The sequence below is a fragment of the Martinezella paranaensis genome (assembly GCF_014200235.1).
Taxonomy (GTDB): domain Bacteria; phylum Pseudomonadota; class Alphaproteobacteria; order Rhizobiales; family Rhizobiaceae; genus Rhizobium; species Rhizobium paranaense.
Window position 1 is genome coordinate 172,164 of the sequence record NZ_JACHBI010000011.1, and the last position, 47,729, is coordinate 219,892.

Sequence of the window (47,729 nt, forward strand, 5' to 3'; positions counted from 1 at the left end):
AAGAAAAGTGCAGGCTTCCACGCGATGGGACAATAATTCGCCCATTTTTGCCACTCCGATACGATAAACGAGAAAGCATGACCACTCGGTTCGCGAAAGCGTATGAGGCGGCCAATGTTTGTCATGGACGGAACAAATAAAGAACAAACTCACTTATTGTCAAGTGCCTATGAGCCGAATGCTTAAGCTGGCATACGGCTTCACAGCCAGTAACGCGGTCGAAATTGCTTGGGATGGCACCATCCCAGGCAATTTCCTCGCATGAAGCAGGTACAATCTTACCAATCGAGCTTTTCCGCGTCATTGTCATGCGAACGAGCTTCGTAGTCATAGCTCGTAGCGATTTTTTCGAGAACAGCAGACGTGCGCGGCCATTCCAGCGCCGTCGCTCGCGACCACTCGCTAAAGGTCCTCGCAAGATCGTGCTCTTGGGCGCCGCCGTCACGCGGTAGCCTCGTCGTAACGCCACGCAGATTGCGACGACCAATCATGAGCCCAATTTCGATATTTTTGTTGCGAACGGATTCAATTAATTCGCGGACAGCTTCTGTGGGCCAGATGCCGTCTTGCCCCGAAGGTGCGCAGGCAAGGACTTCGCCGATCTTCTGGTCCGAAATATCCTCCCGCCCGGCGGATTTCGCCAGTTGGCGGGCACGTTGAACCCAGTCTTCTAAGATCGCTAGATCTATTGTACCGTCTGGTCTGGTTCCAGGAACAACATTCCAGAGACGCAAGAGGTTGCTTGCTTGGCGGGCACGATTGGTGACTTGTTCTTGGTTAGCCACAGTCTCTTCAACTACGCGGCTGTCCTCGCTGGGTTTGTAAATTGCGCAGATTACGTCGATGAATAGCTGCGGATTGGACGCAAGCTCGCGGATGATTAACTTGGCCGGACGCTGCGAGTATTCAAGCACTGGAAGATAAATCCATTCCAGCTTTAACATCTCCGTGGCGGGGACGTCGTCACGGTTGTCTAAAACAGACAGAATTTCGGCAACGTAGTGTTGGAACATCGTCGTGTCATTGTGATCGGCGTCGAATTCGGCTGGTTGTAAGGCCGCTTCAATAAGGAGGCGGACGAGCAAATCCGAGCCAAATGTCAGACCTGTATGCAACCGCAAGCCAACTAGATGCACGACATGGCGAGCGCGACCGACATCCATCAGTTTGCTCACCGCAAACTCTGTATCTTCCCGTTCGCCATTAATCCAAAGGATTGGGACCCGTTTCCAGTACTGCTCTTCGAAATTTGCGCCCAATTCCCGCAAGAGCGACCAAGCGCGCGACGAGGGCGGGAGGGCGAGCAGAATTGCGAGCAAGCTTTCCTGTTTGGCTCCTATCTGCTGCATCTCGTCGACCAAATCTGTCACCCATTGATCAGCTTGCATGGGATACATCGTTATTATCATCCCCCGGGCAACTCCTAAGCCCACTACGCCCTCTCTTGTGAGAGCCCGGACGATAATTTCGTGTCCCCGTCGCGGGTTGCCAACTTCGGCCTCGGCAATGGCTTGTCCCAGGTAACCTTTCTCCTGTACAGCGTTAGCAAGAGCAAACAGGCCGTCCAGTCCCATATTGGTGAGAATTGCTTCAACAACGCTTCGGCGTTCCCCTTGGAGCTGCCGCTGTGTGTCCTCGTGCCACCTGGTGCCGATTGGGTTCGGAAGTGCGACCGACGTGTCAAACAACCAAGAAATCTCTGCGATTAGGTCGACAGGGGTTATGGCGTTGTAAATTTCCTCAAAAGGAGCCAATTCTTCTTCAGGAAGCGCCCACGCGGCATCACGGAAACTGCGATGGCTATGCAAAATTGCGCGCAACTTCGACCTTAACGCGTTCCGACCCACGTCGTCCGCAATGAACGGAACAAGCGCCTTGAGTTTGTTTAGCGCTTCTTCCCGTCTGGCTCCGAGATTGCCCCAGCGATCGAGCAGCGCCACCCACCGTGAGATATCAGCCGACGCGTCTGCAAGGAGACGATCGGTAATCGCGAGCGCGCCTCTTTCAATCAGCTCGAAAGTGACGATTTCTGAGGTTGGCGTCGAGAAATCGCGCCAGAGAGGGGCTGGCGTTGGTGAAAACGAGTCGTGTTCGGTCGGAAGAATGCCCAGCAGGAGTTTCCAAGCTGCCTTGGGGAACCTCGCTCTTAGCCGGTCCAAGACCCGAAGTCGCTGTTCTAGTGTCGCGTGTGTTTGCGGCGCCCATAGAAGAAATGTAGTTCGGAGACTACTGCCGGGACGGTTAGTATAACGGCCCCCAGGATCAAGCTCATCGAGCGCCCCGAGAATAGAGGCCGCACGCCCGAGATAGTCGGGAGACCATGCCAAAGTTTCGAGAGCCCACAATAATGTGGATAGGTGCTCGGCGCCAAAAAGCGGGGACGTATCGTGACCGAAAAGAACGGCGACAGGGCTATCGTCCTGACCAAGTGCGTCGTCGAGTGCGCTGAGGAAACTGGACGGTGAGGCTTCCGCTAATAGTTGAAAATCCCTCGACAGTGACCACCAACGTTGACGGTCGGCGCCGCTAAGCAAGCGTTGAATGATAAGATCTGGCTGCAGCTCCGCAGATGGTACGGATGAGGCCAGTTTTCCGAACAGAGCAAGTATAATCAATACTTCGCCGACACCGTTACGCAGATTTTTGGAAAATTCTGGATGCACCCCCCGGACCGATGCATACCACCGTTCCTCCGCGGGCATTTCGTAGCGGGGGTCGGCCGCGCTCAAAACGTCTAATGCGACTGCAGCAAACCGTTCCATGTGAGAGGGCGATATATCCGCTGCCAGCAGGCCCCAAGCATCGCGTGGCGAGGCAATTTTCCACACAGAGCCCACTTTACGCAGAGGACTATCGAAATTTCCGGCCAAACCCGCAAGACTAGCTGCGAACGGTTCGTAGGGCATGTCAGCCAACCGCGATAGGACAGATTTGTCTCCCTCGCTGCTTTCATCCCAGCCACCTGCGAGGAGAGCCGCAATGAGCGATTGAGAGGGAAGTCCTTTCGCCCACGCGGGTACTCGTCCAGGAGAGCTTGGCATGAGACGTCGCAGAATTCCTAGACTTCGCGACGAATCTCTCGCCATCCGCCCTGCCATCTCGGAAGGCACGCCAACCCCTTCAAGGACGATCTTAATATTCTCTCGTGCGGGGCGTTCAAGCACAATGGCATCGCCGGAGGACGAGGCGTCTTGGCCATATGCGGCAAGTACATGGTGTCCCTTCTTGGCCAACGCCTGCGCCGGGCCTGGCTCCGGATCTAACACCACGATGACCAACGGCGTTGCACTATCTCCAATCAGCCTTGCAGTTTCGGAGTTTGCGACTACCAAGCTTCGGCACAGGTAATATTCCGCAAGATTAGCGGGAAGCTGGTTGATCGCCGCATAAACAAATCCGGAAACCTCAGCCGGGCTCTCCCCCTTTACCGCAAGCACAGACGACGGCCCCCTGAGCCATCGAAGAATCCGGGTGGCACTTTCGTCGCGATCACAGAGCACCAATTCACTTGGCAATTGCCATTGGGTCGCGAGCGCCCATTCCAGCCAATATTCCCGAAGATCAAGTGCCCCGGCTGGTCGCTTGCCAAGGGCGATAGCCAGCCATAACCCGACAGCGGGATAGAGTTCGATCCAATGGACTAGATTATCTCCATCGTAAGCACGCACGTCCTTCCAGATGTTCTCCGCACGCTTCTTTTGCGCCCACATTTCCTTTTGGGGCCAATGACGCGGCGTCACGAAGATGAACGTCAACTCGGCAGGTATAAGACCAAGCGGATTCTCGCTGCGCTTCTTATAGTCATCATCGGCCTTCGAGGCGATGCGATCTCGCTGCGTCCCGATTTCCCATCCCGTGACACCGAGCGGAATATATTCAGACGCTTCGCTTGCTTCGGTAACTCCGTCCCAGCCAGCGTGCTGGACACCTTCGTCCGAGGGAAACCTCAGTAATATGGGGCGATTTGCCCTTGCTAGCTTCGCAAGCAAGGTTGGAAGAGATCCCTGACCGTCGCGTCGCTCGGCCCACTGAGAAAGATCAGTCGCATCGACCCATCTTATTGGCAAACCAGCGTCCTTCCGGTCGGCGAAGGCGGGCAATGTTGGCCCGATAACAGCTCCTCCCGCTCGGAAAGCAATGCCTTCCGCTTCGAGCACTCCGCGAATTGCTTCAGCGTTCTGTTGAATCGGGTTGCGATGGCCCCGCTCAAAGTCTGCCACGGTGGAGGTGGCTACTCGAGCGCGGCTGGCGAGCTCCTGCTGAGACCAAGCCAAAAGAGCGCGAGCAGCGCGACATTGTGCGGGAGTGATAGCCTCATTGGAGGCAGGAGGATTGAGCAACGTAGACATTAGTGATTTTATATGACGTCAAATTAAAAATGCAATAACCCTGGAGCCGAACAACACATTCAGGGACCAGCTACCCTGCCTCGCCTTCGGCTCCTTCTCCAAGTCAAAAGGATTGGGGATTCCGCGAGCAGCGATGAACATCGGGATGTTTTCATTGCCCCTTCCAGAATCCACATCTATAGTTGTGAAGCGTGGTACAATTAGATCGAATCGGAACTGCTATTGTTAAGAAAAATATTGTCTGTAGCATGCAGAAACTTAAGTAGCCGCTGGGGCAGAACATGTTGGCGGGCATTCTTCGATATTGCTTCGACATTGCCAAGAAAAACCAGGCACTTCGCCCATTCGTTGCGATCTACAGGCTTTTGCGCCGATTATTTCATAGAATCTTGGACAAATATCCGTCGCTCGCGATCATCGCGATTGTCGCAATAATTATTTTCATGACACTCAACCCTGAGTATGCACCGGACTTGGTTAAGCCTAGCCATGGATGCGAACTCATCCAAATTGGAAACGGGGAACTCTATACAGTCAAAGGCGACACTTTGCATTTTTCAGGGGATCGGCCTTGCCAGAGTCGACAACCTGTAGCCTTCGACTGGTTCAATCGCTTCCCTACAAAGATGATCGGCCTAGGCTCGCAGCCCGATGCCGTATCCGCAGGAATTTTTTTCAATGAATTGGCCACTGAAGCAACCGGGGCAAACGAATGGCACGAATATACGCTGTTCCACCAAGCAAATGACTTTACCTGGACAATGGCTCCAGGTGCTTCGATGGTGCGCGAAACCTTTCTCAAAGGAGGCTGCGGCTACGATACGTCAAATCCGCCGCCTTCGAAAGAATTGGAGGCGCGAGATGGCCTATTGCTTACGGCTGAGCAGTTGCGATCGAGTGTGAAGTTGCCGGAAAACGTGTGGGAAAAATGCAATACTGGCTCTCCCGAAGACGAGACTTGGGACTATTGCCACTACACGGGATTAGAATTTTTCATTCCGACAGTCAGTCCGCATAATGTTTGCGCCCAACACTCTTGGCGTGACGCTTGGATTCCCGGCGGGACGCGCAAGATTCTGCTGGGTAAACCGGAGGCCTATGAAAAGCTCTCGCGTTTGTCTCAAGATCGATGGGACGTCGGCAAGATCAAAGAAGTCTCCGCAGATGATTGGGCCCAAATGACAGCCGACCTTCCTAAAGTTTGCATGCGGTGGAAGGATAAAGGCAAACCGAACTGGGAAGAATTCGCGTCGCTTGCTGCAATCTGGTGCGACTATTAGGCGTTGCCTCTTAATGAGCCACCGCTTCCGGTTCATGGTGATATTCTTGGATATGAACCGATCAGTTGCCGTGGTGGGCTTCTCTTTAGAGGCTGCCTCAAAAAGAGGTGGGTGATTTCAACAGGTTATGATTCCTTCGGATTTGCGAGATTCGATGGAGAACACGATGGCCTGGACCAAAATCACCCGTCGGCAATATGGAGAGCGTTGGGACTTTGGCCACGCATCAACCATCGTCTCGTGATGGAAACGCGCGAGTTGGAGGGCAAGGAGGCAAGCCCGACGGCCGGTGTGATCGATAGCCAGAGCGTCAAAACCACCGAAAGCGGCGGCATCCGGGGCTTATGACGCGGGCAAGAGTGCGCCTCGAAGGCGCGTGTCACCAATGGAGGAAGGTTCCATCCAGAGAGTTGTCGATTGATCTGGTAGCTGACGAGCGGATCGGTCGGGTAACCGCCGGTTCGAAGCCTCGTGACAAAGGCCGCCTTGGGCGGTTGAGCAATCCAGTGGGCCGTAACGCGAGTGAAGTCCGAGCAGGCCTCGAAAGAGTCGATGCAGATGCCGACCCGTCTCTTACCCGGGGAAGGCCGTGCGAACAGGGAAGCAATCGTCACAAGCACCTGTTCGGTCTGCCGGGGTATTGGGCACGGCACGCGGGAAGGGTGATGCGGGTAATCGAGGGAGACCCGTGCGGTCGGAGGTCGCGGCTTCGACATCGCTGATGGCGATGGACCGGACGGGAGTCGGACAGGGTCGTAAGACTGTCGATGCCGGGCAATGCCGGCGGAGGAAAGGACCCTGACTTCTGGCATGCTTTCGAAGATGGTGAGGAAAGGGTGATTGGCGATGAGCCTCGAAACACCTGAAAAGATCAGGAACCTACAGAGAAAGCTCTATTGTAAGGCGAAGGCGGAGCCCGCTTTCCGCTTCTATTTGCTCTACGACAAGATTTGCCGTGAAGACATTCTGCGCCATGCCTATGCGCTGGCCCGCGCCAATGCGGGAGCGCCTGGCGTCGACGGAGTGACCTTTACGCAGATCGAGGCGTCGGGCGTGGATGCGTGGTTGGCGGGCCTGCGCGAAGAACTCGTTTCGAAGACGTACCGACCCGATCCGGTGCGGCGGGTGATGATACCGAAGCCTGGGGGAGGCGAGCGTGCGCTCGGCATTCCCTCTATCCGCTGTCGCGTCATCCAGACCGCTGCCAAGCTCGTACTGGAACCAATCTTCGAGGCGGACTTCGAGGACGGTGCTTATGGTTATCGGCCGCGTCGCAGCGCGGTCGATGCAGTCAAGGAAACGCACCGGCTGATGTGCCGGGGCTACACCGACGTTGTCGACGCTGATTTGTCGAAATATTTTGACACGATCCCGCATTCGGACCTCCTCAAATCGGTGGCCCGACGCATCGTCGATCGGAGCGTGCTGCGGCTGATCAGGCTGTGGCTGCGAGCACCGGTCGAGGAGCGGGATGGCGACGGGAAACGGCGCATGACTGGCGGCAAGAGCAGCACACACGGCACGCCCCAAGGGGGTGTCGTCAGTCCGCTGCTCTCGGTCATCTACATGAACCGGTTCCTGAAGCACTGGCGTCTCAGCGGTCTGGGTGAAGAGTTCCGCGCGCACGTCATCTCTTATGCCGATGACTTCGTCATTCTCAGCCGCGATCATGCGGCCGAGGCGCTGGCGTGGACAAGGACGGTGATGACGAAACTCGGGCTGTCGCTCAACGAGGCGAAAACCTCGGTGAAGGATGCCCGGCGCGAACACTTCGACTTCCTTGGCTACTCGCTTGGACCACGTCATCTGCCCAACGGCGGCCGGTGGTACCTGGGAGCGAGCCCGTCCAGGAAGAGCGTGCAGCGGATCAAGACCAAGGTCAGCGCGCTGCTGACGCCGGGCAACAAGGGCACATGGCCTGAAGTTCGCAAGCGATTGAACCGCCTCCTGGGCGGTTGGGCCGCATACTTCTCCTATGGCGCTCTCGCATCGGCCTATGAAGGCGTCGATCGACACGTCTATGACCGCGTCACGAACTTCCTGTGCAGACGGCACAAAGTGCAAGGACGCAGCACGCGTCGATTCCCACGTGAACATGTTTACGGGGAATTGGGCGTGCTGTGTCTTCGACGCGAGCGCGGCAAGCAGTCGCCGTGGGCCTTACGATGAAGCCAGTCGGAAAGCCGGATGCGGGAAATCCGCACGTCCGGTTTGATGAGCGGGGAAAGGAAACGGAGCGAGCCTCGCAAGGGCCAGCCACCGCGCCTTTCCTCGACTCTACAGACCAAAGGCCGCAAGCGCCATATCATCGTCGATACGCTCGGCCTGATGGTCGGTCTCATGGTGCACAGCGCCGACATCCAGGATCGCGACGGTGCTCCCGATCTCCTGAAATCCATCCGCCACAGGTGGCCATGGTTGCTGCATGTCTTCGCCGATGGTGGCTATGCGGGCGATAAGTTGAAGCGGCGACTGAAAAAGATCGGGCGCTGGACGATCGAGATCATCAAGCGCTCGGACAAGGCGAAAGGCTTCGAGGTTCTGCCGCGTCGATGGGTGGTCGAACGGACCTTCGCCTGGCTTGGCAGATGCCGCAGATTGGCCAAAGACGTCGAACGCTCCATCGCATCAGCCGAAGCGTGGATCATGATCGCCCACATTCGTCTCATCACCAGACGGCTAGCAAGGTATGGATATCGTTGAACGCTTTTCGAATCCGACTCTTAGTCGCCCGTGAAGAACCGTTTTCGGTGTGGCGGCGCATGATTGTCGGCGTCGAGAGTTTGCCTGACGAGCAGGCACAAAAGTAGCCTGAACCACCTGAGCAGAAGCGAGAAATTGTAGCCGGCGGCAGCCAGAACGGCATTGAGGGCATCGCCCTGCTGTCCGGCAAGATAGTTGCGGTCCATTCTGCGCTCGTTCTTGAGGTGCCCGATGACGGGCTCGACGGCTGACCGCCTTCGCATCAGACGTTTGATGGCCGGCGTCACGTGGCGCTTCTGGCCACTGGTGAAGACCCGCAGCTTGTGGCTCTGGGGCGCATTGTGGCCGCGGTATCCGGCGTCGGCCAGAATGCCAGGATCAGTCCGAGAAATGGCCGCCTTCAAATCGGAACGCCCGCCGGAATGAAATCGGAATGACTGGCCGGCTTCAAATCGGAATCGATGGCCGGCTTCATCGGAATACGCAGCCCATGAGTCGATTTTAGTGAGACGCCGTATTAGTTGCTGGTCTTTTGGGTCGTCGCCTCGGTGCCTTTGTTGTTCGCTCGAGTACCTAATTTAATGCCGCTGACATCAGTGAGGCGCCTTGAGAATGACGGCAATCAACCCCACGCTTCCCTTCACCTTGCCAAAGATATCGATGCCCTGAGCCAGCCTATACCGCCCGCATCAAGGCCTCACAATGAGCTCGTCAGGTACTCTTCGGTGAGCTCATTTGACGGCGCGTAGATCAACCTTAGATCCCCGCAACTGAAAATCGACGGGGCGTGGACGCCGCATACCAGCGATCTACTATTCGTCGGCATCGCTCCCATCCGCCCCACCAAAAATATCAAGCAGAAGCTCTGGGTTGGACCCCTCGCCCCGTAGTTCCTCAAGAACGTGTTCCAGGATGCGCCCGTACTTTGCCAGTGCCCTTAAACGATCCTGGTGCTTGAGATCACCTATCGTCCTCTCGACTGCTCGAACCAATTTATCCGCCTTAGGGTCCTGCCCCTCAACCAACGCGAATGGCTCGACCACCCTCCAACGGAGAAGGCCAACAAGCAGCATCGGAGCGTATTGGAATCTGGTGTACGTCGAGCCCAGATTTTCTTCGAACTCCCGGAGAATCCGTTTGGTCAACCGCTCGACATCTTTGCGAGTAAGCAGCCGAGGCGCGGTTTCAGAGCGCGAAAGTAGGAACGCCATGGCGGCGGTTTCTTTCTGCCACTTCCATTGATCTATGGGCTTGCCCAAGACCTTGTGGATTGCCTGCAGCTCAAAATGCTGGTTGCTGGCGACCCGCCCCAACCCCTGGTAAGCGAGCTTCCAGTGGGCACCTTGAGTGAAAATTGGGTGTCCCCGGGCTTCTTTGTCCCAAGCCTCCAGCAACCAGCCCGAGACGTCTGGCGGGCATCGGCGGAATTGCCATGTCAGAAACCGCAGTGATTGGGTTCCAACAGCTTGGCCCCTCAGCCCGCGACGGACTTCATCTAACGCTCGTTCTACAAGTCGATCCAAGCGCGATAGCGCGACAGCATCTACTCCATTCGGGACATCACCGTCACTTGATATCGCGTATTTGCCGCCAGGTCGAGCCGAGAGCCGATTTGCGAGTGCCGTCCAATCGACGGCAGTCCGGTCAACGTTCTTTTCAAGCAACGTGAAAAGCCCGTCTCCGCGAGGGCTATCGTTCCAACTATCGATTCCGCAGGCGAGCACAAGCCGTCCCGGTATTGTCGGTGCTGGTCTCTGGAACCCTTCGATCAACGCGTCCCAATTTTGTTCGAGTTCGGTCGCGGCATCCCAGTCGACCTGGAATTGGTGACCAAACTTCTGAGAGTGAACGAGGATTTTTGCTCGACCGGACGCCGGGCTCTGTTCCACCCAAAGTTCGACGGGAACTGTCTGGTCGACTTTCACACCGATGTTGACTTCTGCCTTGCGCGGAAGCTCGGAAGTTTCCTTTCTAAGGAAAATAGAAAAACGATCCTGCCCCGCTTGAATGGCCAATCTTGCCGGTTTCGGGCTCCGGTACATCTCACCTGCCGGAAGCGTCTCATCGTAATCAACGAGGTCGAAGTTTTCGACCGCGTCACGCCGCTGCACAATCGTTGAAATCTGCGGCAGGAAATCGAAATAGATGGGATCGCGCTTGCTTAGGCGCCGCGCGGCATGAAGCGCACCATCTGCGATCGAGTTGTCAGCAAGTAACACAACATCTCCACCGATGCTTTGTATCACTGCTGAATGGAATGCTTTTCTGATCGCACCTTTGGACAGAGTTTCCAACAAGACCACATCGCACCCAGCGACATCATCTCGCACATCCTGCAATCGAGGTATCTGCTCGTGATCGATCGTGTCGGGCGGCCTTAATACCTGCCAGTCTCCGTTTCCTTGGCGTAACACCTCGGGCTCTGCCTGGAATCCGAGCGCAAGGCGTCCATTCGAACGTGCCCATTCCAAATGATCGGTTCGGTCGACCGACGAAACTCTAGAAATTGCAGACTTTGCCAACTCCGCCAATCCCCGGTATCCCCAACCCGAACGGATCAGTTTTCCTGTCGAGCGACGCTCCGGCGCTAAGACAGTCTCTCCATGGCTACGCTCGCGACGAATGCGCAGCCTTTGAACCGTGACACCGTCTCCGGTGTGCGAAACCACACCTACGGCCTGGCCTTCTTCAACTGTTCCCCTTTCGATAGCGAACAATGTCGCCAACACGGATCGCCAAACCAGAAGCGGCGTCGAGACCTTTGCCTTGCGCAGAGCCGCCAACAGTCGTTCCTGCAGTAGCTCGCCGGTTTCAGCATGATCATCAAGGCTGGCGATGCCAAAGCTGGCACCGGATGACATCCCTTTCAGCGCTGCAGTCAGGTGGGGGACGGATGGATCGTCGTTCAGCAGATCAGTCACCCTCAACCGCTTCTCGGCAGCTCCGACCACACCCCAACCAGCACCCAGGCCGTGCGGAGAAATTGATGCCTGCGCACCACCCACAAGGCCCCCGTCGGCCTTCGCTCCAGTTTCAACCACGACACCGAAAATGCCGCCTTCGATGAGAGAGCTAATAACCTCCTGCTCCTCGCCGTCCGGCAAAATGGTCCAGTTCCTCGCAGCGCTATCGCGCCATCCATTCAGATCGTACCCGCACAGTTTCCTCATGGCGTCGTCGCGTATATTTCGCTACGTGCGAACGCACGGATAGCGTCCAACCCTTGCCGCAGCCCCTCGCCAGAGGCCTCCAAGGCAATTCCATCAACGCGCGTGCTAGCCTTACGGGATAGGCAAGTCTCGAACTGACCGTGAGATGGGGTCAGTATCAGCCCGTTACGCAGAACTTCAGTTTGGCCGAATGGCTGAATCTCGACCAATCGCTCATTTGCCCGTACGACAGCGTCGTTGAGATCTATGCGAGCCATCGTGTGCGGGGTCCAAACTGCTACGCGGCGCGGCATCCCGCCTCGGTCGATGTCGGAGATGCGGAGAGACACGTGGGCCCGCGTCAAGGCCAGCATACGGCCTGGTGCTTCAGGGCGGGATTGTACCTCGACTATACGACCTGTGTTCTTCAACCAGAACACGGCAATCGGTCGATCCTGCTCGAACCATCGTCCGAGCGATGCCTCTGAACGCCAGACGATGGGCGATTGCGCAATTAGCTCGGCTTCTTCGAGTTCGCTGAGAGCGAGCACGACAGAAAGCACAGAAAAATCCGTCCAGGTCTCCGCTTGCCATGCCCAGAGGTCATCGAGGACCCTGTCTTCCTCCAGCAGGCGGCGCCAGGCTTCATAGATGGAGTTGTAGCTCGGGTCCTGCATCAGAACGTAGTTCGGAACAATCCCGGCATCGGCTACGCTCACTTCAAGATCTGCCAACATCTGCGCGAAGGTTTTGCAGAACCGGCCGAAATGATTGACTTGCGCGTAGCGGCGGCTATGCCGTGCTCGTGGATGCTCCTGCATCCATTCGCGAGCAACCTGGAAAGCAAGTGTCGTATACGCGTGGAGAACCCTGTTTTCAGGGGTATCAAAGTTCTCTCGCCTGACTGTTGCGAGAATACGCTGGCTTGTACCGGCTCGCTCCGCAATCGTCCGCCCCGGTTGACGGACGAGCCAGCGCATCGACGCCCGATCCATTTCCTGAACTCGGTCCAAGAATGTAAGCTCTCTCGTCCGACGAAGCACGCGCCTGATCCTCGGCTCCAGCGCTTTCAGGCGCGGAAGGACATCTTGAGCCTGCCTTACGATCTCCGCCATTCGCGGATCGTGTTCATTCTCTGCGCGCTCCCACGCATCGCGCAATCGGGACCATACATGCAAAGGGTCTTCAAGGGCCTCGCCAAGCTCCTGGACCCGCGCCAAAACCTCGTTCATCCGCCGAAGAAGCTCTCTCGCCCGCACGTCTTCCGGGGTCTCATGCTCCTTTACACCACGAGGGCGAACCGGAAACCCAATTCGCTCCGGTCGCTGAGCATTCGCCGTTTTCGGGTATGGATGGAGAATAAGTTCCACCGGTCCATCTTGAAGCCGGGCCGACATAAGACGCGAGTGTCCGCCGTTCTTGGGTGCCTCGCCACGGACCTCGCTGACCAAACAATCACCAGGACTGAACTTCGCATTGGCAACTCCTCTGCGATCCCAAGGTCTGCCGAGATGGAGCATTACCGCGAAACCCCGTTCCATACGAACTGACCGGAGCCCTCTTTCGCAGCACGGATCGACTCATCGATCGCCTTCGCAAGGTGATCGTCCCGCAGGGCATCACCAACGAAACTTATGAGTTCGGAGAAAGCATGATCGTTACCGTCTTCAACTTCGATACCGCGAAGCTTTGGTAACAAGCGCATTTCAACCTGATCTGCGAGCGGGACACGCAAGTCCTTCGCCTGGTCGAACGAGGTGTAGTTCGCGACATACCCCATGATCGCGCGGCCGAGACGGTGACCGAAAGGTCTCTTGAAGCCCTTCATGAGGCTGACCATTCTATCCACGCTGTCGATAACGGTCTGCTCACTCTCCACAGTCGAAACAGGATTCACCCATGACCGCCATCTTGCCGCCGACAGCGCCTCGGGCTCGGCGATATTTGCTTTCTGCGCAGTCGTCCTGATGGTTCTTGGTGCCGAGAAGCGAAGGACATTCGCCCGGTCCACAACCTTATCAGAGAGCGACTGCGTGCTCTCGTCTTCGTTCATCGTTCCGGCAAACAGAAGGTTGTATCCTGGGAAGATGCGGGGAGCGTCCATACCTCGCGGCATCGGTATCTCAAGCTCGATCTCAGCGTCTTTGCGCAGGGATTTATCCGACACACGGTTCATCGGCGGGCGGCTTTCCAAGCGGCTGAGGAAGTCCGAAAAATAATACTCAACACGCGCAAGGTTCATTTCGTCGAGCAGGATCATTATCATCTGATCCTGAAACTCGCTCTTCTGGTTGTTCAGAATGTCCAGGTGATAGAGCGCCCGCGCCATATCGGTCGGACGGTAGCGCTTTTCGATATAGTTGTAGAAACCCATCAAATCCTGGGGGCTATCCCAGCGAGGTTGAACCGGCACCTGCAGGAACCCGATCCCTATGCCTGCCGCGTACTGTCGCGGCAGCTGGCTCTTGCCAGTCCCGGAGATACCGGCAAGCACGGCCATCTGGGTCGTGTCGTTTGTTTTCATTGCTGTATGGAAGGCATAAACAATGCGACGGTCGTAATGGAGGCCGCTTTGTTCAAGGCGCTGAAGCACCCGTTGGACTGCCTCAGCCTCATTTTCAGCGGCGCGATCTTTCCAGCTCCGCATTTGTGCCAGCACCGGCGGAAGCGTGGTCAACTCCTTGAGACGTTCAACGATTGCCTCCTCGCGGCCCGGCGCATCCCTACCGCTCGCCTCAGCAACGTCTTCCTCCATCTTAGCGACCTGTGCCATTAGCGACGAACGGCGATCTTCCAACGATGAGATGTCGCTTTCGATGGAACGAGCACGCTCCTCGGCGGCTGCGAGTTTCGCCGACGTCTGCGTGAATTCAGCATGAACGGCGGCGGTCGCCTGACGCTCGACAGCGAGGTCTTCTTGAACCTGAGAGAGTTGGGAGTTTGCCGCCTGGAGGAGGCCTTCGACACGTGCGCTTTCTCTACCAAGTTCCTGCGACAGCGCTTCTAAGCGTTGCACTCGCTCCTGCGCTTCGCTCAACTCAATCGCTTGGGACCGCATTTCTGCAATCTTCTTTTCAAGCGCTGCCTGTTCACGCTTCATCTCATCGTTGAGAGCGAACAGCCGCTCGGCGGCAGTGAGGCGGTCATGGACAGCGTCGAGATCTGCCCGGGCGGAAGCCAGCTCAGCGTCAACTGCGTGTTTTTCAATGATCTCCGCTTCGATCACCTCGCGCAGCGCACGGATTTCCTCGCGGCGCTCATCCTTCTGAAGCCATTCAGCATTCAAGTCATCGAGCTGTCTCTTGGTCGCATCGTAGTCAGCCTGGACGTCGGCAATATTGGCTAGGGCCTTGCGGCGCTCTCCTAGTTCATTTTCGATATCGCTAAGGGCCATCCGCTTGTCGGCAATGGCTGTCTCCAGAGACTCCAGGGAGCGCGTCGGCCCGGAGGCGGTAACGGCTCTGTCATGGAGCACCGCGAGGCTTATCTGCACGACGATCAGAGCTACGACAGCCATTGCTGCGAAAAGCAGTATCAAGATGTTTCCTGTTAGCATGTCGACGCTCTCTAATTATGGCCTCTCAGGCTGTGGCTGGGTAGTCGTCGGGGCGTCAATAGCTGGCGGCGCGGGTGCCACATCCGTCTGCTTTGGCGTCTTCGCGTCTGAAAGAGATGCAATTTCCTGAACAAGCACCCCTTTCCTGCCGTTAAGCTCGGCCAGCTCCGCTTTCACAGTATTTAGGTCGCTCTGACGCAAGCTCAGCTCTTTGGCCAGTTCTGCTTGTCGGTTTGATAGGTCTGCGACAGCCTTTTCCAGAGCAGCTTTTTCAGCTGCTGCGCGATCAGCATCGGCTTTGTCCGCCGAAGTTCGAGACTTCAGTGCCTGAAGACTGCTTAACTCTTCTTTGAGCGTGTTACGTTGCGTTGTGGCAGCTGCGACATCTGCCTGGAGATCATTTAATTGTGCCTTCGCGACCGGAAGAGATTTTTCCGCCTCTGCAAGCGCGTCCTGGGCAATTTTTAGCCTGCCTTCAGCCGCTGCAGCATCTGATCGTGCGCGGTCCGCTGCTGTGGTCACGCTCGTGAGATCGCCGTTCAATGCAGCCTTCCGCATTTCGAGAGCGCCGACTTGGTTGGCCAAGTCCGTACGGTTGCTGTCCTGGCGGGCCAAGTCGGCATCCGTTTTAGCTGCAGTGACCTTCGCCTTGGACGCCTGATCCTGGAGCTTTGCGATCGTTGCGTCTAAATCCTGCGAGGCACGTTGTTTGTCGCCGATATCTTTCGTGATTTTCGTCATTTGCGCCGTCAACGAGGCCTGACGGGCGGTAAGATCGGCGACCTGACGTGTTTTGTCGTCAAGGTCCTGAAGCTGGGCGTTTAATTTGGAGATTTCAGCCTCCTTATCGCGCCGGACCTTTTCGCTGACTGCAATCGCGTCGTCGGCAGCACTTTTTCGATCTTCTGCTTGTGCAACGTCGGCATTTGACTGATCGATCTTTGCCTGATTGACAGCAATCCGCTTTTCAAGGTCAGCGTTCTGAGAGCGTAAGGTCGCAAGCGTCTTCTCGGCCTTAGCTGCTTCCGCAATAGTATCGGCGGCCGCTTTCGATTGCTCTTGGCCCGCCTGAAGCTTCTCAACGCCCTCGGCGAGCGATGCCGTCTGTTGGTTTATCTCTGCGTCGAGGCGATCTCGCTGTGCGGTCAGATCAGCGATGGTTTTCCGAATACCATCGGCTTCTACACTTCGTTGAGAGATTTCCGAAAGGACACTATCGCGTCGGCCCAGCGCCTCTGTCCGCTCATTGTTATAGCGCTGAATGTCGGAACGCACGGCACCGTAGTCGCGCTCAAGAGCGTCGACCTGAATCAACGCGACAGAGATCGCGGCCGCTGAGAGCAAGCCAAGCGTCAAAGCGATATAGGTAAACCGCCGCGATCTAGGAAAGCTGTTTTGCGACGCGTTCAATGCACCCCTCCAAATCCTGAGCTAGTTCGTCCACCCAAAAGCGCTGGATTTTCCAGCCAAGCGATTTCAACTGATGGTCTCTCCAATAGTCGCCAAGCTTTCTTTTGCCGTCGGTGTCGGCATGCCAATGTCGACCATCGACTTCCAGGTCGAGCTTGACATCGCCGCTGCCAAACAGTGCAAAATCCAGGCGACGACCGGCGACTTCGAATTGAGCAACGGGGTTCAAGCCGCGCTTCCTAAGCGCCGCGTCCACAATTCGCTCCCAATTGCTGTCAAACGTGCCCTCGCCGATGCGGCCCTTTGGTTCGGTTGCCGTAGCGGCTAGCCGTTGAAGACTCCGCACCTTGCCAGATCGCGCATACGACAAATCGCCAAAGACATGGGCGACGGCCCGGGCGCGGCTAATGGCAACGTTCAGGCGGCGCCAGTCTTTCTGCACGAACGTGACCGCGCTGATCGCACTCGAATGGCCGAGCGTGGGTGAGAAAAGGATAAGGTCTCTTTCTTGACCTTGGAAACTGTCAACCGTGCCGACACGCAGTTCAGCCTTGACACGAAGCTTTTCATTGACTTCTGCGTGGATCGCTTGCTCCAACGCGTATACCTGCGGCCGGAAAGGAGCGATGACCCCGATCGACCCGCTATATCCTTGATCCACGAGGAGCATGCGGACATGCTGCACTATCGCGGCGATCTCAGAATTATTGATGTTGCCGATCATTGGTGATGTTGGCGCCGGTACATCGGTCCACGCAATACCTGGCTTCATGCCCCTTGGTGATTTGAGCTTGTCCTGGTCACCTGCAACCCGCAATTGACCACCATAAAAGTGTTCGTTGATGTAGCCAACGATATCGGCAGCGGATCGATATTGATCGCGAAGCATAACCTTCGCCGCCCCGGGCGTGAGGTCCGCCAAGTCGAATAGCGATCTCCGGCTCTGCGCGAACCGACCCATCTTTGATACCGGCAGGTTCTGGGCCTGCATCAGGTTTCGATCATGCGCAATGCCCAACTGGCTGATGAAGGAAAGCTGGCGATTGTCACCGACAACGACAGCACGTTTTGCCCTAGCGAAGATCGGCAGTGCTGACGCGATATCGCACTGGCTTGCTTCATCAAAGATCGCGAGATCGAATAAGCTGTCTGACAGCGGCACTCGCCGTGCCGCGCCAAGGACTGAAACCAACCACAGGGGCCGGTGACTTACAACTTCACCGGCCAATTCAGATGGCAGCGGCCCGGTGTTTTGAGCAAGCTCTAGGTTGGCAAGCTCCTCGCCTAGCCTCCGTCGGTCGATCTCAGTCAGGTTGACCTTTGACGCCAGAACTTTGGGAAGAAGCTCCCGAGCGACCTCTCCTATCTCCTGCGTAATCGCGACTGGATCACCCTTTACTTCGATCGTAGCTAATTCAGAGCGGAGCTGTTTTAGACGCTGCCTGAGGGTGGCGAGCGTTGTCTCTCCACCGGAACGTTGGCTGCCTACCAACAACTTCGATTTAAGACCGAAAGCTCCCAGTATTGTGTTGATCAACCGAATGACGAGGTTTTTTTCGGGCTCTACCAATGTCTGGACTCCGCGTTCAGCGCTGCTCGCCTCCTGCGCCTCGAGCCTCTCCAAAAGCTCCGCAATCAACCCGTGGATACGCGAAAGCTCGTCGATCTGGTCGAGCAGCCGATTTCGATTTTGCGCGAGCGTCGAGAGTTTCGACAGTAGAACCAAGTCTGGCTCAGCCGCACCTCTTGTGGGCTCGCTGACAAGTTCGCCAAGCACCTGATCGAACGATTGATCGATGTCGCGTGTAGGATCAAGCGTCCTCACTAGGAACGGAGACTGCGGAGCGATGCCACCAAGCCTGGTCTCGACAGCATCGAGGGCTTGGTGGTTCTTCGATGCAACAAGTACGCTTCCACCATCGGCAATCACGGAAGCAGCGATGGACACGATGGCCTGGCTTTTGCCGGTCCCCGGCGGACCGGTTACCACCGTAAGCGGTGCGAGGAGAGACCGCCTCACCGCATCAATCTGCTCCTTATTCAAGTCGCCCGTGTTGATGACGGGAGCAAGCCTAGTTGCAACGGGTGCATCCAAGCCGAGGATCGGCGCCAGCGCAGTCGTGGCCAATTTTTCCTTCGGCCACGCTGCAATTGTATCGAGGTCACGCACAGCTCCGGCAGTGAAGGTAGTATCGGTCGGTAGAAAGAGTGCGGCGATATCATGGATGCCGACGATTGTTGGTTTCCACGCGGAACTGAGCCGGTTTTTCCACCGAGAAGTGAGCCACCTCTGAGTATGGTTTTCTGATCAGGGTTTGGTCAATGGGCTGGCTTTTTCTCCTCTCTTTTGCGCCGCGGCGGCCGAACTGGCCTTGAATCGAAAGCTGTCATTTCCGGTTTCCAGGATGTGGCAACGGTGGGTCAGGCGGTCGAGCAAAGCGGTCGTCATCTTGGCGTCGCCGAAGACTGTGGCCCATTCGCTGAAGCTTAGGTTGGTGGTGATGATGACGCTGGTGCGCTCGTAAAGCTTGCTCAGCAGGTGGAAGAGCAATGCGCCGCCCGAAGCGCTGAACGGAAGGTATCCGAGTTCATCCAAGATCAGCAGATCGAGACGAACCAACGTCTCAGCGATCTGACCGGCCTTGCCTTTGGCCTTCTCCTGCTCGAGGGCGTTGACCAATTCGATGGTCGAGAAGAAGCGGACCTTTCGGCGATGATGCTCGATCGCCTGGACACCGAGAGCGGTCGCGATATGTGTTTTTCCCGTGCCAGGCCCGCCGACGAGCACGACATTCTGCGCTCCGTCCATGAACTCGCATCGGTGCAGTTGGCGCACCGTCGCTTCGTTGATTTCGCTGGCGGCGAAGTCGTATCCGGAGATGTCCTTGTAGGCCGGGAAGCGGGCAGCCTTCATGTGATAGGCGATGGAGCGGACCTCGCGTTCGGCCATTTCCGCTTTCAGCAACTGGGACAGGATCGGCACGGCCGCATCGAAGGCTGGCGCTCCTTGCTCGATCAGATCCGTGACCGCTTGGGCCATGCCATACATCTTCAGACTACGCAGCATGATGACGACGGCGGCGCTGGCTGGATCATGACGCATGGCGACCTCCTACGATCCGGACACGCAGCCCGTCATAGCGTTCGACATTGGCCTTGGGTTCGCGCAGCAAGGTCAGCGCCTGTGGTGTGTCGATATCGGGACCATCACTGGTCTTGCCGTCGATCAGCCGATGCAGCAGGTTCAACACATGCGTTTTGGTTGCCACGCCGGCATCCAGAGCCAGTTCCACAGCGCGGAGGACGACCTGTTCGTCGTGATGAAGAACGAGAGAAAGGATATCGGCCATCTCGCGATCACCGCCGGGGCGGCGAAGCATCTGGTCCTGCAGTTGTCGAAAGGCCGGTGGTAGTTCCAGGAAGGGTGCGCCATTGCGCAAGGCACCGGGCTTGCGTTGGATGACGGCAAGGTAGTGTCGCCAGTCGTAAATCGTCCGCGGCGGCTTGTCGTGACTGCGCTCAATGACCCGCACATGTTCGCAAAGAACGTTGCCCTCGGCTGCAACGACCAGCCGCTCGGGATAGATTCGCAGGCTGACGGGCCGGTTCGCAAACGATGCGGGCACGCTATAGCGGTTTCGTTCGAAGGTGATCAGGCAGGTGGGTGAGACCCGTTTGCTTTGCTCGACAAAGCCGTCAAACGCGGCAGGCAGTGTCATCAATGATGCCCGCTCATCAGCCCATACATCCGCAATCGTGCCGGGCAAGGTGCCATGCGGTGTCTCCCGCCACAGGTCCTGGCAATGCTGTTCCAGCCAGGCGTTCAACGCCGGCAGATCGGGAAAGTCCGGCATCTGTTGCCACAAACGTGGTCGGGCATCCTGAACATTCTTCTCGACCTGCCCTTTCTCCCAGCCCGCAGCAGGATTACAGAACTCGGGCGCAAAGACGTAGTGGTTCGTCATCGCCAGGAAGCGGATGTTGACCTGCCGCTCCTTGCCGCGGCCGACGCGATCGACCGCGGTGCGCATATTGTCGTAGATCCCTCGCGCAGGCACACCGCCGAAGACCCGGAAGCCGTGCCAGTGGGCGTCGAAGAGCATCTCATGGGTTTGCAGCAGGTAGGCTCTGACCAGAAAGGCCCGGCTGTGCGCCAACTTGATATGCGCGACCTGAAGCTTCGTGCGCTCGCCGCCGATCACGGCATAGTCTTCACTCCAATCGAATTGGAATGCTTCGCCTGGGCGGAAAGACAGAGGAACGAATATGCCTCGGCCGGCCGTCTGCTGCTCAGCCCGCCACTCACGGGCAAAGGCAGCGACGCGACCGTAGGAGCCGGTAAAGCCCAGAACCACCAGATCGGCATGAAGTTGCTTCAGCGTTCGGCGCTGCTTGCGTGACCTCCCGGCCTCGGTCTTCAGCCAGCCCGAGAGTTTCTCTGCGAATGCATCAAGCTTGCTCGGCCGCTCCGGTACCGTGAACGTCGGCTCGATCGTGCCCGCGCTCAGATACTTCGCGATTGTGTTCCGCGACAGCCCGGTGCGCCGACTGATCTCGCGGATCGATAGCTTCTCGCGCAACGCCATCCGGCGGATAATGTTTAAAAGTCCCATGTGGATCACTCCGTTGCCCCCGTCGCTCTCCGCGCTGGGGGAAGGTTCACATGGCTCAATTCTCAATGGAAATTATGCGCCTAACCGGCTCAGTTCTGCGTGGAAACCAACAGACGATGTTAGGATCCAGCTCAATTCGCATTTGCTGGCCTGAGATACGTCCCCGAAAGGTGCCCGAAACAGCCTCCTTCAATCGGGAGAGAAATTCATCCCGCCGGAAGCCCAATCCCTCGGCCTGCGTGAACACGTCGCGCAGCCCTGCCTCTTTCCAATTGGCGCTTCTCGCCACGCCCTTGATCCAGTCGGGGTTTGCGACGATGTCATCCGTATCGATCGATACTTCTAGGTGCGTCGGACTGCGCTTCCAGTCAGCGCTGATGAGACCAACCGGCCAGACAACAGCTACACCTTGCTTTTTCCCAACACCCAGAGGCCAGCCCACGGCGAGCGACTGTTCGTTCGCTTCCCGCTTGACGAGAGCCTGCCGAAAGTCATCTGGCAACTCGTCGAGAGGTATCGAGATGGTGAGGACCTGCCCCTCTTCGGGCGTCAGAGGCCCAAGGCCAGTGAACAGTTGCCATTGAACAGAATGGCGATCTTCAACTTGAGTGATCGCACCTCTCGGGTCTGATCGTAATGCGGATCGATAGTATCGAAGCAACGCATTGGGATCGAACGCCGCGAAAGTATCTGCGACTTCACCTTCGCCGACGGAAGACCTTGAGGTCCGGAAAGTCGCGTGGACGGGCCTGAGGGTAAGATTGTCAGTTACTATGGTATTGGTGGCAATTGAAGAAACGGGTTGGGTGCCTGTCTTGTTCGCGGTGGCAATTGGGCGCCACCGACCATCGCGGCCTTTGGCCACTTTTCCAGCTTCGCTGAGGGCAGATAACTCGGCGTAAATTTCCGTACGCCTGCGCGGATCAAAATCGACATCAAGCAACGCAAATAGTTCGTTCGTTGTCCGGCCCGTCGGAAACGCCGATATCGTTCGCAGTAGTATAGACATGACTTACAAATAACCTCAGCCGAGCGCTCCCTCTCAGCTGATCCATTGAATCGCCCTCCTCCAATAAGCGATTGAGGCGCTTTGCGTGTCAACGGTTTGCAACTTGAAATACACGCCCATTTTCGACCCGAGGAGTTCAAGATGGAAGATTTGCATGAATAGTGTTCTTCAAGACACGAAAATACAAACGCCTTTTGCCGGTTAGGTGACCATACTGTTTCGCCCCACCGGCTTTGCGCGGTGAACTTGAAGGCCTCACTCAAGCGGATGCTGCGTCTATGCGATGAAAGCCTGCCGTTCTTTCCATTGACCTAAAGGATCGAGACCCAGAATTACCTTATCGAAGCCAAATTGGATATGCTGGCCGCTTCCCAGAACAAAGCGGTATGGGTGAGCTGGCAGGAACTGCAACCAATACCTCGTCATCAAGCCGCAAGGCTTCCGCGAGTTGTTTGAGCCATAAACTCTGCTCCTGGATGCGTAAGACACCGAGATACATGGGTAAGATGATCATCTTCGCAGATCTCCGTTCCTGGCGCAGCTCTGCACAGCTCGCATCATTCGGGACGCGGCACCTGCTCAGTCGGCAGGCGAAATTAAACCGCTGCACAACTAATGTTATCCGTAACATCCGCTTGCAAAGTCGAGATCGCAGCTTAACGTCCTCATCCAGGGGTGGCAGGGGAGTTCATAATGACAAGCGGTCAAATCATTGGGCTTGTATTTATCATTGGGTTTCCGCTTTGGGCGATTGTTGCGAGCGTCATTGCGTGGAAACAGTCCATACGCAAAAAACGTGCCGAGGGCAGCGTGCGTGCGTTGGAAGTAAAATATAGCCCTATCCTAAATGAGGAAGCAGAAGTCCAGCGACTACGCGATATCGCGAATTCAGTCTCAGTGGACATTTCAAATTTGAGGTCTTCCTATAACGAAAAGAAAGCGATCTTCGACCGCCTCGCAAAGGAGGTAGCGATTTTCGATGAGAAATTGGCGTTCGCCGAGATGGGCGTATATGAGCCTCATTTCGATTACACCGACAGTGAGCAGTACAAACAAACGATCATTGAGAACCGCGAGACCCAGAAACGGATGGTTTCGAACAAGATCGCTGCAATCGCAAAAACGGAGTGGACGGTTAGTGGCAGTAAGGCCAAGGGCCAGACGATGAACAATCGCAACGTGAAGCTCGCGCTCAGAGCTTTCAACAACGAGTGCGATGCAGCGGTCGCAAATGTCCGCTGGAACAATGCGAACGCGATGGAAAAGCGGATCGTCAACGCTCGCCAGCAAATAGACAATCTGAACGCTACGAACGACGTCCATATTACCGATGAGTATCTAAAACGTAAACGCTCATTTCCCTGCACGTTGACGCCCGCGATTCCGGCGCGGTGTTCGACTTGGGAACGGTTTCTGCGTTGATCAGGCCGCTGCGGCCTTTGGAAAGTTGAATGGCAGCAGGTCAGAGATGTCGGCGTCGTCGGCGCGCTGCGGCAACTCGGTGAGGACGTGGCGCAAGTAGGCCAGTGGCTCGACGCCGCAAGCCCGGCATGTCAGCATGAGGCTGTAGACCACGGCGCTGGCCTTTGCTCCATCGACGGTGTCGCTGAACAGCCAGCTTTTTCTGCCAGTTGCAAAAATCCTGATGTCACGCTCCAGAAGGTTGTTGTCGATCGGCATCCTGCCATCATTTGTGTAACGCGTCAGATATTCCCATTGGTTCAGCGTGTAGGAGATGGCATCGCCAAGCTTGCTGTCCGGCAAGACCTTCGGGGCGATTTCATCGAGCCATTTTTTCAGGGCATTCAGGATGGGAACGCTATGTTCCTGGCGAAAGCGGCGAATGCAATGATCTCGCGTTTCGCCGTCATCCGGTATTTCGTCGCGCGCTTGCTTTTCAATCCGGTAGAGTTGTTCGAAGAACTTGAGGGCCTGCTCCGGTGGGCCGCCGGGTTTGTTTCTCGTCTTGAGAGCATTGACAAACCGCCGTCTTGAATGGGCCATACATCCAATGTGGGTGGCCCCCTCCAGCGTGCGCCAGGCGGAATAACCATCGCTCATCAATATGCCGCGGTAATCGCCGAGAAAGGCCTGCGGATAGATCTGTCCGCGGCCCGGCTGATAATCGAGAAGCACGATCGGCTCGGCACTGTCCTCACCGCTGCGATAAGCCCACATGAAGGATGTGTCGGTGGCCGCTCTGTCCTTTTCCTTCAGGACCTGAACAGTCGTCTCGTCGCCATGGATGAGAGACTGTGATCGAAGCCGCAGCTTCAGCGCGTCATAGATGCGGACGAGATGCTTCTCGCTCGAGCCGATCACCCAGTGCCCCAGAGCACCGCGGCTGACAGGAACGCCGGCGCGCTCGAAGGCCTGTGCCAGACGATAGAGTGGCGTGCCATCGACATATTTGTGCACCAACGCGAAGGCTAGCGTCGAGGCCGTGGCAATGCTGCCCGGCAAGGGTTGCGCGGGCATCGGCGCAATGATGACCGGCGTGTTGATGCCGGTGCGGTCGCAATTCCGGCAGGCATATTTGAACCGCACATTCTGAAGGACCTTTGCCTTCACCTCGATATGAAGCTGCTCGCTAACGGCCTCACCCATGCGATGCATTTGGTGATGGCAGCAGGGGCAAGCCTTCTGATCGTCGGGCAGGTCATATTCGACGCGTTCGCGCGGCAGGTTTTCCGGTAACGGTCGGCGGCCGCGCTTCTTGCCTTCCTGCTTTTCTGCCGGCGGCAAGCCGGTGTCCGGAAGATCGACGACATCGCCTTCTTCGCTGTCATCCTCACCGGCGACCTGTTCGGCTTCATTGAAGAGGCGATCAATGTGCTTTTCGCTCTTCGGCGCAAAACGATGTGAGCGAGCAAGCGCCAGCTCTTCCTCGAGTTTGACGACGCGCTCGGCAAGTTGACGGTTTTCCGCCTGCAGCGCGGCAATGCGCGCCATCAGCTCCTCAACAGTCGGTTCGCCAGTTCGATTCATCAGATTCTTGAATCGAAAGCATGCCGCCGCGTCAACCGCTCAATTCGATATCCTTCAGCCAGCGACTTGATATTGCCGCACCGGATGGCGAACCATCGCGTCAATGTCGATGCCGTCGAGAATCCAGTGGAGCTGCTCGGTCGAAAGCGTCACCACCGCAGTCTCCCGGCGTGGCCATCGGAACCTGTCTTCCGTCAAGCGCTTCAGGACCATCACAAAACCGGACCGATCGAAGAACAACAACTTCATCCGGTCGCGGCGGCGATTGCAAAACGCAAAGATCGCAGGCGCGAACGGGTCAAGCTCCATCACCTCCTGCACCAGGACCGCAAGGCTGTTGATGCCGGCGCGAAAGTCGATCGGTTCGCGATGCAGATAGACGTTGAGATCAGCGCCCAGTCTGAACATGGCCGAGAGCTCCGATGATTGCCGTCAATGCATCCACATCACCGCATTCCAGCGTCAGCTTCACGCCATTCGGCAAAGCCGCGCTCACCTTGGCTGGGAGTGGCGACGACCTCGACAGCCGCTCCTCACCAGGCAAAGCAGGCCAGCCCACCGAACTGCTCTGCATCGGCAAACTGTGCTGCGCAGCGCTGACTTGAACCGGAATGAACGCCGACAGCGCAGGTGGCGGCAAAGCAACGGCGTCCTTGGCCGTCTTTATCCATTTCCGAAGAAGGTTGGCATTGATCCCATGTTCAAGCGCAAGCCGCGATACCGACACGCCGGGCTCCAGGCAGGCAGCAACCAGCCGCTCTTTCGACGCCGGATCGTATCGACGGCGGCCGTTGCGCAAAATCCGCCTCACCGCCAGTTTCTGTTCATCGCTCTCAATCACGTGGTGTCCACCTCCGTTAAGTGGACACTTCATGCCAAAACACGCTCAATGCAAAAAGGTGCGGCGAAATTCGCGCTTACTCTAAAACAGAAACTCGTCGAGTTGCAGGTCACCCACGAATACCGTGAAAAGCTGAAGGCCGAGCGGGAGGAACGCGCCGAGATGGCCCGCGCTGCGCGAGAGGAACAGAAGCTGCTTCGGGACATGGAAAGAGCGGAAGAGGAGGAGAATCGCTATCTGCGCCTTCTCGACAAAGCCAAATCCGATGCGAATGAGGCCGCCGCCGACCAAATTGGAGCATACGACGAAAAGATCCGGATGCTGGAAAAAGACCTAGCTGATGCCCACGCGAAGTTTGAGCGTGCGCAGGCGATGGCCGAGAAGACGCGGTCGGGATATGTCTACATTATCTCGAATATAGGTTCTTTCGGCGAAGAGGTCGTAAAGATTGGTCTGACCAGGCGCCTGGATCCAGCCGATCGCGTCCGCGAACTTGGTGACGCCGGCGTCCCGTTTGTCTTTGATACTCATGCAATCATCTACAGCGACGACGCTCCCGCCCTTGAGAGAGCGCTTCACAACGAATTCCAGAAGACCCGCATCAACGCTCAAAACTTTCGCAAAGAATTCTTCAGAGTGTCGATTGACGAGGTCGAGCGGGCGGTAGCGAGGCTCGCGCCTGGTGCACCATTCTTTAAAGACGTTGAGGCTCAGGAATACCGCGAAACCCTCGCTCGTCGAAACGCCATGTTGGCAGCTGTAGAGCCAATTGAATTGGTTGCATTTCCGGCAAGCATTTAGAACACCGACTCCACGCGAATGTGTCCTCCTGGCACCTCGTCCACCTGCCAACCCGCTGCGATGGCGCGATCGACCAGAGCAGTTTGAGCGCATCCCGGCAGACTGCTCAAAGAGAGCTTGGATGTCGGCGAGAAACGTTCGCTGCCAAGCTGTCATGTTTTGTCGAAGCAAGGCCACTTGGATGTCTTTTTGCAGGTTTCCTGCCGGGTCCATTAGAATTGTCACGTGGCATGCGCAGCGATCTTCAAGCTCTTCGTCCTGACTTCGCTGCCGAGAGCGAGGCTGTCGCCTGCTCGACGGATTTAATGAACGCGCTGTAAACTTCGTGTGTCAACCATTCGTGCCGAGTGCTCTGCAGGCGGTTGAAACGCTTCATCTGCGAATGAAGTCGTTCGAACCTGTCCGCCTCCATCAAAGTGAGAGGACGCGCACGGCGACCATCAACGTGTCGTCGAGCAACAGCACCGATGGAGCGAGCATCAAAGTTTTCGGCACCTACCCTGCTCTTCAGCTGCTCCGTCAACGTGTACCAGCGATCCCGAATATCATCATACATCTGATCAACGGAAAGAGTGGGGAGGGTTGCTTCGACATTTTCGACAGAACCGTCGGATTCGACCGACTGTGCCAACGACCGGCTCCCCTCGGTAATAGCCAAGTCTTGGGTCGTGATGTTGATGTCCTGTGTCGTACGCCTCAGACTTTCCAATTGCTCGGCAATTGAGTGCAGTTGTATCTGCAACTCGTCCACCCAACCCGTGGAATTTCTCAGGGCTTCCTGCGTCTTGTGAAAATCGGTTGCGATTATTTTGAAATCATGCACGGCTGACGTGATTCCAAAAAGCTTGACCGCCACTTCGCCCAAGGTAGTTTTTAACACGCCAAACGGTCCGAGAATGACGATGGCTGTCAACGCGACAGACGGCCATGCTATTCGGGCAACGAAGTCGAGAATTTCATGCGGCATGGTATCGTGCGTTCCCATTTAACTGTTGTCATTCGAGATAGATTGCCCAGTTCAATACGGCCATTTATCGATTCGCGCTATGCGAGCCTACATCACATGCTTGGCGGGCGTTTTTGCGATTTTGGGTGCCCCGATAATTCCCGGCCATGTGGACCAGTTGGGCGCGGAAATCTGGATTGGCGGCGAAGTAACGACATGCATTGAGGGTACCGTCACTCTCTGAAATTCGGATCGATATCTAAAGAGCTGGAGCGGGGGCGCCCATCAGGATGAAAAAACCACGAGGGCGGCAAGCGTCGAAATGCAGTAACCCGACGCAATATAAAGCAGCCAACACTGAAAAAAGCTGTGCGCAATGCTCATTGTAGGTCTCAGAATGGGTATATCTGGTAATCGGTAATATATTATCTCCTTAAGTGCTTGATCTTGGGAGACGTTTATCCATGCGCGGCTATCGTTCTGGCTCTAATACCAATCGGCATTGCTGCTGACTCTTGAGGGTTCACAAAACGCGATGAATCTGAATCCATGGTGCAAACGGGAGGTTTGCCATGGGATCAGCACTTCGGCTTCGGACGGATTATGTTGGCGATGACTTGCGCAAGGCGGCGCGGCTGTCGAAAGATGCCGCTCAGACGCGGCGGCTTCTGGCTCTCGCGCAGATTTATGATGGAGCGACGCGCGGCGAGGCCGCGAGAGTTGGTGGCGTGACTGTGCAGATCGTGCGGGACTGGGTCGAGCGCTTTAACACGCAAGGCCCTGAGGGTCTTTTAAACGTGAAGGCTCCGGGCAAGCGTCCGAAACTCAACGACGATCAGCGCCAGGAGCTTCGTCGTCTTGTGGAGAAGGGGCCGATCCCGGCGATTCACGGCGTTGTGCGCTGGCGGTTGAAGGACCTGGCACGCTTGATATTCGAGGACTATCGGATATCGCTGGACGAAAGCACGTGGGACGTGAGTTGAAGGCCATGGGCTTTGCCAAGCTGTCTGCCCGTCCTCGCCACTATGCCCAGAACGAATTGGCGGTGGAGGATTTTAAAAAACGTATGGCCCGCCCGTCTGCAAGAAGATTTTACGGTGTTCTGATCAGTCTGCGTCAACGTATACGGTCTCATGGGTCGCCCCCATGGCCAAGATGGACATCCGCGCGTCTAGAGCCCCATAAGTTTCTCGGCATCATGTGCCATTTTTTAAACCGGGCTTTCCAAACGCCGATCGACTGTCAGGCCATCTTCACGATCCTTCCTGCAAACCTCATTGGGCTACGTGCGATAGCATGTTCCGACCCAATTATGCCGTCGCTACCAGGTAACCGCGTTCGAAGCGTGTCTCTTTGCGTAAAGCGGCCCAAGCGATACGCGCCAGCTTGTTGGCCAACGCCACCACCACTGCGTTCCGATGCACGCCTCTCTCGATCATTGCTGTCAGCCATCGCCCCAAAGGAGTGTCGCTTTTTGAAAGCGATGGCAATGCCGCACGCGCGCCATGGATGAGCAAAGTGCGCAGATAGGTGTTGCCACGCTTGGATATCCCAAGCAGCCGTGCCTTGCCGCCCGTGCTGTATTGTCTCGGAACCAACCCAAGCCAGGAGCCAAGGTCTCGGGCCTTGGCAAAGCTGCTTGCATTACCCACGGCCGCGACCAAAGCCGTCGCGTTGAGCACCCCAATGCCAGGGATCGAGGTCAACCTGCGTGTGGCGGCATCGTTGCGCGCCAGTTGGACAAACTCATCGTTCAGCGCCCCAATCTTCGCGTCGAGCTCTTTCCATTCGGCACGCAGCCCGTCAATCAGCTGACGCATGCGGGGCGACAAGGTCTCATTGCCCTCGGAACGCATGCGATCCAAATCAAGCTCGAACTTTCGCCTGCCAGCAGGAAAGATCACCCCGCGTTCCAGCAAGATCGCTCGCAATTGGTTGAGAAGGTTCGTTCGTTCGGCTACGAGGCGCGAACGCACCCGATGCAACGTCTGGATATCTAACTGCTCCTGGCTCTTGAGTTCAACGAAACGCATTGTCGGCCGTGAAGCGGCCTCCGCGATCCCCTCCGCATCGCGGTCATCGTTCTTCTGCGCTTTGATATATGGGCGAACGTATTCGGGCGACATCAACCGGATCTGGTGGCCTTGCGCCATAAACAGGCGTCCCAGATGATGCGCGCCGCAACATGCTTCCATTGCGACCACACAGGCCGGAAGCTTCGTCACATAGTCGATCAGCGTCTGCCGGCGCATTGTACGACGAACGACCACGGCACCGGCCGCATCGACGCCAACTATGCTGCAAGAGTTCTTGCCCAGATCAACACCGAGGATAGCAATAGACATTCGCTCGTTCCTTTCTCTTTCCCGATATCAGCATCCTACTCGATGCTGGGTGAAAGGGCGGGCCATTCCATAAGTTTCCCGGAAGAGATCAGCGCGATCAGCAAGACCCTCGCTCCAGGCACAGAAATAGAGCTGTGGTGGCAAGATGAAGCCCGCATCGGGCAAAAGAACAAGATGACGCGGCGATGGGCGCAACGGGGAACGCGTCCATCGGCCCCCCACGATCAGCGAACGCTATGGACCTACATATTCGGGGCGATCTGCCCGAAGAAGGGTAAGGGTGCAGGCATTGTCATGCCCTGGTGCGACACAGAGGCAATGAACGCGCACCTTCAGGAAATCAGCCGCGAGGTCGATAACGGTGCGCACGCGGTTCTGATCCTCGATCAGGCGGGTTGGCATTCATCGGCCAAGCTGATCGTGCCGGAAAACATCACCCTGCTCTTCCTGCCGCCGCGATCCCCAGAACTGAATCCTGTTGAAAATGTCTGGCAATTCCTGCGCGACAACTGGCTGTCGAACCGCGTCTTCACATCCTACGACGACATCGTCAATCATTGCTGCGCCGCTTGGAACAAGCTGGTCGACCAGCCCTGGAAGATCATGTCAATCGGAATGCGCGACTGGGCACATCGGTTCTGACCAATGCCGATTGGTATAATGACTACCTTTTCAACAAAGGTGACTGGTTCGCAACGCAAGAGGCGTGGAGGCAAAAGCTGATTGCTACTGTCGAGGCCAAGAATGGCGACGAGCTTCTCAATACGTCTACCACCGATCTGGCTCGTTACCTTGTGAGCGAATTCGCGTTCGAGGTTCCCACGATTTACCCAGATGATTTGGTGGTCGACCAACGGGAAGCTCAAATCGATATCAGTCAGGATCAAAACAGGTGGATAGATGACCGTTCGCGCCCGCATTACATTACTGGAACGGCAGTTGACGTCGAGCTGCCTTTCACCGGCGATAAAGTCGGATTTGATATCCAGCCCACGACCAGCAATTTCAACAATCCCCGGGCGCATGTGGACGATGGCGTTATCTCGTTTTCCATCGCGGGAACCGATCTTACGGCAGAGCGCGTGAGGCAGCAGATCGATGGAATGGTTGCATCGATCAATCTGCATTTGAGCTGGTTGACAAATGACGCGCAGGCCTACAACGCGAGCCTAGGGGACTTAGCGATGAGAACAATTGACCATCGCAAGGAAAAACTTCTCCGAGGCAAATCGCTTCTTGCTGGGTTGGGTTTTAAAATGAAGGAGCGCCCCGGCGCGAGCCAAACGTTCGCAGTTCCTTCCGTCCGTCGTACCATTCATCCTTCTGTCCCAAGGCCCGTTGCTTCTCGCGATCCGTACAAGCCAGAGCCTATTCTCACCCCAGAAGACTATGAGCATGTTCTATTGGTGATGGAGAATATGGTCGGCGTCATGGAGCAAAGCCCCGGGGCGTTCCGGGAAATCGATGGAGAGAGCTTGCGGACCCATTTTCTAGTCCAGCTCAATGGGCATTTTGCCGGCGATGCGACGGCCGAAACTTTCAACTATGAAGGAAAGTCCGACATTCTGATCAAAGTCGATAGGAAAAATATCTTTATTGGCGAATGCAAATTCTGGACCGGCGAAAAGGGCTATCTGGAAACCCTTGATCAGGTGCTTTCTTATCTTAGCTGGCGAGATACAAAAGCAGCGGTCCTTATCTTTAATCGGAATAAGGATTTCAGCGCCGTCCTTGCGAAGATCGGAGAGGTTACTCCAGCGCACCCCAAATTCAAGAAGCTGGTCCAGAAACGTTCTGAGAGCAGTTGGACCTACTTGTTCGGGCACAAGGATGATGCCAACCGTGAGCTTACGATCACCGTGCAAGGGTATAATGTTCCGGAGCTGATAAAGCCACGCATTTTAATATTACCGGGTTGAAAATGACTGCGTGCCGGGATCAATGGAGGGCCGTCGATGTCTGAGGCGAAGAAAGAGCAACTACGGGCTCAAATCGCGTATTTTAACGGTGTAGCGATCTCGATCTTGGCAGTCGGTGGCTTCTCAACCTTTATTTCTCTGTCGATTGAAAGGGTTCAGCCCAATTGGATTCCCTACGCAATGGCCGTCAGCAGCCTAATAGTTTCCGTTTTAGTGCATAAAGTCGCGGCGCTATCGGCACGGCAGCTTGGCCACTTGATGGACGAAGAGAAGCGGCTTAGTGCTCCTCTTTTTGAAGCCAGCAGCTTGCCCAAAGTTGAGATCAGCGAGACTCGGCCAGTTCACTCTGACCGGTAGCAATCTTCTGGCGCGATCTACACTTAACCAGAATGCTGCCTGGTCGTCAGCGTTTCAATAAGCCTGCAGAAGAACGCAGCGCATCAGCGCGCGATCGCTACAACGCGTGGCTCGACAAAATCGATGGCGAAACATTAACCAAGGCGAAGAAGGAAATTTTGCGCGCTCGCGCCCGAATGACGAGAGCGATGTTCGACATCGAGCTCGCGGAAGCTTTTAGAGCCGAGAGCGGCATCCCAGCACACCATATCGACACCTTGTTGCATGAAGAATGCGGGCTCGACCACAAGCACATTTCGGTCGCTCAACCGGGCACCGTCTCTTTTGCAATAATCATTTTGGCTTTTCCGCACTAAACGAACTAAATGCATTTTCGAACATGATTAATCGGCAGACGAGCCTGGCCAGGCAGGTTTGGCAGTCTTCTTAAACGGGTCCAGGATTGTGACGCCCGCCCTTGAAAATCAGCGGTGTTTCGGGTGACGACGACAAGGTCATTTACCTGCGCCGTCGCGGCCAAACCGATAACGTCGGAATCTTGTCCGATTGTCCCGGCATTTGCCCCCACCGGCGGGCGACAGCCTCGTCGGTGTTCCGCTTTCTCTCGATGCTTTTCGGAACCTCTCGAACCGAGATCACGCTGATCGCGAGATCAGTATCGTCAACCGTATCGAGGCCGCCACATTTTCGTGCGGCTCGGGTCGACCGATTTCCTTTAAGACATTTGTATGGAGCAGATATTTCAAGCTCAGTCATCCAACGCGCTAAGATCGGCTGCGCGCATGGCGGCTTTTGCCGTTTGCTTCGGATACGGCCGCCCCGCCTTCGGATGCGCCTCCGCATAGACTCCCGCGGAAACGACCTGTTGCTCCTTCAAGGAGGGATAGTCGCGAAGGACATCTTTGACAGTCGCGCCGGCGTCGAGGAGAGCGGCAATCCGATGCGCCTCGATTTGCGTTCCCCGGATTAGCGGTTCCTTGCCGGATAGGTCGATTTGAGCAGTGAGCTTGTCGAGTTCCTTCAGCTTACGCTCGACGAAGACCAGGTGCTGACCAATGTCGTAGCGCTGTTTACCGAACACGACCTCTTTCGCGTGACCGCGTTTGAGAGAGCTTCGCAACGCCTCGTAGAATTCGGACTGGCTCTTGGGTGTCAGCGCCTGTTTGAGTTCGTCATAGGCATGGAGAAATACCAGCTCGGCTTGACCGAACTGCCTAATATTCCGACCGCCTCGCTTCACGAGTTGCGGCTTGATCGGCGCGCGCTCGACAACCTTTTTGAAAGTGTCTAGAGGCGCATCAACCACAAAAGCCGCTTGTGCCGTTGTCAGATGTTCCATCCTATTGCCCTTTCTAATCCACCCCCAAACATAGGGGTGAATTAGAGAGAGTGCAAGGCCCGGACCGACGTGAGCCAAAGACTACGATTGACGCCGCACTTCGTCCACCAGGCTCAGCGTGCCAAGGCGATCAAGAAGCTGCTTTGCTTTCTTTTCCCCCAGTAGTTTAGGCGCCGATGTCGGCCAATGCTCCAGCGCACGCCTGACTGTCGCAACGACCTCGCGTGTGATCAGCTTCGCGTCCAGGCGAAGAAAACTTGCGACCCTCTCAAAGCGATGCAGGTTCACGCTTTCGAAGCTGTGGGTTTTGACGAACCTCAGCGCCATAGTGTCGGACGGCATGTAAAGAACGGTCGGGACAATATCGTAGGCCGGCGACAGCCGGATTTCGCCAGGTGCCGGGAAACGGAAAGACCAGTTCTTGAGATGGTTGTCGCCATTGCCTAAAAGCACGTCTGCAACTACCCTGCGGATGGCTTCCAATATGTCATCGCGATGGTCGGTGCTGAAGCGGCGCACCATGTTGATGATGGTCTCGGTCGTCGCCATCGTATATTTTCGATCGCCGATCGCTCCTAGAATTTGGGCTGCGTCTTCGATGTGAATGCGACGATCATCGTCGGCACGGTCGAAGCGATCGACGACGAGAACGCGCTCACCATGAGCCAACAGTTCCGCAGGGATGCCGCTGATCGCGGTGCTGGAGACAAGCCGGCAGTTTGCTGTCCGCACGCCGATCGTCCTTGCCATCTGCATGGCCGCATGTTCAGCTTCCGGCAGCCCTGGGTATCGCTCGCTTGCCACCTTGATGATGCAGCGGCCGGTGTTACCGCGACCGGGAACCGTCAATCTGTCGCCCTCGACGTTGGCCGTGAACTTGAGCTGCACACCGGCGAGCGAGAATTTGACCGTGCCATCGGGCAGCGGGACATCCACACCATCTTTCTTTTCAATGGTGATCGGGCCGGCTGACGCTGGAACCGCTGTTTCGGGGACGACGAGGATTGCGCCGGGGAGATCGCCGCCGAGGCGGGTCAGGACGTCGAACTCATCGTGATCGCCCGGCCCCATCTCGTTCAACACGAGGTCCCTGAGGGCGCCCTCTGGAAGCAATCCTGAAAACCATGGTGGCAATGTGCCGTGAAGCCCAATTTTGTCCCCACGCCGCGCCAGACGATTGCGTGTGCCCTCGTCATCGTCAGGATCGAACCAGCCCAGGCTCAAAATTGGCCGCCTTGGATCCCGCAGGAACGTTTCCGCAACGACAAACGCGACCGCGCCGTCACTATCGCGCGTCAGGGTCCCTACCCTCACCTTCCCGATGTTCTGATCCAGAAGATGGACGCCAAGGATCGCCGAAGATTTCGCCATCACGGTTCCCCATTGTCGTCTTCATCGAGATCGACGAAAAGTTCCTCAAATGCGCTGGCCGCCGTACCTTTATTCTGGTGTTCTCTAGCATCGCCAATCAACTGCCTCACTTCCCCCATCCGGGACTTCGGCAGCAGGACCGGCACAAGGTCGAGGGCATCGCAGATTTCGGCAAACAGCGTCAGTCGATCCCTACCCCGTCGATCGGTTGCAAGGTCCCTTTCGAGTTCCGATATTCGTGCCCGGTCCCGGCCGAGCCTTGTCGCAAGTGCAGGCTGGCTGAGACCGCGTCGTTTGCGGGCGGCCAGCAGTTGCTCGCCAAGAGTATTGAAAATCGTAGTGCTCATGCGGAATATCGCTCGCCTGCTGGCCGGTGTCCGGAATTTCGTATGACTCTAAGATAAAGCAAAATGCGGAATTCCGCTAGAGGACGTCATAAGGAGCGAAATAGCGCACCAATATAACGATTGCCCAGCGGCGATTTCGATCTTGGCTCGTCCTCATCAACCCAATGCCTCAAGTCCAACCGGCGACCGCCGATCCGTCCCAGGCCTTGATATCGCCCCCAACAAGTTATATATTCCGACCCATCGGAAGAATTAATACCGATGGCTCAACCATGCCAGCAGTTGCCGAGATGCTGAAGGCGAGCGAGGCTGCCGTTGTCTCGCGCGTGAGCCTGCGCGACGTCAATCGCGTTATCGACGAGCACATCTTGCCGGAAGCGTTCATATCGCTCGACAACGGTCGTCATGTCCTCGCCGGAGCCTGCTCGCTTATCACGTTTTACTTCGAAAGCGCCCGCCGCCTTACCTCGGAAGAACGCCTGTCTACTATCCGGACGGCGGAGGCCCGGCTTGCGAGAGCCCGCACCCTCCCGTGGTCCGCCCTGTTGCTTGAAGATTGGACCGTGCACCACGAGTTTCTGACGATCGATCTCATGCCCTTTATGAGGGGCGCGAGCGAGCGGCTGGACGACCTTGCCGCAGCACGGGAGGTCGTCACATCGTCGGCCGACATCCTTGGTGGGACGCCTGTCATTCGAGGCACCCGCGTTCCTGTCCATGATGTTGCCGCGTCCGTATCCGCGGGCAATTCCACGGAGCGCATTCTCGAAACCTGGCCTGGCCTGGACAGAGAGAAGATCAGGCTCGCGACAATCTATGCGGAAGCTAATCCCTTGCGCGGGCGGCCCCGCGTGCTGGGCGAGCTTCCCGAAGGTTCGGTCATCCTCACAGATCGTCGCGTCCCCCGTCGCACGAAGGCGGGATGAAGTTTCTGATTGATGAGTGCCTCAGTCCTCAACTGGCTAAGATGGCGCTGGAAAAAGGTTATGGCGAAACGAGCCATGTCGTCTGGATGAAAACTGGGTGGCCTGAAAGACTGGGAGCTCACACCGATCATTCTTTAGGGCGACTGGACGTTCGTCACGAAGAACTCGGTCGACTTCCGCGGGCCGAAAGACAAGCCCGGGACGAAGGGGCAATATGCAGACGTTGCCATCCATGCCGGGCTGTCTACCTAAACCGCCCGCCCGGTATGGACCTCGATATGCAGATCGAGCTGTTCGAACAGGCTATGGCCGAACTCGACGACGATGACGATCTCGCCAATCGTGTGTTGGAAATTTCCCTCGGCGATGAGGACGAATTGCGCGTGCTCCGGTACGCACTTCCGAAGGGATAATCGTTCAGGAAGGAAAAACGGCATACAAGCTCAATAATAAGCCAGCAACGTGCTAGAACTGGTCGGACTGCCTGATACACTCCCGCTCAACGCAGGGTTCCTGCGCCAAGAACTCCAATAACGCCGAAATTCGTATCCGAGTTGCGGATAATCTGTGGCGTCACGGTGTCAATGCGAAGCTCAGAGCCATCAAGAATGCAGATCGAAGACGTCACCGCGCGCGGGCCAACCACCCTTGATCCGCTACGCAGTATAGCATTCCGTTCGATCTGGAGTTCCACGCAAGTCGCCAACCTGGGATGGCTGGTGCAAACCGTCACGATCAGTTGGCTCATGGCGACGATCTCCGCTTCGGATCTGATGGTCGCGCTTGTGCAGGCTTCAACGACGCTTCCGGCATTCATACTCTCCATTCCCGCCGGAGCAATCGCCGACACCTATAGCCGTCGATCGGTCATGATCACCGGGCTCTCATTGATTGCGCTCGCTTCCATCGTACTGGCGATTGCTGCCGCCTTCGGCTTCGTTAGTCCCTGGCTGATTCTAGGTCTGGGATTTGTCGCAGGCTGCGGCTTTGCGCTGAATGACCCCGCTTGGCATGCCTCGGTGGGCGATATCCTCGACAAGCGAGATATTCCGGCTGCGGTGACGCTTATGTCGGTCGGATACAACATGACGCGCAGCGTTGGACCGGCTTTGGGCGGAGCCATTCTCGCGTTCCTCGGTCCGTTGGCGGCCTTTCTCTTTGCCGCCTGCAGCAACTTAGCGCCTCTCGGCGCGGTGTTGCGCAACAAGTGGCACGTCCGCAAGTCTCCGCTGCCTGCAGAGCGAATTTCAACAGCAATCCATGACGGAATGCGGTTCACGGCGCTTTCTTCCGACATCCGGGCGGCGATCATACGTGCCACCCTTTTCGGCCTTGCCGCCATTGCCATACTTGCTCTTCTGCCGCTTGTCGCCCTCGATCGTTTGGCCGGCGGACCAATCATCTACGGCATACTGTTTGCCGGTTTCGGAACAGGCGCTTGCATCGCCGGACTGAACAACCGGCTCTTAAGGAGATTGATTCCTCAGGAATGGCTGATGGCGATCGCTTCCATCGCTTGCGCGTTTTGTTGCATCTCACTTGCCCTCACCTCCTCAGTACCTTTGGCGACACTTGCGCTTGTCATCGGAGGCGCCGGCTGGGTCATCACCTGGACCGGGTTCGACGTCTGGGTGCAATTGGCAAGTCCGCGCTGGGTCGTCGGCCGTACGCTCTCCATCTATTACGCATTCCTCTCCGGCGGCATGGCAGCCGGCAGTTGGATCTGGGGCACCGTCGCCCAGACCTATTCGCTTGCATCTTCTCTCGAACTTGCCGCAGCGGCCCTGTTACTCGTCGCCGCATCAGGGTTCGTCCTGCCGGTGCATCTGGCGGCCGAGGCAGACCAGCAGGGCTCGGTTTATCCGGCGCCAACGGTGGCGCTTGATCTGAAGCCCCGAAGCGGCCCGATTGCAGCGAGGACGGAATATGCCATAGACGACAGCGACCTGGACATCTTCCTCGATCACATGCGCACTCGAAGATACGCCCTGGCCCGGGCAGGCGCACGTGACTGGACGCTCCAGCGAAATCTTCGAAAGCCTTCCCGTTGGACAGAAACATTCCGCACGCCGACCTGGATGGATTTCCTGCGTTTGCATCATCGTCTCTCCCCGTGGGATCAGGAAGTCGTACAGCTTCTCGCCGCTTTGCATATGAGTGACAAGCCTCCGGAAACTGATCTTGTGATTGAGCGCACAACAGACACGCGACGGACCCGGAGCCAACCGGTCGCGCGCGTTTCGCGTCCATGAGGTGATCTTGCGATGAGGCCATTTATCGAGCAGCGGCAACGGTCCCATAATGGCGTCGGCCAGAAACAAAACCTCACGGTTCAGACTGTGGAGACTAGCCGCAAGCCGAACACAGCTCCTGGCCTGGGAGTGGCATCAACCCCTGCCATCCTGGTTCGCTCGGCTGTCGTCGATCCCTGCTCGACGACAGCCGCTTTTCCCTCGGTTTTCGATTCCGGCCTTGCCGCCACGCGCCGATGCCTGGCCCGCGAACTCTTGGACAAAGCGTCGACTGGGCAAGCGACAAATGATGGCAGACCGAAGTACGACTCCTTTCCCTCATCGCCGAATACGCCCGTCAAGCACGGCCGAAGTGACCCGCCCGAAAGAGACTGAATGACATGCCTTCAAAAGAAGAGACAGCATCCATAGGGCTATTGGCGCCACTGAAGAATTCGACGTTCCGTTCGATTTTCTTCGCGTCGCAGCTTTCCAGCCTGGGCTGGCTGATGCAGACGGTAGCGCTCAGCTGGCTCATGGCCACGGTTTCGACGTCCGATGTCATGGTTGCCCTCGTTCAGGCCTCATCCACGCTGCCAGCCTTTTTTCTTGCGATCTTCGTTGGCGCGATTGCCGACAACTACAGTCGGCGCATGGTCATGATCGTCGGTCGAAGCCTGATGATGGCGGCCTCGGCGATGCTGACGATCCTCATGGCCTTCGGCATCACCGATCCATGGATGATCCTGGCGTTCAGTTTCCTTGACGGCTGCGGTATCGCATTGAGCGATCCTGCTTGGCGCGCTTCGCTTGGCGATATGCTGGAGCGCCGCCATCTGCCGTCGGCCGTGACACTTCTTAATGTCGGCTTCAACACGGTCCGTAGCGTCGGTCCCGCCCTCGGCGGCATCATCGTTGCTGTATTCGGGCCGCTCGTCACATTCGCGCTCACCACCTTCGGCTTCGTCGCGCCCCTCACCGCCCTGTGGCGAAACAAGTGGACCGTGAAAGCGTCGCCCCTCCCCCGGGAAGCGCTCATGACGGCCATCTATGATGGCCTGCGCTTCACCGCGATATCCTCCGAAATCAAGGCGACCATTGTCCGCGGGACGCTCTTTGGGCTGACCGGAACCTCAATGCTGGCGCTCCTGCCGCTCGTCGCGAGAGACCTTTTGAAGGGCGGCCCGATCGACTACGGTATTCTCATGGGGGGCTTTGGCGCCGGCGCGCTGGTCGCGGGGCTCGTGAACCCGCCACTCAGGCGCGCGGTCACGCAGGAGCTGCTGATCGTTCTGGCATGCGTCGCGTGTGCGGCATGTGCCATCTCACTTGCTCTGACGTCCTCCCTTATCATCGCAACAGTCTGCCTTGCCTTCGGGGGCGCAGGCTGGGTGACGGGATGGTCGGGGTTCGGCGTCAATGTGCAGTTGGCAAGCCCACGTTGGGTCGTGGGTCGCACGATTTCCATCTACAGCGCCTTCACCTATGGGGGGATTGCCGGGGGCAGTTGGCTCTGGGGAATTATCGCGGAAAATCATTCCCTCTCCCTGTCCCTGGCATGTTCTGCTGCGTCCTCCTTGGTTGTTGCGGCACTTGGGGTCAAGCTCCCGATCAGCAACCGCCTAGAGTCGGAGCTCGAAGCCTCCGGCGCTTTCGATGCGCCTGTGCCGGCACTTGATCTGAAGCCGCGAAGTGGCCCGATCCTGGTCACGACAGAATACGCTGTGGCGGACGAGAATGCTGACCTTTTTCTTGAAATCATGCGCAGGCGTCGGCTGGTTCAAAGCCGCGTCGGTGCACGCCAGTGGACACTCACGCGCGACGTTCAGCAGCCTTCGCGATGGCTCGAGACCTTCCGGACGCCGACCTGGACGGATTACCATCGCCTTCATCACCGCCTCAACGAAGCGGACAAGCGCCTGGACGACGAGCTCAAGGCGTTGAGCGTGGCGTACGACCTCCCGCGAACAACCATTCTGGTGGAGCGCCCGACGGCTGCGCGCAAGTCCGCGCCCGTGCCATACGTTTCGCAGAAGTAGGGATGTCAGCAGACATCTTCCCAACGGGGTCTATATTGGTGGCTATTTTTCTTTGGAAAGCTTCGAGCGTCACCGGAAAACCGCTCTCCAGTTTCATATTCCTGATTACGCCACAGCTTGTCGTTATGCACTATTCGCAATTGACCCTCGCCGATCGGCGGCGCCTGCATCATTTAGTCGAGCGCAAGGTGCCGATCAACGAGATAGCACGTAAGCTCGGCCGTCACCGATCGACCATCAATCGTGAGATCAGGCGCAATACGCTCCATGACCGCAAACTTCCCGAATATAGTGGCTACGTCTCGACGGTTGCCGACGATATCGCCAAGAAACGCCGGCGACGCTTGAGAAAGCTGCGACGTCATCGGCGACCACAGGTCGGGTCGCTCTCATCTTTTCCCTCCCATGAGAACACCGCCCCCACCGCTGCAGTAGTCAGCTCGCAAAATCTGATTTGAGGAGCGATATGATGTCGACTTCGATTTTGACTGCTTTGACAGTGTGCGCGGGCCTAAGCACGTTGGTGCTGATGGTGGCGCAGCTTCTTCATTGACGCACGAAGCTTTCAGCGTCCGCTTGGTGACCAACCATTAGTCTGAACTTTACGGCGAGGCGGAATTCTGGCAAACTTCTGCCATCGTGGTCAGGACATGACGTCCTTTAGACCAAAGTTATCGGAGCTCCTTTCCATCCGATATCTCTCACTTCTCTGGCCCTGCGGATTCCCCCTCAGGGCTTTCCTTTGTGCTGAGCCGTGCCGGGTGCCGAAATGATGGACGAAACCAGAGAATACCTGATGGATCAGCGCAGCACGCTACTGTTCCAGATCGAGCGGGCGAAGCATCATCTTGCCGGCCTTGAGGCTGATGCGATCAAGATCATCAACAGCAAGGCCTCCCTGCCTGCTGCCGATATCGCCATCATTACCGAGGACTTGGCGGAGCACCTGAGAAGCGAGATCGAGGCGCTGTGCTGGGCGATCGACCATATTGACCACGAGCTGGAATATCTCGACGGCGATGATGAGTTTGAGCCGTTCACCGGGCGTGAAGCTCGTTCGCGCGGTACAATCGACAGACCTGGTAATGCGTTGTTTCTTCGGACTTCATGACAACGGTGTTTCGCACAGCAACGCCCAAGCGGGCACCCAAAAGCAAAAAGCCCCTATCCGATTAGGGATAGGGGCACAGTTTCCATGAAGTGCTCTGTTTCAATCGTCGGAGGCACACTTCCGACCGCTGAATTAGAACGTGATAATGGCGTGGATCATATACGCCCTTCGGCCTGCGGGCGCGGCCTGTTCGGGAATCAGCATTTTATGAGCGGCGTTGCTACTTGCAGCGCCGTTATTGTTTTGAAAGATGGTGGGACGGGTGCCGAGGCGGGCGCCCGGGCAAAACCTTTGAGTGTAGATTCCGATGATTTACCGGACGGCGTTCCGATCAAAAACCGGACACGATTCCGAGAATTAACCGGACGCGATTCCGATTTGATACCGGACGTTTTTCAACGTAAGCAGTGCCCCTGGGTCAGCAACCTTGGCATGCATTTCCTTTTGAACTTGAGGAGATGGCATGTCGAAGAGACGAAGGCTGACCATGAGACAACTACGACATTTACTTCGACTGCGATCAGATGGCGTGAGCGTTCGCGATATTGCCGATCTGCTCGGGATTGCCCGCAGCACGGTGCAGGACGGGATCGGGCGAGCTGCGACGGCAGGGCTATCCTGGCCTTTGCCTGCCGATCTGACGGACGACGTCCTGGAATGTAAACTTTTCGCCCGGCAAGGCACCAAACAAGGGGTACGGCGACTACCAGAGCCGGATTGGAGTGTCATTGCGGTCGAGCTGAAGAAGCCCGGCGTGACCCTGACGATCCTGTGGGAGGAATATCGAGCCGTCTATCCTGATGGCTACGGCTTCAGTCGGTTCTGCGACCTGTTCCGCGGCTTTGAGCGGCGTCTGACGCCAACGATGCGGCAGGTCCACATTGCTGGCGACAAGGTGTTCGTCGATTATTCCGGCAAGAAGCTGCCGATCGTCGATCGCAAGACCGGCGAGATCCGCGAGGCGGAGATCTTTGTCGGCGTGCTCGGTGCATCGAGTTATGCCTTTGCAGAAGCCACCTGGACTCAGACCCTGCCGGACTGGATCGGCTCGCACGTGCGCATGTTCGCCTATTTCGGCGGCGTGCCGCGCCTTATCGTCTACGATTACGTGCCCGGGCACGTAATCGGGGTTTTGTGTCCCGAACGGTTATGCGCCCCGGCGGGCGTAAGTTTCTGTGATCAAACGACCAGATTGTCTGTGGCGGCACATCTCTGGCGAACAACGAGCGCACCCTCCTATTCCCCTTAATTCAGAATGGAGGTTGTCATGTTGGAACACTTTTTCGTCAAACCACAAACTATCGATCGGATTATGGATTGCTGGCTAGGGCCGCAGATCGAGCAGTATGTGAAGGCTTTGTGCGAACGTGCCTATACGCCTCGAAGCATCTATCGCCGCGTTCCCGTGCTGGTGAAGTTTGCGGCATTCACTGCCGGCCAGAATGTCGAACGTATAGAACAAGCGGAAGGGCTCTTCGAGCCGTTCATCGCTGATTGGTTGTCAAATCGTCATTCCGGTCGATCGGCTGATGCACGTCGACGCGACCGCAACTTTGTCACTGGCATCATGCGGCATTTCTTCAGCCTGGTCGTATGGAAGGCAGGCGATGACCGCACCAGACCTTCGCTGCCCGATCCATTTGCAATCCAGATTCCAGGGTTCTTCGATTATCTCCGAGATGAGCGAGGGTTGCGGCAAAGCTCCATCGCGCATTACCGGCATTACCTTCGCGTCTTCGAGCGACATCTCGGCGATATAGGATGCGATCCGAAGTCGCTTACATTACCGGTGGTGACGACCTTCATCACGACACAGGCCTCGCATTTCGGCCGCACCGTGATGATCAGTCTTGCCAGCATCCTGCGGGTCTTCCTGCGATACCTGCATCGGGAACACGTCCTTCAGCGCGACATCAGCAAGCTGGTCGAGATACCTCAACGTTATCGGCTGGCCGATATCCCTCGATCGATTAGTTGGAGTTCGGTCCAGGATATGCTCGATCAGGTGGACCGGCGCACCGTGGTTGGCCGGCGCGACTACGCCATGCTGCTGCTGATGGCCGTTTATGGGCTGCGCTCCCGTGAAGTAGCGCTGCTGACGCTCGACGATGTCGACTGGAAGCGCGATCGGCTGCATGTGCACGGGCGCAAGGCCGAGCACAGCACCACCTATCCGCTGGCCCCCGTCGTTGGTGAGGCGATCGTGGATTACCTCAGGAACGGGCGGCCTGACGTTCAAAGCCGATTGCTTTTCTGGCGGCATTTGGCCCCACAATCGCCACTTACACACTCTGCGGTGTCGGCCACTGCCAGCAAGTATCTTCATCGCGCGGGGATTCCGGTTAGCCGTCCAGGATCACACACTCTCCGTCATGCCTGCGTCCAGCGCCTGGTAGACACGGGGTTTTCGCTCAAGACCATCGGCGATTATGTCGGGCATCGCGCTGCCTCCTCGACCATGATTTACGCGAAGGTCCAGGTCGATGGCTTGCGGGAAGTAGCTCTGGGTGATGGGGAGGATCTGCAATGAGCCCGCGTCTTCCCGAGCCTTCAAGCCCGATCGCACCCTACATCGTCGCTTTCCTTCGCCACAAGCGCGCGCTCAACCGGCGCTATGACGTCGAAGACAAGGTGCTGCGGATGTTCGACGGCTACCTCAACGCTCAAGCGGTGACGAACCTGACCGAGATCACCCCGGCGCTCCTCGATGCATTCTTCCTGAGCCGTCCGCGCTCGCGGCCTCGAAGCTTCAACCATCTGATCGGCGTCGTCGGCCGGCTGTTCGAGTGGATGGTCGAGCATGACTTTATTGATCGTTCTCCTGTCACGATGAAGCCGCGCCGCCGAGGTAATCCGAGACCGCCCTGCATCCTGGATCTGCGGACCGCTCAACAGCTCATCGATCGCGCCGCCGAGCTCCCGGATCAGAACAACGCCCCGCTTCGCGGGCCTGCCTATGCCATCATCTTCAGCCTGTTGTTCGGGCTTGGTCTGCGCGTCGGCGAGGTTGCGCGCCTGCGCTGGCGGGATGTCGATCGGGATCGTGACGTGCTCACCATTCGCGAGACGAAGTTTTCCAAGTCAAGGCTCATTCCCATGGGGCCGCAGCTGGCACAGCGCCTTTATGCGTTCATGACGCTGCGATCACAGCACGTAGTTTCGGTTACCCCCGACACGCCGCTGTTTTCTTTCCTGCGGGGTCGAGCGGTGAACCCCGGCACGATCAGTATCATTTTCCGTTCGCTGGCCGATCAATTGGACATACCAATCCCAGCGGGAGGAACGCCGGCTCACGTGCATGATCTGCGACACAGCTTTGCGGTCGGGCGACTTCTGCGGTGGTATCGCGACGGACATAATCCCACCGACAAGCTCGTTAAGCTGTCGACCTTCATGGGCCACGTGGACCCCGCTTCCACCGCCGTCTATCTCACCGTTACAGCCGATCTCCTTGAAGCCGCCGGCCAGCGCTTCGAACGCTTTGCAGCACCGCTTTCGTATGGAGGACGGCCATGAGAACCGTCGGCAGCCTCGTCTATCAGTTCTTCGAACACCATCTCAAAGCCGAGAAGGGTCTGGCGTCCACCTCGATCCGGAGCTACCGCGACGGGATCCGGTTGTTTCTCCTATTCTTGGCCCGGGAGAACCGAACCCCGATCAGCAAGCTCAGGCTGAGAACCTCAGCGCCGACAATGTGCGGGCATTTCTCGCCCATCTTGAATCCGAGCGCGGCAACGGCATCCGAGCACGGAACCACCGGCTAGCAATGCTGCACACCTTCTTCGCCAATGCCGGGGGCCAGGAACCTATAGTGCTGCCGGAGGCCGAACGCGTCGCCGCCATCCCAAGGAAGCGTGCGCAGCCAGCAGCCACCTATTATCTCGAGCGCGACGAGGTCGAACGGCTCTTCGACAAACTGCCGCGCAGCGGAAAGCTGGCCATCCGCGACAAGGCGCTGCTCATGTTCCTGTACAATACGGGCGCCCGCGCAACGGAAGTCACCGGACTGATCGTCGATCAGTTGGTTTTGACCTCCTCACCGCGGGTGAACCTGCACGGCAAGGGCGACAAGTGGCGGACCTGTCCACTATGGCCCGAGACTGCCCGCCTGCTTGGCGAGATGCTGCGTAACCGACGCCACCCAGCCGCTACAGAAAGTCCGGTATTCCTCAGCAACGTCGGGAAGCCGCTGACGCGGTTCGGCCTATATAAGCTTGTCCGGCGTCATGGTTCGAATATTCGCATTGGCAATGGACAGAGGTCCATATCTCCACATGTTTGGAGACACACGACGGCCGTTCATCTCCTCGAGTCCGGCGTCGACGTGAACGTCATAAGAGGCTGGCTTGGCCACGTCAGCCTCGATACAACCAACCGATATGCCGAGATTAGCATCAGGATGAAGCAGGAGGCGCTTGAGGCTTGCCAGGGACTTGCTAGTTCTTCGGTGGGACCTCCCCGAAAGCCAGTCTGGCAGAGCGAGCCAAAGCTTCTCGAATGGCTCGCCGACCTCTGATCGTTATGTGCCCCGTGTCGGCGAGAGCGCTTGGATCACCAGGCTGCGGGGCACATAACCGTTCGGGACACAAAATCCGGATAATTTGAAGTCCGGCGTCAACAAGGCGAGCTTCTACGATCCGGAGATCAACCACAGCTTCGGCAGGATGGCTGCCCATTACGGCGTCGGCGTGCTTCCGGCGCGACCGAAGCGGCCGAAAGACAAGCCAAAAGTCGAGGCCGGCGTACGTTTCGCCCAGAGCTGCATCCTCGGCCGGCTACGCAATCAGACCTTCTTTTCACTGGAGGAAGCTAACGCCGCCATCCGGGATGCCGTCGAGCGGATCAACACGCACGTCATGAAGCGGTTGGGCCAAACCCGCCAGGAGATGTTCAAGACCATGGAACGCCCGGCACTCGCGGCTCTTCCGGCAGAGGACTACGAATACGCCGAGTGGAAGCTGGCGCGGGTCTCGACCGACTACCATGTCGAGTTCGAGCACTATTTCTACTCCGTGCCCCATACCCTGATCCGACAGCAGGTGGATATCAGGGCCACGGGCCGCACGATCGAGGTCTTCTTCAAGGGCAAGAGGATCGCAGTCCACCAGCGTCGTTACGGCGGATCACGCTACGGAACCGATCCTGACCATATGCCCAGCTCGCACCGGCGCTATGCCGAATGGTCGCCTGCAAGGTTCCAGCGCTGGGGCGCTTCCATTGGGCCTCAGACCGAGGGGCTGATCATCGCTATCCTGGCCAGCCGTCCTCATCCGGAACAAGGCTTTCGAACCTGCCTCGGCGTGCTGAAGCTCTATCGGGCAATTCCTACGATGCAGGCCGAGGCGGTGTCCGCCCGTGCCGTCGAGATCGGCGGACTGACCTGCAAAAGCATCACCGCGCTCATCAGCACCTACAAGGCACCACGACATTCCGCCGAACCTGCCGCCGTCGGCGAGCATGCCAATCTTCGCGGCAAAGCCTACTTTCATTAACGAGACAATCAAGAATGCTGACCAATCCCACTGTAGATACGCTGCGCCAACTCGGCCTTTCCGGCATGGCTTCCGCCTTCCAGGAACTGGAAATGCAACCGGAAGCGAGAAGCCTCCAGCACGGCGAATGGCTCGCGATCCTGCTCGAACGGGAACAGACCTCGCGTCGCCAGAAGCGCTTCGAAGCCAGAGCCCGTGCCGCCAGGCTGCGCCATGACGCCCAAATCGAGAATACCGATTTCCGAGCAGCGCGTGGTCTCGATCGCAACCTCTTCCTCAAGCTTTCCACCTGCGACTGGATCAGACAGCGGCACTCCCTGCTATTGATCGGTCCTGCCGGCGTCGGCAAAAGTTGGCTGGCCTGCGCTCTCGGTCAAAAGGCGTGCCGGGAGGATCTTGCCGTCGCCTATCACCGCGTGCCACGGCTCTTTGCCGCGCTCGCCCTGGCACGAGGCGACGGTCGCTACGCAAAGATGCTCAAGAGCCTGGGCAAAGCCGATCTCCTCATCCTGGACTAACGTGCACTGCGCAGAGATGTGGAGCTGACACCGCAAGAGCCCGCAAACGCGCGACTTTCCCACGATACCACTCCACATAACTGAATCAT

General features: G+C 57.1%; 37 protein-coding genes and 5 pseudogenes. 24 read left to right on the forward strand and 18 right to left on the reverse strand.

Going from position 1 to position 47,729, the window contains the following annotated elements:
• Positions 1-278: 278 nt before the first annotated feature.
• Positions 279-4,349: a helix-turn-helix domain-containing protein gene (locus tag GGD50_RS24030; protein ID WP_004118204.1), complete on the reverse strand. Its 4,071-nt coding sequence runs from the start codon at positions 4,347-4,349 to the stop codon at positions 279-281.
• A 281-nt stretch (positions 4,350-4,630) separates the two neighbouring features.
• Here GGD50_RS24030 and GGD50_RS24035 point away from each other — a divergent pair, with 281 nt between their 5' ends.
• The 4 genes and pseudogenes from GGD50_RS24035 (at position 4,631) to GGD50_RS24050 (ending at position 8,332) form a co-directional block, all read left to right on the forward strand.
• Positions 4,631-5,629 (forward strand): hypothetical protein, encoded by a 999-nt coding sequence (locus GGD50_RS24035; protein WP_004118206.1) that lies wholly within the window; start codon positions 4,631-4,633, stop codon positions 5,627-5,629.
• Between the two features lie 154 nt (positions 5,630-5,783).
• Positions 5,784-6,005: pseudogene (locus GGD50_RS24040) on the forward strand (hypothetical protein); the annotation flags it as partial.
• Between the two features lie 470 nt (positions 6,006-6,475).
• Positions 6,476-7,798 (forward strand): group II intron reverse transcriptase/maturase, encoded by a 1,323-nt coding sequence (gene ltrA, locus GGD50_RS24045; RefSeq protein WP_028755411.1) that lies wholly within the window; start codon positions 6,476-6,478, stop codon positions 7,796-7,798.
• A 45-nt stretch (positions 7,799-7,843) separates the two neighbouring features.
• Positions 7,844-8,332, forward strand: a complete 489-nt coding sequence (locus GGD50_RS24050; protein ID WP_280117191.1) for an IS5 family transposase — start codon at positions 7,844-7,846, stop codon at positions 8,330-8,332.
• Between the two features lie 20 nt (positions 8,333-8,352).
• Here the strand turns inward: GGD50_RS24050 and GGD50_RS24055 are convergent.
• The 9 genes and pseudogenes from GGD50_RS24055 to GGD50_RS24095 form a co-directional block, all read right to left on the reverse strand.
• Positions 8,353-8,703 (reverse strand): annotated as a pseudogene (locus GGD50_RS24055) (transposase); the annotation flags it as partial.
• Positions 8,704-9,144: 441 nt separating this feature from the next.
• Positions 9,145-11,502, reverse strand: a complete 2,358-nt coding sequence (locus tag GGD50_RS24060; protein WP_004118330.1) for a hypothetical protein — start codon at positions 11,500-11,502, stop codon at positions 9,145-9,147.
• Positions 11,499-12,713 (reverse strand): DUF2357 domain-containing protein, encoded by a 1,215-nt coding sequence (locus GGD50_RS24065; RefSeq protein ID WP_240535433.1) that lies wholly within the window; start codon positions 12,711-12,713, stop codon positions 11,499-11,501. Before GGD50_RS24065 ends, GGD50_RS24060 begins: the two co-directional genes overlap by 4 nt.
• Before the next feature lie 287 nt (positions 12,714-13,000).
• The gene (locus GGD50_RS24070; protein ID WP_004118326.1) at positions 13,001-15,019 is read right to left on the reverse strand and encodes an McrB family protein; all 2,019 of its coding nucleotides are present in this window, start codon (positions 15,017-15,019) and stop codon (positions 13,001-13,003) included.
• A 33-nt stretch (positions 15,020-15,052) separates the two neighbouring features.
• Positions 15,053-16,447 (reverse strand): coiled-coil domain-containing protein, encoded by a 1,395-nt coding sequence (locus GGD50_RS24075; RefSeq protein WP_004118324.1) that lies wholly within the window; start codon positions 16,445-16,447, stop codon positions 15,053-15,055.
• Positions 16,419-18,575: an AAA domain-containing protein gene (locus tag GGD50_RS24080; RefSeq protein ID WP_240535432.1), complete on the reverse strand. Its 2,157-nt coding sequence runs from the start codon at positions 18,573-18,575 to the stop codon at positions 16,419-16,421. Before GGD50_RS24080 ends, GGD50_RS24075 begins: the two co-directional genes overlap by 29 nt.
• Before the next feature lie 180 nt (positions 18,576-18,755).
• On the reverse strand, positions 18,756-19,550 hold the full coding sequence (gene istB / locus GGD50_RS24085) for an IS21-like element helper ATPase IstB (RefSeq protein WP_004118321.1): 795 nt from the start codon (positions 19,548-19,550) through the stop codon (positions 18,756-18,758).
• Positions 19,540-21,060: an IS21 family transposase gene (istA, locus tag GGD50_RS24090; RefSeq protein ID WP_028754964.1), complete on the reverse strand. Its 1,521-nt coding sequence runs from the start codon at positions 21,058-21,060 to the stop codon at positions 19,540-19,542. The genes istB and istA overlap by 11 nt, the downstream gene beginning before the upstream one ends.
• Positions 21,061-21,115: 55 nt before the next feature.
• Positions 21,116-22,003 (reverse strand): hypothetical protein, encoded by an 888-nt coding sequence (locus GGD50_RS24095; RefSeq protein ID WP_183932624.1) that lies wholly within the window; start codon positions 22,001-22,003, stop codon positions 21,116-21,118.
• A 759-nt stretch (positions 22,004-22,762) separates the two neighbouring features.
• On the opposite strand from GGD50_RS24095, the gene GGD50_RS24100 reads away from it, so the two are divergent.
• Positions 22,763-23,491, forward strand: a complete 729-nt coding sequence (locus GGD50_RS24100; protein WP_051043305.1) for an SNIPE associated domain-containing protein — start codon at positions 22,763-22,765, stop codon at positions 23,489-23,491.
• Here GGD50_RS24100 and tnpC read toward each other — a convergent pair whose 3' ends face one another.
• Genes tnpC through tnpA form a run of 3 tightly spaced genes read right to left on the reverse strand, consistent with a single transcriptional unit; the run spans position 23,492 to position 25,868 of the window.
• Complete coding sequence (gene tnpC, locus GGD50_RS24105; RefSeq protein ID WP_004118315.1) at positions 23,492-25,057, reverse strand: IS66 family transposase; 1,566 nt, start codon at positions 25,055-25,057, stop codon at positions 23,492-23,494.
• 54 nt (positions 25,058-25,111) lie between these two features.
• Positions 25,112-25,465, reverse strand: coding sequence for an IS66 family insertion sequence element accessory protein TnpB (gene tnpB / locus GGD50_RS24110; RefSeq protein ID WP_004118312.1), 354 nt, complete (start codon positions 25,463-25,465; stop codon positions 25,112-25,114).
• Positions 25,446-25,868 (reverse strand): IS66-like element accessory protein TnpA, encoded by a 423-nt coding sequence (gene tnpA, locus GGD50_RS24115; RefSeq protein ID WP_240535431.1) that lies wholly within the window; start codon positions 25,866-25,868, stop codon positions 25,446-25,448. The genes tnpB and tnpA overlap by 20 nt, the downstream gene beginning before the upstream one ends.
• Between tnpA and GGD50_RS24120 the strand changes: the two genes are divergently transcribed.
• A complete protein-coding gene (locus GGD50_RS24120; protein WP_240535430.1) occupies positions 25,755-26,699 on the forward strand; it encodes a GIY-YIG nuclease family protein in 945 nt (314 codons plus the stop codon). The two genes, tnpA and GGD50_RS24120, sit on opposite strands and share 114 nt — an antisense overlap.
• Positions 26,700-26,943: 244 nt before the next feature.
• Here GGD50_RS24120 and GGD50_RS24125 read toward each other — a convergent pair whose 3' ends face one another.
• The gene (locus GGD50_RS24125; RefSeq protein WP_245276698.1) at positions 26,944-27,666 is read right to left on the reverse strand and encodes a hypothetical protein; all 723 of its coding nucleotides are present in this window, start codon (positions 27,664-27,666) and stop codon (positions 26,944-26,946) included.
• 551 nt (positions 27,667-28,217) lie between these two features.
• Between GGD50_RS24125 and GGD50_RS24130 the strand changes: the two genes are divergently transcribed.
• Positions 28,218-28,628 (forward strand): helix-turn-helix domain-containing protein, encoded by a 411-nt coding sequence (locus tag GGD50_RS24130; RefSeq protein WP_004118308.1) that lies wholly within the window; start codon positions 28,218-28,220, stop codon positions 28,626-28,628.
• Positions 28,629-28,955: 327 nt separating this feature from the next.
• On the opposite strand, the gene GGD50_RS24135 is transcribed toward GGD50_RS24130, so the two are convergent.
• Entirely contained in the window at positions 28,956-29,990 is a 1,035-nt protein-coding gene (locus tag GGD50_RS24135) for an IS110 family RNA-guided transposase (protein ID WP_004118306.1), read from the reverse strand.
• 114 nt (positions 29,991-30,104) lie between these two features.
• On the opposite strand from GGD50_RS24135, the pseudogene GGD50_RS24140 reads away from it, so the two are divergent.
• From GGD50_RS24140 to GGD50_RS24155, 4 genes and pseudogenes are all read left to right on the forward strand, one after another.
• A pseudogene (locus tag GGD50_RS24140) lies at positions 30,105-30,632 on the forward strand (IS630 family transposase); the annotation flags it as partial.
• The gene (locus GGD50_RS24145; RefSeq protein WP_240535429.1) at positions 30,548-31,909 is read left to right on the forward strand and encodes a hypothetical protein; all 1,362 of its coding nucleotides are present in this window, start codon (positions 30,548-30,550) and stop codon (positions 31,907-31,909) included. The pseudogene GGD50_RS24140 and the gene GGD50_RS24145, both read left to right, overlap by 85 nt.
• A 36-nt stretch (positions 31,910-31,945) precedes the next feature.
• Positions 31,946-32,266, forward strand: a complete 321-nt coding sequence (locus tag GGD50_RS24150; RefSeq protein WP_004118303.1) for a hypothetical protein — start codon at positions 31,946-31,948, stop codon at positions 32,264-32,266.
• 32 nt (positions 32,267-32,298) lie between these two features.
• Positions 32,299-32,622, forward strand: coding sequence for a hypothetical protein (locus GGD50_RS24155; protein WP_004118301.1), 324 nt, complete (start codon positions 32,299-32,301; stop codon positions 32,620-32,622).
• 392 nt (positions 32,623-33,014) lie between these two features.
• On the opposite strand, the gene GGD50_RS24160 is transcribed toward GGD50_RS24155, so the two are convergent.
• From GGD50_RS24160 to GGD50_RS24170, 3 genes are all read right to left on the reverse strand, one after another.
• Positions 33,015-33,605, reverse strand: a complete 591-nt coding sequence (locus GGD50_RS24160) for a DUF433 domain-containing protein (protein WP_004118299.1) — start codon at positions 33,603-33,605, stop codon at positions 33,015-33,017.
• 81 nt (positions 33,606-33,686) lie between these two features.
• Positions 33,687-34,976 carry a type II toxin-antitoxin system HipA family toxin gene (locus GGD50_RS24165; RefSeq protein WP_004118296.1) on the reverse strand — a complete coding sequence of 430 codons (1,290 nt, stop codon included), beginning with the start codon at positions 34,974-34,976 and terminating at the stop codon, positions 33,687-33,689.
• A complete protein-coding gene (locus tag GGD50_RS24170) occupies positions 34,976-35,323 on the reverse strand; it encodes a helix-turn-helix domain-containing protein (RefSeq protein WP_004118293.1) in 348 nt (115 codons plus the stop codon). Before GGD50_RS24170 ends, GGD50_RS24165 begins: the two co-directional genes overlap by 1 nt.
• Before the next feature lie 272 nt (positions 35,324-35,595).
• Between GGD50_RS24170 and GGD50_RS24175 the strand changes: the two genes are divergently transcribed.
• From GGD50_RS24175 to GGD50_RS24230, 13 genes and pseudogenes are all read left to right on the forward strand, one after another.
• Positions 35,596-36,249 (forward strand): DUF433 domain-containing protein, encoded by a 654-nt coding sequence (locus tag GGD50_RS24175; RefSeq protein ID WP_004118290.1) that lies wholly within the window; start codon positions 35,596-35,598, stop codon positions 36,247-36,249.
• Positions 36,246-36,662, forward strand: coding sequence for a hypothetical protein (locus tag GGD50_RS24180; RefSeq protein WP_004118284.1), 417 nt, complete (start codon positions 36,246-36,248; stop codon positions 36,660-36,662). Before GGD50_RS24175 ends, GGD50_RS24180 begins: the two co-directional genes overlap by 4 nt.
• Before the next feature lie 195 nt (positions 36,663-36,857).
• Positions 36,858-38,501, forward strand: coding sequence for an MFS transporter (locus GGD50_RS24185; RefSeq protein ID WP_004118282.1), 1,644 nt, complete (start codon positions 36,858-36,860; stop codon positions 38,499-38,501).
• 380 nt (positions 38,502-38,881) lie between these two features.
• Complete coding sequence (locus GGD50_RS24190) at positions 38,882-40,519, forward strand: MFS transporter (protein WP_004118281.1); 1,638 nt, start codon at positions 38,882-38,884, stop codon at positions 40,517-40,519.
• A gap of 125 nt (positions 40,520-40,644) precedes the next feature.
• A pseudogene (locus GGD50_RS24195) lies at positions 40,645-40,884 on the forward strand (helix-turn-helix domain-containing protein); the annotation flags it as partial.
• A gap of 404 nt (positions 40,885-41,288) precedes the next feature.
• Entirely contained in the window at positions 41,289-41,630 is a 342-nt protein-coding gene (locus GGD50_RS24200) for a hypothetical protein (RefSeq protein ID WP_210305352.1), read from the forward strand.
• A gap of 463 nt (positions 41,631-42,093) precedes the next feature.
• On the forward strand, positions 42,094-42,879 hold the full coding sequence (locus GGD50_RS24205) for a transposase (protein WP_183932622.1): 786 nt from the start codon (positions 42,094-42,096) through the stop codon (positions 42,877-42,879).
• 18 nt (positions 42,880-42,897) lie between these two features.
• Positions 42,898-44,160: a tyrosine-type recombinase/integrase gene (locus tag GGD50_RS24210; RefSeq protein WP_004118273.1), complete on the forward strand. Its 1,263-nt coding sequence runs from the start codon at positions 42,898-42,900 to the stop codon at positions 44,158-44,160.
• Entirely contained in the window at positions 44,157-45,146 is a 990-nt protein-coding gene (locus GGD50_RS24215; RefSeq protein WP_004118271.1) for a tyrosine-type recombinase/integrase, read from the forward strand. The genes GGD50_RS24210 and GGD50_RS24215 overlap by 4 nt, the downstream gene beginning before the upstream one ends.
• Positions 45,143-45,394, forward strand: coding sequence for a site-specific integrase (locus GGD50_RS32860; protein ID WP_240535427.1), 252 nt, complete (start codon positions 45,143-45,145; stop codon positions 45,392-45,394). The genes GGD50_RS24215 and GGD50_RS32860 overlap by 4 nt, the downstream gene beginning before the upstream one ends.
• A gap of 2 nt (positions 45,395-45,396) precedes the next feature.
• Positions 45,397-46,146, forward strand: a complete 750-nt coding sequence (locus GGD50_RS24220; protein WP_240535426.1) for a tyrosine-type recombinase/integrase — start codon at positions 45,397-45,399, stop codon at positions 46,144-46,146.
• A gap of 85 nt (positions 46,147-46,231) precedes the next feature.
• The gene (locus GGD50_RS24225) at positions 46,232-47,122 is read left to right on the forward strand and encodes a transposase (protein ID WP_200863263.1); all 891 of its coding nucleotides are present in this window, start codon (positions 46,232-46,234) and stop codon (positions 47,120-47,122) included.
• 14 nt (positions 47,123-47,136) lie between these two features.
• A pseudogene (locus tag GGD50_RS24230) lies at positions 47,137-47,637 on the forward strand (ATP-binding protein); the annotation flags it as partial.
• Positions 47,638-47,729: the final 92 nt, after the last annotated feature.

Bases quoted from the DNA above. Each gene is read 5' to 3' on its own strand.
- tnpB (WP_004118312.1), bottom strand. From the start codon at position 25,465: ATGTTCAGACTGGGCGCTGATCTCAACGTCTATCTGCATCGCGAACCG.
- GGD50_RS24185 (WP_004118282.1), top strand. From the start codon at position 36,858: ATGCAGATCGAAGACGTCACCGCGCGCGGGCCAACCACCCTTGATCCG.
- GGD50_RS24100 (WP_051043305.1), top strand. From the start codon at position 22,763: ATGACAAGCGGTCAAATCATTGGGCTTGTATTTATCATTGGGTTTCCG.
- istA (WP_028754964.1), bottom strand. From the start codon at position 21,060: ATGGGACTTTTAAACATTATCCGCCGGATGGCGTTGCGCGAGAAGCTA.
- GGD50_RS24165 (WP_004118296.1), bottom strand. From the start codon at position 34,976: ATGGCGAAATCTTCGGCGATCCTTGGCGTCCATCTTCTGGATCAGAAC.
- GGD50_RS24170 (WP_004118293.1), bottom strand. From the start codon at position 35,323: ATGAGCACTACGATTTTCAATACTCTTGGCGAGCAACTGCTGGCCGCC.
- GGD50_RS24175 (WP_004118290.1), top strand. From the start codon at position 35,596: ATGCCAGCAGTTGCCGAGATGCTGAAGGCGAGCGAGGCTGCCGTTGTC.
- GGD50_RS24150 (WP_004118303.1), top strand. From the start codon at position 31,946: ATGTCTGAGGCGAAGAAAGAGCAACTACGGGCTCAAATCGCGTATTTT.
- GGD50_RS24155 (WP_004118301.1), top strand. From the start codon at position 32,299: ATGCTGCCTGGTCGTCAGCGTTTCAATAAGCCTGCAGAAGAACGCAGC.
- GGD50_RS24215 (WP_004118271.1), top strand. From the start codon at position 44,157: ATGAGCCCGCGTCTTCCCGAGCCTTCAAGCCCGATCGCACCCTACATC.
- GGD50_RS24120 (WP_240535430.1), top strand. From the start codon at position 25,755: ATGTTCAAGCGCAAGCCGCGATACCGACACGCCGGGCTCCAGGCAGGC.
- GGD50_RS24135 (WP_004118306.1), bottom strand. From the start codon at position 29,990: ATGTCTATTGCTATCCTCGGTGTTGATCTGGGCAAGAACTCTTGCAGC.
- GGD50_RS24205 (WP_183932622.1), top strand. From the start codon at position 42,094: ATGTCGAAGAGACGAAGGCTGACCATGAGACAACTACGACATTTACTT.
- GGD50_RS24130 (WP_004118308.1), top strand. From the start codon at position 28,218: ATGGGATCAGCACTTCGGCTTCGGACGGATTATGTTGGCGATGACTTG.
- GGD50_RS24200 (WP_210305352.1), top strand. From the start codon at position 41,289: ATGATGGACGAAACCAGAGAATACCTGATGGATCAGCGCAGCACGCTA.
- GGD50_RS24190 (WP_004118281.1), top strand. From the start codon at position 38,882: ATGCCTTCAAAAGAAGAGACAGCATCCATAGGGCTATTGGCGCCACTG.
- GGD50_RS32860 (WP_240535427.1), top strand. From the start codon at position 45,143: ATGAGAACCGTCGGCAGCCTCGTCTATCAGTTCTTCGAACACCATCTC.
- tnpC (WP_004118315.1), bottom strand. From the start codon at position 25,057: ATGAATCGAACTGGCGAACCGACTGTTGAGGAGCTGATGGCGCGCATT.
- GGD50_RS24125 (WP_245276698.1), bottom strand. From the start codon at position 27,666: ATGCCGCATGAAATTCTCGACTTCGTTGCCCGAATAGCATGGCCGTCT.
- GGD50_RS24160 (WP_004118299.1), bottom strand. From the start codon at position 33,605: ATGGAACATCTGACAACGGCACAAGCGGCTTTTGTGGTTGATGCGCCT.
- GGD50_RS24220 (WP_240535426.1), top strand. From the start codon at position 45,397: ATGCTGCACACCTTCTTCGCCAATGCCGGGGGCCAGGAACCTATAGTG.
- istB (WP_004118321.1), bottom strand. From the start codon at position 19,550: ATGCGTCATGATCCAGCCAGCGCCGCCGTCGTCATCATGCTGCGTAGT.
- GGD50_RS24060 (WP_004118330.1), bottom strand. From the start codon at position 11,502: ATGAGGAAACTGTGCGGGTACGATCTGAATGGATGGCGCGATAGCGCT.
- GGD50_RS24050 (WP_280117191.1), top strand. From the start codon at position 7,844: ATGAGCGGGGAAAGGAAACGGAGCGAGCCTCGCAAGGGCCAGCCACCG.
- GGD50_RS24210 (WP_004118273.1), top strand. From the start codon at position 42,898: ATGTTGGAACACTTTTTCGTCAAACCACAAACTATCGATCGGATTATG.
- ltrA (WP_028755411.1), top strand. From the start codon at position 6,476: ATGAGCCTCGAAACACCTGAAAAGATCAGGAACCTACAGAGAAAGCTC.
- GGD50_RS24180 (WP_004118284.1), top strand. From the start codon at position 36,246: ATGAAGTTTCTGATTGATGAGTGCCTCAGTCCTCAACTGGCTAAGATG.
- GGD50_RS24035 (WP_004118206.1), top strand. From the start codon at position 4,631: ATGTTGGCGGGCATTCTTCGATATTGCTTCGACATTGCCAAGAAAAAC.
- GGD50_RS24030 (WP_004118204.1), bottom strand. From the start codon at position 4,349: ATGTCTACGTTGCTCAATCCTCCTGCCTCCAATGAGGCTATCACTCCC.
- GGD50_RS24065 (WP_240535433.1), bottom strand. From the start codon at position 12,713: ATGAACGAGGTTTTGGCGCGGGTCCAGGAGCTTGGCGAGGCCCTTGAA.